The organism is Rummeliibacillus sp. POC4, assembly GCF_003576525.1.
In the GTDB taxonomy this organism is placed as follows: Bacteria; Bacillota; Bacilli; order Bacillales_A; family Planococcaceae; genus Rummeliibacillus.
This window is the reverse complement of sequence record NZ_QWUA01000019.1, coordinates 1-57,671: the sequence shown is the minus strand read 5'-3', so window position 1 is coordinate 57,671 and position 57,671 is coordinate 1. Positions and strand designations below refer to the sequence as shown.

The window sequence follows — 57,671 nt, the reverse complement described above, 5'->3', positions numbered from 1 at the left end:
GAAAGCATGATCCATTTTTTTCTCATATGTAATAACCTCCGGAAATTATTATGTATAAACGTATTTTATCATAATTTTAATAATTTTTATAAAAATATATAAAAAACGACCTAGAGATTAAGTCGTTTTTAAAAAATTATTCATTTGTTCTAGGCAATGTCCGTTCAGATTGTAATTGATTTGCTATTTTATTTAGTAGATTATCGATTATTTTTTCTATAGCTGAAAAACCCCACTCCTCAAAACATTTTCTAATTCTTCAAAAACTCTGACCACTACATTTTTTATAAAATTGATACTTTTATAATAGTCAATCCTCTGTTAATGTAATGTGTAATTAAGGAAACACATTATCAAATTAGATTTCTGGAAACTAGTAATCAGTTTGTATGTGACTATTTCCTGATATCCACAAAGGAGGGGATTATTATGCATAAAGCAGCAAATCATACCTACAACAAAACACGTACTTTTGAATTAATCCTTAGTGCAATGTGTATTGCACTTGTATTCGTTGCAACAATGATGTTAAATATTAAACTACCAATTGCAGCAAATGGTGGTTTGGTTCATCTTGGTACAGCTATGCTATTGATCGTATCTATTCTATTTGGTCCAAAAACCGGTGCTATTGCTGGAGCATTTGGGATGGGCATATTCGACTTAGTTTCTGGTTGGACATTGTGGGCTCCTATTACTTTTATCTCTCGGGGATTACAAGGATACATAGCAGGAAAAATCGCTTGGTCTAATGGACGTAAAGGAAACCATATTGCTATTAATATACTCGCTTCTATCGTTTCAATGCCACCTATGATTGCTGTCTATTATATTGGAGAAGGCATTCTATATGGTAATTGGATACAACCAATGGCCTCTATCCCTGGAGATCTTGTTCAAAATATATTAGGGCTCATCATATCTATTCCAGTTTGTGCCTTTTTGAAAAAAATAAAAGCTTTTCAATAAAAAATAGAAAAGTGCCAAAGAATTTACTCTTTAGCACTTTTTTCATCCTTTAAAATCAAAATCCTATATACTTTTACAACAACATTCTTAAGTATTTTTCGAAGTTAACGCCTGCTTCTTTTGGGGTTTGTTCCAAGGAAGTATCGCTGATGGCAGCATTTAGAAAACTTTCTGCAAGTTGAACTGATTTTCTTAAATCATCCCCTCGCATCATGCCCCCCATAATGACTGATGCAAATAAATCTCCTGTGCCAGAATAACTTTCACCATTATACGGGATGGCATCATAAAATGTCTTACTTCCATCTAAGTACATATTTCCTATTAACTTCTCATTAAGGTTTATCGGAGGATTAACTCCCGTGATAATGACTTTGGCACCTGTTTCTTGCTGTAACATCTTGCCGGCTTCCTCTATAGCTTTGATAAAATCCTTTTTATTCGAATAACTATGTAACTTATCATAAGATAATCCCGTTAATAGACAACATTCTGTCACGTTCGGAGTGATTACATCAGCATATTTCACAAGCTCCCGCATTTGCCCTAGCAATTCATCTGTAAAAAACTTATATGCTATGCCCATATCACCCATTACCGGATCCACCAGTAAACTTGTTTCTTTAGTTTGAAATGTATCTAAAAAGTGAAAAATATTATTAATCTGCTTTTTGCCTGTTACAAAGCCTGTGTAGATGCCCTCAAACGTTACATCCATCTTGTTCCATTCATCCTCAAAGTAATGCATTTTATCTGTAAAATCTTCGCAAAAAAAACTTGCATAACCAGTTTGTGCAGACAATATAGCAGTTGGCAAAGGACAGACTTGCGTACCCATTACCGAAAGAACGGGAATAGCAGCTGTTAATGAACATCTTCCAAAAGATGATAAATCCTGTATTACCGCGACCTTTTTCATAAAACCAGTACCCTCCAAAAGTTGTATCTAGCTTAAACTTTAACTATCGTACCATAAAAAAAGAGCAGGGAAAATCCCTGAATTACTAGCACTTAGTTTTATATTGATTTTTATCTTACTTCTTATAACAATCGAATTTCTATAAATAAAAATACGACTTAACGAAAACTATATTTTATCTAGTTTCATTAAGTCGTATGTTTCTGTATTATCTACGAAAATAGAATAATTTGTTATCTAATTAGTTTGTAGCTTTTTTTAATTCTTCTATTTCATCTTTACTTCCTACTTCATCCAATGATTCATCTCGCTCGATTTTATGCATGTGGAGAACGTGTTGTGAAGGAGGTATGATGAGACTCACTACAACGATTGTAATTCCTGATATGACAACACCTGAAAATCCAGGTACGAGCCATAACTCACTTAACAACCCGATAAATCCATCTGATTCAACTTTTGGTCCAGGAACATGTGTAAGTGATGTAATAATATAATAGGCAAGTCCAGCAGTAATACTTGCCCAAACAGCCGGTGTACTTACACGCTTCCAGAAAGGTCCAAGAACAATTGGCCAGAATATCGTAACAAAGATTATATCCCAAGCTAAATAAGCTAAATCGATTACTTTTTGTGCACTAACAGCTAATATAAAGCCTAATACAGCACTTAATAGAATCATAATTCTAGAGAATAATAATAATTTTTTTGAGTCTGGGTTCTTATTGATAAAATCGAGATAAATGTTTTTCGTCACAATCCCTGAAGTAGCAACGTAACAAGCGGCAACAGTTGACATACCCATAGCAGCCATCGCTGTTAAGAATATAGCTGACAATAATGGTGGGAAGTAACCTTGCGCGAATGCTAACATAAGTGTTTCAGGATTTTTGCTATTAGGATAAATTGTTTTAAAAGCTTCTCCTAACATTCCAGGCATCCAACTGATAGCTATAATGACAATCCCTGCGATAATCATACTTTTTTGTGCTACTCTTGGACTTTTTGCAGCAGCTACCCTTTGTCCTAAATCTACAGCTGGAATATCACCAAGCGCTAAAACTAAATAGAGCGTCCAAAATTCTACTCCACCCTTATTGAACAATTCACTTATATTCCACCAGTCTGGGTTAAATGTAATGTCATGATAATTGAACATAATGAAAATCGAAATACCTAAAATTCCAAGAATCGCAAGTGTTCCTTGTACTACTTCAGTATATGCAACTGCCCATAAACCACCTATAACGGAATATAAAGCTGTCAAAGATACGAATAATAAAGCAGCTGGTAAAAAATCAATTTGTAAAAGGGTTTGGATAATATAGGTTCCACCAACAGTTAATGCACCAGCATTGAAAACACCAAATGCGATAGCCATTACGATACCTGTATAGGCACCTAATTTTTTACTACCATATCGTAAACCATAATAATCTGCTAATGTCCAACCTCTTAATCTTCTAAGAGGTTTGGTCCATATTAATGCGCCTAAAATCATACATGTACCTAGACCACCCATAGTAGCAGATCCTTCAAATCCACCACTAGTGTAGCCTGAACCGACAGCAGCAAAGAAGAATGGAGCAGCTAATAATGCTGCAATCAGACTTCCAGTTACAACAGATAACGGCATACTCCAACCGGCCACGATTAAATCCTCAGCCGTTTTGACACGTCGATATCCTTTAAAACCAATAAAATATATAAAAATCAAATACAATGAAAAAACAATAATATTCAACAATTCCATTACTCCTTAACTACAACATTATCCATTCATAACGCCCCCACCATTAGGGCCTAAAATTTGTCCTGTATAAAAATCAGCACATGATGATGCTAAAAACAAGACACTTTTAGCAATTTCTTCTGGTTGGGCTAATCTTTTTAATGGATATTTTGCTGACTCTTCCTCAACATAGTTGTCACCGAATTCTGCTAAAATATCAGTAAATGTAGCGCCCGGTGCAACTGCATTAACATTAATATGTGGAGCCAGCTCTCTTGCTAATGATTTGGTAAATGCATTAATACCACCTTTAGCAGCGGAGTAATGTGCATATTCTTCACATCCTAAACTTCCTAGGTCAGAAGAAATGTTGACGATTTTACCTTTGTTTCTCTTTAACATTCTTTTTGCAGCTTCTCGACAATTATAAAAGTTTCCATAGAGATGAACCTTTATCATTTTGTCCCACTGTTCATCTGTCATTTCTGTTATAGGAGCATTTTGCGCAATTCCTGCATTGTTAACTAGGATATCAATGTCTCCTAAATGCTTGTCCATGTACTGAAACATTTCACTTACTTGCTTTGAATCAGATACATCCGCATTGTATTTAAATGCTTTTACTTCGAATTTTTCTGCCTCTAAACGCGTCGTTTCTGCAATTTGATCATTGCCTACATAATTGATCAAAACATTGGCACCTTGTTCAGCAAATGCTAATGCGATGGCTTTACCAATCCCCATACTAGAACCTGTGATGAGTACATTCTTTCCTGTTAGTTTTAAATCCATTATTTGTCATCCTCTAATTCAAATTTCGTAATAAGTGCTTGCAATTCTTCCGCTGTATGACCTAAAGTATTGGAAGCATCTTTTACTTCTTGCATTGCAACTAATTGCTCTTCTGTTGAATTTGAAACATTTTGTGAAAACTCTGCAGATTGTTGTGAATTTGTCTTCATATTATTAAGAGATGCTGCAACTTCTTCAGATGCCGCTGAAATTTGTTGTGATGCTGCTGAAATCCCTTGAATTTGTTCCGCTACATCTTCGGTAGAATTCAAAATTTCTTTAAAAATTGAGCCTGCTTGAGTTGTATAATCTAATCCAACTTTGACATTCTCTTTACCTTTTTCCATAACAGTTATGGAAGCATCTGATTCAGCTTGAATTTCGTTAATAATCTTGAATATTTCTGAAGCAAAATGAGATGATTGTTCAGCCAATTTCTTGACTTCACCTGCAACAACGGCAAATCCCTTCCCATGTTCACCAGCTCTAGCTGCTTCAATAGCAGCATTAAGTGCTAATAGATTGGTTTGATCTGCTATATCGGTGATGAAATTGACAATACCACTAATTTTACTTGAGTTGTCATTTAGTCCTCGAATTGTTTCATCCATCTGTTTTACAGATTCACTTATTAAATTCATTTGATTTATAATTTGCTGAATCACTTCATTTCCTTGTTTCGCTGCATCGGTAGTAAGTTGCGATGTTTCAGAAACTGTATAAGCTGATTCTGCAATTTTTTGTATACTTTCTGCTGATTCTCCCATAGCAAGAGCTGTTTCTTCTGTCATAACCAAAGCAGTTTCAGCATTTTGTGCGATTACTTCCATCTCTTTCGAAACATGTGTAACTTGGTCGTAAGTTTCATTTGCATTTGTTGTTAATTGACTTGCTGAAGAAGCTACGTTATTCGATGTATTTTTTATATTTGAGATGATATGTTGTAAATTTTTCACCATTGTTTGAATAGATTGTGAAAGTTTTCCTACCTCATCATTTGAGACTTTTAAATCTACATGAGTTAAATCTCCATTTGCCACTCGGTTTGCAACCACAACTGCATTGTTTAGTGGTTTAAGTAAACGGTCGATTGTAAAGTAAAGAATGACCAGTAATATTAATAGACCTACAATAGCTAAAACAATTTCCTTAATAATGCTTTTCATAATAATCTTATTAATATAATCCGCTGAATAATCGATTCCTAATACTGCTACAGTCTTTCCGCTTTCGTCTTTTAAAGGCGTGAAGACAGTTCGCCATGAACCATATGAATCTTTGAAAATATCTGTTACTTCTGGTCGATCATTCTTAATAGCAAGTTTTGCAGTTTTTACATGTATTGGCGCAAGGTCCGTAAATAATTCTCCTGCTTTATAAACTTCATTTAAATTTTTTGTAAAACCGAGAGTGGTAACTCCATTCGGTTCCATTTTCCAAATGTAACTCCAATACATAACACCTTGCTTATCTTTAATGTTATCTAGCTTTTGTTGTACATTAAGAAATCTCTGATCGTTTCCTCCACTTATGTTTAGTAAATCAGACACTTCTTTAGGACTTAAATTCATAGAAGTTAATAATCCTACACCTTTTAATTCTTGTTTAAGACTAGTCTTCATCTGACTTTGTAATTGTGTAATACTTTGCGTTGTAATGACTGCGAAAAGTGCAATGACAATTATAGAAACTGTTAATAAAATTTTGTTTTTTAGTGACAGCTTTTTGAAAAATTTCATAGTAAGTCCTTACATCTCCTTCAACTAATGTGAATCCAATTAGCAACCTCAAGTAATAAAATAATTATCTTAAATGGTTATTTATTCCTAAAAAAATCATTTTCCCATATTACAAAAAGACTAAAATTGAACCATTTGAAAATATACCATATATTCTAATTAACATCAATAAAATGTCCTATTATATTCAATATTTTTCATTAATACAAGTAAATAATAACTATTTATCGTTAGAGGGTTTGTATATATAAAGAATTATTTAATCTCCAATCATCCCCCACTATTTTTATCTCTCTTTTGCATCTAAGTCCCAGGTCTTAGAAAAAATACACGTCAGGGCCGATATGGATTTTTTTAATATTTCTTACAATTACTAAAGAGGACATGGAAAAAGGGGGCAATGTTATGGTGCATCATTAAAAAGTATGTATTTTTTCGAAAAAGTGTGATATTTCGCTCTACATTCATCGTATATTTTAATTTGTGTTTAATCTGTTTTTAAGAGGAGGTTTATTATGTCGAATATTACTAAATGGGCTTTTGGTAACAAGCCTGCCATTGCCTTTTTGACAGTTCTCATATTAGTACTCGGTGCTGTCAGTTATTTTAGGCTACCTATGGAATTTTTACCATCTGCGGATAATCCGCAAGTTACCATCATTTCGATGGGGCAAGGAACGGATTCTAAAACAATGGAATCTGAAGTTACCATTCCCATTGAACGGGCAGTAAAAGGGTTAAATGGAAAAACATCCGTCTATTCAACGACTGGAGATGGATTTTCAAAAATAGATTTAAACTTCGAATCAGATTATGATATGAAACAAGCGAAACAAGATGTAGAAGAGGCAATTAGTAATGTGACTTTACCTACTAATATCTCAAAACCAATCATCTCTCAACTGAATACTTCAATGATTCCAATTGTTAACATTGCTGTCACCTTTAAAGATGGTTTGACGGATCAAAACAAAGAGTTTGCACGAGAGGAACTTCAATCACGCTATCAAGAGATTAAAGGGGTTTCTAGTGTAGATGTATACGGGATTACGAATTCCAGTATTTCAGTCCATTTAGATGAGAAAAAAATGGGTCAAAACCAAATTACACTTCAATCAGTTATGGGGATTCTTCAAGGACAAAATACGGCAGTAGCTGTTGGTGAAAAGAATATTGATGGTAAAACAAGTAATATCAAAGTTATAGGTGACGTATCAAGTATTGCAAAACTTAAAGAGTTAACTGTAGCACCTAATGTTACACTTGGCGATATCGCAACTATTAAAGAATCTACAGATACAAATTTCATCAGTCGCTTTAATGGAAAAGACAGTTTAAATATTAACATTACAAAAGACAGTCAATCCAATGCAGTGGCAATAAGTAAAGAAGTTGAAGAAGTAACCAAAGAAATCAATAAAGAATTTGATCAGCAGGAATCTGTGATTTATGTTTCCTCAGCTGATTTGGTACAAAACTCCGTTCATACGATGATTAAAGAAGTACTCATAGGGGCACTGTTTGCAACCATTGTCATTATGCTCTTTTTACGCAATATCCGAACTACTTTTATCACGATTGTATCGATTCCATTGTCACTTTGCCTTACCCTCTTCCTACTATCAAGGTCTGGCGTTACATTGAATATTCTAACGCTAGGTGGTGTCGCTGTTGCAGTTGGGCGATTAGTGGATGATAGTATTGTTGTGATTGAGAATATTTTCCGTAAAATGCAAACAGAGAAATTCTCGATCCGTATGGTAATCGATGCAACAAAGCAAGTAGGCGTTGCCATTACTGCTTCTACCTTAACAACTGTAGCTGTTTTTCTACCTATGAGTCTATTGAGTGGAGGCTTACAAGCATTCCTTTTACCTTTCGCGTTAACAGTTACCTATTCCTTGCTCGCTTCTTTGCTCGTAGCATTGACAGTTGTCCCATTAATGAGCACCGGATTATTAAAAAATACAAAACTACCGAAACATAAACCAGCTGTTCGTTTTCCAAAAATCGTGAATTGGTCCCTAAACCACAAATGGATAATCTTCTCAATCTCATTGTTCTGTTTTATCGGTTCAATTGGCGCTTACTTTATCATTCCAAAAGGTGCAGTTGATAATTCTTCTGCAGATTACGTTACAGCAACACTAACTTATCCAGATGACACGCCATTTGAAACAGTAAAAGAAAAGTCTATTGAACTTGAATCTTCTATTCAAAAAATGGATAAGGTCAACCAAGTTTTTACACAGGTTGGCTCATCTGCAGAAGATGCACAATATGGTGTAGTAGGATCTTCGTCACAAGCATTCTATAGTATTCTGTTGGACAATAAAAAGGATACAGACCTAATAGTCAAAGAGTTAGAAAAGGAAAAAGAACAATATCCAGATGCCACTTTAGAAGTTACGGCATCCTCCTTTATGATGGGTGGAGCGAGTACAAATATTACTATTGATGTTGTTGGTGATAATTTAGAAGAGCTTGAAAATGTAGCTACCAATATTAAAGAAAAAGTACAAAATGTCAAGGGTGTCGATAAAGTAATCACAAATCAAGAACAAAAGAAAACCGTTTATTCCTTTACTGTGGATCCTGCAAAAGGAAACACTGAACAAATTGCTCAACAGTTAGGTGTCCTATTAAATAAAACACCAATTGGCACGATTAATGTAAACGACAAACAAAAAACAGTCTTTCTAGAACCTTTCCTAGACACTAAAACAGATAAAGATTTAAAAAATATAAAAGTTATCACAAGTGCAGGTCAAGTACCAGTGTCTTCCATCGCGACATTACAAAGCGAAGAACTTTCAACGACTCAATTCCATAAAGATGGAAAACCATACCTTCGCGTTACAGCAACAGTAGATCCTGCAAAACTATCTAATATAGCAAAAGATATTAATATAGTGATTTTCGGTGATAATAATGAGAAAAAAGGTATAGATATCCCCGAGAATATAAAAGTTCTAGTCGGTGGAGCGAGTAGTGATCAAGCAAGTGATTTTGCCGATTTATTTCTTATTATGCTAGCATCAATTGGCATTGTATTTTTGATCATGATTATTACATTTAAATCGATTAAAACTCCAATTGCCATTCTGTGCTCTCTCCCACTTGCTGCAATTGGTGCCATTTTAGGTATTTTAATCAGCAGAATACCAGTTGATATAACTGCTCTTTTAGGTGCATTAATGCTGATAGGCATCGTAGTGACCAATGCCATTGTACTATTAGACCGTGTCAGACAAAATGAACGCACGATGATTATTCGTGATGCACTAATCGAAGCAACAGCTACAAGGATGCGACCTATCTTTATGACCGCAGTGGCAACCATTTGTGCGATGCTTCCACTGTTATTGAAGAAAGCTGAAGCAGGAAGTTTAGTCTCACAAAGCCTCGCAATTGTAGTAATCGGCGGGTTAGCTATGGCTACCCTACTTACCCTTATTGTGATTCCATGTGTATATGAACTGCTTTACTTTAGAAAGTCGAAAAAACAGCGTATGGAAAAAAGACTATTGAAGAAAATTCAACTGAAGTAGATTCAACCGTTGTTTAGTCATGTTGTCTTCCGATATGAAGTTCAATCTGTATAGTGATTTCCAACTTCCATTTAAGCAAAGCACCTGTGTAAGTTGCCATTTCATAAATGATTAACTCTTAAAGAAGCTGTGCAAATGCACGGCTTTTTTTAAGAGTTTTTTTGCACGTGTATCCCAGAAGACTTCAATTAAACACTTCTTTTAGATGTCTGATAGAAAGATATTATTAATCTGCTTTGTGAGCTTACTTTTTTGAAAAGATATTTGCAGTCTTTAATGCCAGTTTGACAGATTTTCGATTTAATGTTCCTTCTTGATGTTTAATTTTTTTGTTAAGTTGTATTATCTTATTCTGTAATTCTTCTTGAATTACTTTAGATTTCGTCTTTTCAAGCTTGTTTTCTTCTTCTACTATTTGAAGCCATCTATCGATCATTTCCCCATGTGTACACTTGGTGAATGATTTAACCGATGGCAGAAAATCGATACTTTGAATTTTTTGATCGAATGAAGTGCCTGTAGGATTGGGATTTTCTTTGTAAATATGATCCAATCCGTTCTGCTCAAGAAATTGAATATAGCGGTCAAAATTGGCAGGTGCTGATTTTGCAACTTTTTGAAAATCACTTTGTTCTACTATATCTAAAATTTGAGTCTGTTCATTAATTTGTTGTGGCCATACACAATTCAAATTGTGATATTCTACTAGCTCTCGCATCCTACCATCTTTTGGAATAATTATACTTGGTGTACCCGCAAGTATCGCAGCAATATTCCCATGTAAACGAGCACCAAAACTTAGATCGGCCTTCCCAATAAAGTCGAGCCAAGTTGGTACGTTTGTAAAATAGCGCACACGATTCTCTTGATAGAATGAATGTTCTATATTGGCGGGGAAATTACGCTTTTTAGATAAGTTTGGTCCCCCAAGGTATATCATACGTAACTCACGAAGCCATTGTGGGATATAGTAATGATTGTTAAAAACCTTTACACTTCGTTCAATAAAATCCAAAACATTATCTGGTGATTTAGGCGAATTATTAATTGTTACAAGGGATTGTTCTGTAATGGTCGTTTCTCGAACTTTCAAATCTCTCCCAAACCCATACATTGATGGGCAACCAATTGCAATATGATCTACGCCTTCTTTAAATCCTAATTTCGTTAAATAGCGTGAGGTAATATCACCCCTCACCCCTATTATGCTTGATTTTTTTAAAACAGCCTTAACAAATGCTTTTACTTCCTCATCAAATGGATAGGCTTCATCTAAGTTTGGTTCAAAATCCGCACTTAAGCCAACTCCAATTACATACACAGGTATATTCAACCGATTGATCAATTCTGTATATTTGGCCAGCTTCGATGCAAATTTAGGACGAAATGCATCTGCTAGTGGAATTATATAACCATCATATGTATCATTTATATAGTCTGCTTTTTTGGGTTCAATTTTATAATAATCGGGAGTCAATTTTACATCATCCATAGTAAGTGTTCGGAATATGCTATACGCATAGACAAGGTTTCCAACATTACTACCAATTGAATTATTAACAATTTCATATGCAGGCGTAAAGTTGTCAAATGGTGACATACCTGCACGTATTAAATAGTGTTTCAAAAAAATGATTCTCCTTCCAAAAATGTTTCATCTCTACTATAAAAATATCATATCATCATAGATAAGCAGTTGACTAATATCCAAAAATTGTTATTTAACACCACAACTGAATATTTATATTTTCATTCAAAACGGCACTAATAATTATACAAATTTGCATTATTATAATGAATATATATACATTTTTATGAATTAATTATATTGTCATTACATTTATGTAACATATTCATTTCATATAATAAAATTATTAATTTTTGATGTCATACTCAAAATCACTTTATTGCTGAATCACATTAAAGTGAAGATAAGAAAAACCAGACTTTAGCTTGAAGGCCAGAGTCTGGTTTTTCGTATTTTTCTCAGATTCAAACTGAACAGTTCTTAAGTACCACAATACGTAATAAACGGTCCGTTTTCTTTTGGAGGGTTTTGTAAATGTTGATGTTCTTTTTTTACTGTAAAGGGTGAACGTAAAGCATCGACTAATGTTTCGACATATGAAAGATCACCCTGATCTGCAAATTTGAGTGCTTCTTCTACATAATGATTTCTTGCAATAATCGCTGGGTTTATGTTGCGCATCGAATACCTTGCCATTTCTAATGATGTATTTTCTTTTTGTAAGCGAAGATACCATTTCTTTTGCCACGTTTTAAAATCTTCTGTTTCGAAAATGTCTTGTGCTTCATCCGTACTTAGGCTACGGAATGTATTCGTAAAATCAGCTTGTTGTTGATACATCATTGTTAATAGTTCATCTATTAATGAGGCATCTTCTTCCATTGCTACTTGTAAACCTAATTTTTTACGCATACCCTCAAGCCAATAGTGTTGAAATACTTTTGGATATTCATCAAGTTTTTCTTGCATGATAGTTAAAGCTTGCTCCTCATCCTCATGCACAAGTGGTAATAAGGTTTCCGCTAAGCGTGCTAAATTCCAGCTACCGATTTTCGGTTGGTTTTCGTATGCATAGCGTCCCGTTGTATCAATGGAGCTAAACACAGTTGCTGGGTCAAAGGTATCCATAAATGCACAAGGTCCAAAATCAATTGCTTCGCCACTAATGGTCATATTATCGGTATTCATGACACCATGAATAAAGCCGATTTGCTGCCAGCTAGCTATCAACTTCGCTTGTCGATGAAGTACATTACTGAAAAAATCAGCATATGGATTATCGTGAGATGCAAGTATAGAATCATGGCGTTGAATCGCATAATCAGCAAGGGCTTGTAAGTCTTCATGATCACAGAAATGACGTGCAAATTGGAATGTACCTACGCGTAAATGACTAGATGCTACTCTTGTTAAAATGGCACCATCTAACACTCGCTCTCGATATACAGGTTCACCTGTTTTAACAACAGCTAAACTTCTCGTCGTTGGAATATGAAGTCCATGTAGAGCTTCACTAATGATATATTCTCTTAACATTGGCCCTACTGCAGCGCGTCCATCCCCACCACGTGAATAAGGCGTTCTCCCTGATCCTTTTAATTGAAAATCTCTTAAACCTAACTTTGTTCCTTCTTCACCAATTAATATAGCTCGTCCATCGCCAAGCATTGTAAATTGTCCAAATTGGTGACCTGCATAGCTTTGTGCTATTTGCGCTGCAGATTCCGGCATCTCATTCCCCGCAAAAATTTGCAATGCTCGCTCACTCTTTAAAATACTGACATCAATCCCCAGTTCTTCTGCCAATTGTTCATTTACAACTAAAAAAGAAGGATTCTTCACTGGATTTAATGGTACAACTTTATAAAAAGAAGATGGTAGCAACATATAACTTTGATGTTCTTGCATATTTTCTCCTCGCTTGTTACATATTCTTATTAAACAGTATAAAGGAAAAACTTTAGTAATGCTGGTTTAGGTATTATTTAGAAAATCTTGCATCAGTAGGTGCTTCATTATAAACAAAAACTTTATCAATAAGTATTTGCATTAATTCTTTACATATCCATATCATTTCACAGCTATTAAGGTGATACATTTTTTAGTCTTGCTTTATATTTGGTGCTCTCCCGCGGTTTTGGGCTGTTCTCCCGCGGTTTTGGGCTGTTCTCCCGCGGTTTTCTATTAAACTCCCGCGATTTTTTGCTACTCTCCCGCGATATTCTACTTCTGTCCCGCGAAAAAATAAATTTAAGTCCTAACACTATATTTATATGTACCTTTTAAATCGATCCATAATAAAAATACAGCTTGATTTCCATAAAATTCAATCAAACTGTTTATCTTTTATAGACACAAACGTTTTAAAATAGTTAAATTCTCTTCCAAAAACATTCTATGTTCTTTTATACCACGTCTTTTACACCAACCAACACTATTAAAGGCATCTGTAAACTGATAAAAGGGCAATGTTTCTTCTAAATTGATCAATGGTCGAATACTGTTATAGCCTTCTTTATATGCATTGTATAATGTTTGGTCAAAGCGTAAAAAGTCTCGATTTATCTTGGTGAAATCTATTTCTGTTGAACCAAATCGTACACTTTCAAAATCGATTACGCCTGAAACTTGATCTCCATCAACAATAATATTTGCTGGACGAAAATCCATATGTATAAAACTAGGTCCATCAGGTGGTGCTAACTGTTTCTTCATATTCTCAAATTTTTGGATAACCTGATTGTATAAACTTTCATCCAGTACTTTCTTTACATCCTCTGCGAAACTATAAAATTGGCGCTCTACGAAATTCGACCAACTGGAAAATTCATTTTGTATCCATTCTATATTTTGATCATTTGGGTTAATGTTATGTATTGAGCCATGAAGGACACCCACTTGGAAAGCTAATTTTGAAGAGACTTGAGGTGTTAACGGTATTCCCGGTAATCTTGATAATAAAAATGCTCCTATACAATCCTCATCACCATCCCAATAATCAAGCATTTTCGGAATAGCAACCTTCCCTTCTAAAATTTGATATGCTTCTAACTCACGTTGAAACTTCAATTTTGTATAAGGAATTTTGATATAGACCGTTTCACCATTTAACAAATTACATTTATAGACAGTTGAACTATGAGAATCTTCAACATTGTCAATTGACAGTACGTTTAATCTAAATTGATCTATCACACGATTTAACATTTATATTCACCCTCTCTTTTATATTCATCACATAATTATATAGTAATTTAAAAATTCTGTAATTTAAGAGGGCTATTAAAAAAAAAAAAAAAGGTGCTCCTTATTCTCAAATAAGGATAGCACCTTTATAGTCACTAAATCTTTGTCAAAACAATTCCACCAATTGCCGTTAAAACACCGATAATTTGATAGAGTTTCATTTTTTCTTTATACAGTAAAACACTTCCTAATACGACAACTAAACAACTTAGACTGACGATTGGGAATACAATGCTTGCGATACCAGTATCTAATGAGAAAAAGTAGCTGCTATAGCCTACTACACTGAAGCACCCAATCACTGCTCCAATTTTCACTTCAGAGCGACGCCATTTTTCCTTTGTCACCAAGCTTTGGATGATTAAATAGACAGTCCCACCACCATACATACAAAATAATGTATTAATGGAATCAATTTGTAAGTGTGATGAAGTTTTCATCAAAATACCTAGAACGCCAAAGCATAAAATAGATAGTAAAATCCGATACATCCAAGGCATATAGTTGATATTGTCTGTTGTGCTACCTGGACTATATTGAATAACTGCTGCTGAACCAAGCATCACTATAATACCAATCCATTGAATGAGTGAAATATGCTCATGAAAAATCAATGCTGCACTTAAAATTGGAATAACTGTATATGTACTAATAATAGGTGATGTTAAACTTCCTGGCCCATTTTCAAAAGCCTTTGTCATTTGAATATTCCCGTTCGCATTTAATATACCAATTACTGCTCCAAGTACTATTGTTAATAAATTAAAAGGAGCAAATCCTTTTATACTTCCATACCCTACCATTAACAAAAATGCGATCAGGTAGAAGAAAAACTGCATATGTACTTTCGACATCATTTTACCTGATGTTGCTTTAAAAATAAGATTATTGATGCCAAAACAGAACATCGTCAAAACTGCTGTAACAATCCACATAAAAATCCTTCTCTCTAGTTGCTATTGCTTATTTTAATATGAAGATTGCGTTCATGTAGCAATATTTAAGAAATTCATCATTTCTCGTATAAAATTGGTAGGTTATAAACATGAAATAGAAAATCTAATTCAAAAAAGGATCTTGAAAAAGCACATTCAAGATCCTTTTATTTGTATTTTACTTTTTCAATTTTTTGTTTTGTTCTGTTGCACTATCTGCTCGTTTGAATTCTTTTCGATAAGTGACTTCTTGCATCGATGTCAATCCATTATCTTTTGTTGTTAACTGTTGATGTGGTAACTTACCATCCTTCAAATAGTAACACTCCCTTCTTTATTATCTACTTCAGTTTTTCCTATGTAACGATTGATATACATGAGGGTTTTTCAGTAAAAAAATCAGAGAAGCACTAGTCTTATTATGTTTCATTAATCCAAAAAATTTTTCAATCAAAATAAAAAATAGAAGTGAGCTATTTTAAACCCACTCCTACTTCTATCACCAATCTCTTTGTATCCAATCATTACTAGTAAACTGTGGCAGGATTTCTTTGTTACCTGTTTTTACTTTTGGTTGTAAAACATACCATCCTCTGCCATTGACAGAGTCGTCTGTAGAATATTGAAAACGGATAAATTTCGTTCCTATTGGTAAAGATGTCGATTGTTTTTGCCATCGATTACTAATACCTGTAAATGTGTCGAGCTCTCGCCAAAGAATGCCGTCTTGAGAACTTTCGACTTTGCCGAAATCCTTATTTTTTTGAATTTGATACCAAGTTTGAAATGTAAGAATGGAAGGTTTTTGTATGTTTACTTTCGCTTGTAGGATTGATTTTTTGTTGTCTCCAAATCCGGCAAACCACGCTTTTTGATGTCCTGGAATAGCGACAGGAATAGCATCAGCTGCCTTTCTTGCTACAAGTCTCCTTGTTTGATTGATCGAAGTTGTTTGACGCGTTGGATGTACGCGATTGGTAAGTAAAATGACGATAGTGTTGTTTTTAGGGCTAATTACTAAAGACGTTCCAGTAAAGCCTGTATGCCCCATTGTATTTACATTACTTAGTGCATCCATATACCAGCCTTGGTTCAATTCAAATCCAAGTCCATGCTCAGTATCCGGGATTGCTTGAATCATATTTTGTTCCATTAAGGCAATTGTAGATGGCTTTAATATTTGTGTTTGACCATATTTACCTCTGTTTAAAAATATCTGTCCTAAGATTGTTAAATCATGCGCTGTAGAAAACAAACCTGCATGGCCCGCAACTCCATCCATAGACCATGCATTTTCATCATGAACTTGTCCCCATACTAGATTTCTGCCAGTCCAAGGTTGGGATTCTGTAGCTGCAATTCTATATTTTAAAGAAGCTGGTGGATTAAACATTGTGTCCTTCATACCTAATGGCTCTGTTATATTTTGCTTTATATATTCATCTAATCTTTGTCCTGTTAGTCTCTCAACAAGAACGCCTAATGTAATCATATTTAAATCACTATACTTATAATTTGTACCTGGAAGATTGACAAGACCATGCTTTAAAACGATTGCTATTCGTTCTTCTCTTGTTTTCCCCATTTTATATAGTGGGATTCCAGATTCAAATCCAGACGTATGTGTCAGTAGTTGACGAATTGTAATTTTCTCTTTATTATTTTCTGCAAACTCAGGGATATACGTTACAACAGCGTCTTCTATCGATAATGTACCTTCTTCAAATAATTGCATAACTGCAATAGATGTGAAGATTTTGGTGATTGATGCAATATCAAAAATGGTATCCTTCCTCATATATATTGGATTTTCTGCTTCTGTAAACTGATCATCCAAATATCTGTAGGCATATCCATAGGCTTGCTCTTTCAAAGTTATTCCTTTTGTAGCGATTGAAACAACAACACCTGGCATAACGTTCAGATGAATCGCATTTTGGATGATTTGATCAATCTCATTCAAAGGAGCCTTGACGATTCCATGAATATTGATCATGATTATTATTCACCTCTGACTTTTTAGACGAAGATGTAAGTACTGCTAATGCAAGGACTTAATAAGCACACTGATCGAGCATGGTTTGCATATCCTCTACTCAAACTACATCCTCCTGGTATTACTTATTATATTCAAAAACAATTATCCAAATTAGATACTAATCCAGAACTATTCACTTTAATCGTGAACACGCAGCAATAATGTCGTAAATTTCCCGCGCACGAAAAAAAGGCACCCTATAAAGGATGCCTTTTATATTTAATGTAATATTAATCTACTAAAGATTAAAGTTTAGTTACATTAGTAGCTTGTGGTCCACGGTTGCCTTCTTCGATACCGAATTCAACTTTTTGACCTTCTTCTAATGTTTTGAAGCCTTCGCCTTGGATTGCTGAGAAGTGTACGAATACATCGTCTCCGCCTTCAACAGCGATAAAGCCGAAACCTTTTTCTGAGTTAAACCATTTTACTGTACCTTGTGTCATTTAAATGACCTCCAATAATAAATTTAATTAATTCATTTTCTAATAGAGATAAAAAAATCACCTTTTAAAATGATCGTTACAAACACAATCATTTTTGAAGGTGAATGCTTTGTTTCCGATTAGTTCAATTAACTATTGTATTAATTATATATAATTTTCTTTCATTTGTCCACTAAAACAGGATTATTTTTTGAATATCTTTTTTCTTTGACTCTCAGCTTGTCATTCTATCTATAATATATCCGCCCAAATTTTAATAGCTGTAACTAAGATTAGAACAGCTAAAAAGAGTTGCAACAGTTTAGTATTCATTTTCTTACTCACTTTTGCACCAATCGGAGCTGCGATTAGTCCAGCAATAATGACAATAACTGCTGGGAGATAATCGATTTGTCCAGTTACAATTTTTCCGAAAGAACCTGCAATCGATGAGATAAATGTTACAGCTAAACTAGATGCAATTGTCATTCTTGTTGGAATACGTAAAATGAGAAGCATGATTGGTATTAACAAGAAGCCACCACCGGCTCCAACTATTCCTGACCCGATTCCAACAAAAAATGCTAAAATCGCTGCTAATGGCGCATTAAATTTTACTTGATCAAGTGGGATATCATCGATTTGTTTCTTCGGAATGAGCATCATAATCGCCGCAAGAAGCGCAAGTACACCATACACTATATTAACTGTTGCTTCAGATAAATGATCGGACCCAAAGCTACCGATTAATGTACCAAATAAAACCGCCGTCCCCATAATGGCAATAAGTTTCTTATTTAAGTAGCCACCATTTTTAAAAGCAAGAACACCAGCAATCGATACAAAAAATACATCTAAAGCGCTAATGCCAGACACTTCATGTGCTGTAAAAGCCGTAAAACCAAATAGTGGTGGAACATATAATAAGAGTGGATATTTTACGATGGCTCCACCAATTCCTAACATCCCCGAAACAAATGAACCAGTTAGACCAATTGCAAATAAAACTAGGATATACATAATATCCACTTCATTTCCTTCTTTCTGTAAAAAGTGGCGAGTTCTCAATTGAAAACTCGCCTCCTTTATTAACCTTTTTGAATAAAGAACGTGATGACACCATCATTTTCAGTATGTTCTAAAACAGTGTGACCACCTGCTTTTGCCCAAGCTGGAAAATCTGCTAGTGCACCTTTATCTGTTACATTTACTTCTAGGACTTCACCTGTATTTAGTGTATCCATAGCTTTTTTAGTACGTACGATCGGCATAGGACATGATAATCCTTTTGCATCTACTACTTTATTTGAATTCATTATTATTCTCCTCGTCAATCTTTTCACAAATTATTACTGCAGTTTTATCGAACTGCACAACGGTTTGGACCGATTTCCATTTCTGTTTGTTCATCTTGGTCAGGTGTTATTTTACCCATATTCACTTGACGAATTTGTTGATATGCATTTGGTTGTGGTGGTAGATTTTCTGTTACAACTGAACGGAATTCAGCTTCATCTTTAATATTTAGACCATGATTTTCTGCGAATAGGTCACCTAAGCGTTTAGCTACTGTACCATCTTCGTTTAATTCATCAATAATCATAAAGTGAGCTGGTAACACGATTAAATCTTCTGCTAATTCTCTGTAACGACGATACAAAGTTTCGCGAAGATCGCCTACCCAATCCTCTGCAAGTCCAGCTAAGTCAGGGCGACCAATTGAATCGATAAATAAGATATCACCTGTTAGTAAATATTTGTTATCGATCACAAATGATGTTGAGCCAATTGTATGACCTGGTGAATAAAGTGCGCCTACTTCTATTTTTGATGTTCCCACTTGTACAGTTAGGCCATCTTCAAGTGCTGTATAGTCAAATACTGCTTCTTCTGCATCTTTTGGTGAAAGATAATAGCTTGCACCTGTTGCAGCAGCAATTTGACGTCCACCAGAAATATGATCTGCATGTAAATGTGTATCAAAGACATGTTTGATTGTTACATTTTTTTCTTTTGCAAATTCAAGGAATACATCTTTGAAACGTACTGCATCAATAACTGCAGCTTCGTCTCCAGAAATCACCATATAAGATAAGCAGCCTTTTCCAAGACGAACGAATTGATAGATTTCACCACCATCAGTTAAATCTCCAACTTTAATTGGTTCTAAATGCATACTCCAAGATTTCATACCGCCTTCTAGATATGCAACATCACGGCCTGCATCAGAAAGCATTTCTGCTACCATTTTTGAAGAACCTTCTTTTGCACATACAACTAAAACGTCTTGATCAGTAGGAATCTTCGGTAAGATTTCTTCAATGCCGTCTAGTAATTCAAAATAAGGAATGTTCAAATATTCAAATTGATGACCTTCAATTTTCCAGTCTTCAAAAGCATCATGATTACGTACATCTAATATAAATAATTTTTGATTTTCAATTACTTTGCGAGCTATTTTGCTTGCTGGCCATTTTTCTATAGTCATTCAAATTACCCCCGTAGGTATATTTTCATCTTTTTAATTGGGAGAGCTTATTTGCTCTCCCATTAGTATTGTCAAAATTAAAAAGTTAATGTAGGTGAAGCATCTTTTGCATATTCAAGGAATGTTACTGCGCCACCAACATCAATTCCATCGATGAAGTCTTCTTTAGTAAGTCCCATGATATCCATAGTCATTTGACAAGCGATAAATTTAACACCTAGTTCTTGAGCCATTTCCACTAATTCTGGAATACTTGGTACATTTGCTTTTGCAAATCCTTCTGCCATAAATTCTTTTCCTTCAGGCATTGATAATGCTTGCATTGCTTGTTTGTGGATAAGATTAAGTCCTTCAAAAGTGAAGAAAATCTCTACTTCTTTATCTGAAGCTGCTGCTGCAGTTGCGATATTGAATACTTTGTATGCGTCGAAAAGACCACCGTTACTTGCGATAATTGCTACTTTGTTTGACATTTAAGTTCCCCCTAAATTATATTGTTTTTGTTAAATCGCCTTGCCAGTTTGTCATACCTGGTAAGACATTATATACTTTTGTAAATCCAGCTTTGGCTAGTTTTTGAGCTGCTAAATCACTACGTTTTCCTGTTCGGCAAACGACATAGATTTCTTGGTCTTTATCTAATTCATCCAAATGTTCATCTAAATCGCCCATTGGAATTGATTTTGCACCATTTATATGACCAAATGCATATTCAGCTTCTTCACGAACATCTAAAATAAGACCGCCATTTTTTGCGCGTTCTTCAATTTGTTCAATGGAGATCGTTGGCTCGTATGTTTTTTCAACTACTGTATCATTTGAACATTTTCGGATATAGTGAAATAACACGCCATCTTCTTCTGTTACACCAATATATTGGTGACCAACAGATTCTGACCATGCAGGTAAATCTGCTTTTGAGCCTTTATCTGTTGATTGAATTTCTAAAATTTGTCCATCTACCAAATTACTCATCGCTTTTTTTGTTTTGACGATTGGCATTGGGCATGACAATCCTTTAGCATCTAATTGTACATCTGCTTTAACCAAAGTTAATATTCCTCCTTATACCTTGTAGGGTATAAAATATTTCATAAAATTATTCAACATTACCTTCCCAAGATAACATTCCGCCAACCATATTGGTTACATCATATCCTAGAGAGTCTAGGAATGCTGTTGCTTGACCACTTCTACCACCTGAACGACATACCATGATATATGGTTTGTGTTTATCTAAATCTGGTAGTTTTGCTTCCAATAATCCTAATGGAATATTGACGATTCCTGGAATATGGCCAGCTTTTACTTCTGCTACTTCTCTAACATCAATTAAGTTTAATGCTTCGCCGTTTTCTAAGCGTTTTTGTACTTCTTGAACAGATATTTCTTTCATGTTATTTACCCTCTCCATGCACTCATGCCACCACGGACATTCGTTATTTTTTCATAGCCTAATTTTTTCAATTGTTTACATGCTTGACTACTGCGCATTCCACTTTGGCAAATTACTACAATTTCCTTATTATTCGGTAATTTCGAAAGGTCAGATCCAAGTGGTATATTCTTAAACTGGCGAATATTTCGTCCTTTATACTCGCCAGGTGTGCGAACATCGATAAAAACTTTATCTTTATCATTAAGTATCGATTTTAACTGCTCTGTAGAAATGGATTTAACACCTTTCGTTGGCATCATTCGCCATGCGATAAATGCTATTACCAAGATAATAATCACAGCTACTTCCATCATGTTCCCTCCCCTAACTTTATCTTAAGTTCTCGTTTTCATTATAATACATATACCCGCATAGGTATATAAAAATGAAAATAAAAACTTCGTTATCATCGACTCTTTACGAGAAGGTTCACTGCTTCTTGAATAGAGTTATTCACTACAGCCGGATCACCTTCCGAATTTTGTACGCATGTAACTAAATTTTCACTTACAATTACGCCAATCGTTCGATCTACGCCAGAACGTACAGCAGAAAGTTGTGTAACGACTTCTTTGCAATCTTTTTCTTCGTCAATCATACGTAGAATTCCTCTTAATTGGCCTTCCATTCGTTTAATACGATTTACAACCTTGCTATCATATGTCATTTCACACACTCCTTTCTTCATGTCGCTGGCTTCGTATTACATGACTAATAATATACCCCTATAGGTATAGTGTCAACAGAAAAAATTATTTTTTTATTTTAATTGGGTATTTTCTTTAGTATGAAGGGCAATCAGCACAGAGATGATTGTGTTTGCTGGGCTTTTGCAGGACTTAAGTTGTTGTAAGAGCGGATACTTTTTTATTTGGAGCGGATTATTTCTTTCCAAGAGCTAATTAAATGGCATCAGGAGCGGATAAATTGATCAGAAGAGCAATTAAGTATTGCAAATGACTACTAAAATATTGCAAATAAAAAGAGTACAACCCCAAAGGAATGTACTCTTTCGAAACGAACCATTACATTGCTGTTAATCCGCCATCAACGATGAATTCTGAACCAGTTGAGTAGCTAGATTCATCAGATGCTAAGTAAAGAACTAAGTTTGAAACTTCTTCTGATTGTGCTACACGTTTAAGTGGAATATGTTTTGAAAATTCTTCTACGGCAGCTTTTGTATCCTCTTGAACAACCATTGGCGTTGCTATGACACCTGGGTGTACAGAGTTTACGCGGATGCCATAGTGAGCGCATTCCATTGCAGCTGCTTTTGTCATACCACGTACAGCAAATTTTGTATCTGTATATCCGATTGCACCGGCAACAATACCATTCATAGATGAGATGTTGACGATTGAACCACCACCAGCTTTTTGCATTGAAGGAATAACTGTTTTCATACCTAAGAAAACAGATACTTGGTTAATATCTACAATGCGACGATACTCTGCTTCTGTTACTTCTAAAATCGATTTAGCCATTGTAATACCTGCATTATTGACTAAAACATTGACTGCTCCAAATGCTTTTTCTGCCTCAGCTAATACTGTTGCCCAATCTTCAGCACTTGTTACGTTTTGTTTAACAAATAAAGCGTTTTCACCAAGTTCAGTAGCTAACGTTTTCCCTTTTTCTTCGTTTAAGTCTGTTAATACAACTTTTGCGCCTTCTTCGATGAATTTACGAGCATGTGAAGCTCCCATTCCTTGAGCAGCACCTGTAATAATAGCAACTTTTCCTTCTAAACGAGCCATGATGTATTCCTCCAATGTTGGTTATCGAGATTCTGAATCGATAATTTTATACTACATTTGTAAATTAACAGATAAATGATATATTTGTCAATTAAAAAGAAAGGTGCCATAATAAGTTCAATATTTGTTCAAATTCAAGCAATGAAATAGGTGATATTCCATGACAAATAACGAAGATCGTCGTGCAGCTCGGACACAAAAAAACTTAAAAAAAGCACTACTGCAATTATTAAAAGAAAAAGATTTGAAAGATATTTCTATTACAGAAGTAACTCAATACGCTCATTGCAATCGGGTAACATTTTACTCGCATTATAAAGATCTACAAGAATTGTTAACTTCTATTTTTGATGATTATTTAAAAGACTTAACTGATTACTTTCGCAAAACCTTTAAAAACCTTGAACGTTTTTCTTCAAATGATGAACAACGTCATCTCCCAATATTTGAATTTATCTATCAAAATCAGTTTGTTTTTTCTCTAATCTTAAAGGGTGAAGTCTTACCAGGTTCTCAAAATCAGTTTTGTGAAAGCTTAGTCCAAATTTCAACCAACGAATTAACACTTGAAGAGAAAACAGATATTGAGATTCCAGCACTTAACTACTTCACCACTTATGGAAGTCTTGGATTTTTTATCTATTGGATTCAGCAAGATTTCAAGGATTCTCCTGAAGTAATGGCAAAAAAACTAACATATTTACAAGGAAAGATGTTCAACGAGGCAGTTGTTCGAAACAAGCATTAACAGATTTAAAGATAAGACGTATATTATTATCTAAAAATAGCACCGCACTTATAATCTTTGTGCGATGCTATTTTTATGATTTATTCGAAGTCCTGGTAGGTGTATCCCGGAAATCTTACTACTGGCCATTTTTCTTTTCGTAATGTATTCATCAGTTCTGGCCCAACATTTAAATTACTGCTAACAATTTGTTTTGGAGTAAGTGCCATCCATTGAGTAAGAGAAATATCGGCATATTTCGGTGCTTTAAATACTTCTAGATACCAAAGAGTTTCTTTTCCTGTATTTTGGATATAGTGACCATAACAAAATGGAACATATCCCACATCACCAGCACGGATATTAAAAGTTCTAGCTGTCCCATCAGCCGCATACGCTGTCATTCTTCCTTGACCAGAAAGGATATATTGAAACTCATCATTATTGGGATGCCAATGTAATTCTCGCATACTTCCTGGCAAGATTTCTACTAATGCTGCTGAAATTTCGTGCGATACTTTAAAATTCGTAGAATCCACAATTCGTACAGTACCACCTGGAGATTTAATGGGATCTTGACCTAGTAAATCATGTGTGAAATTCCTAGTGCCGAATGGATCAGGAATCGCAACACTATCAATAGGTCCAGGAACTTTTCCTTGGTAAATATACTTTTCTTTCTTAGGAATACAATCGAAAGCACTTAAAGGTGCACCAAAATTAGCAGATAAAACGTCTTTTGGTGTATGTGCAAACCAATCTGAAATCGTAAATGTATCTAAATCCGAGAAGTCTCCAGCATCAAATACTAATAAAAATTCAGTTCCCTCTTCCAACCCTTGAATAGAGTGTGGAATCCCAGGAGGGAAATACCATATTCCTCCAACACCTACATCTGCTATAAAATTTTTACCATTCTGATCAACAGATGTAATTCTTGCTTTACCTACTGTAACAAATCCCCATTCCACTTCTTTATGCCAATGTAGTTCTCTAACACCGCCAGGAGTTAATCTCATATTTACGCCAGCAAGTGTAGTAGCTACAGGAAGTTCTCTATTCGAAATCTGTCTAGACCATCCTCCGTGCTTAAGTGTCATGTGTATCTGAAAATGAAAACACTAAATTAGGAACTGTCCCGGCATCCGTTTTAGGTGGCACTAGTAAATCAGGATTTTCCAATGCACGCAGTATATCTCTTGGTCCGGGATCCGTTGCACCAGCCCCATCTGCACGAATCGGTTCCGGTATTTCCTCTGAGAAAACTTTAAACTCAATTGGTTTTGGCATCATCATCCTCCTATAATATAGTGAAGCACACAGAAAGAACATCTTCCACTCCTTATGTAACAACATCTTAAGAGGAATCGGCGTGGTGTTAACTTTCCATTCTTATGTGTTTAGCTTCTCATCCCTATATAGTTATGATGTCATTTAGATTAGTGTTACGCCTAATTAGTTGTTGGAGTTGGATTCAACTATTGAAGCGCGCCTATGGAAAATAAATGTCCACAGCTTTATATGAAAAAAGCGAATACGGGAACGAATTTACTCGTTCTCATACTCGCATAAAAATGGTATATGTTATAGATTATTTTCCTCTAAAATACAGCACCTTAAACCACTGATTTATCAAAAATGGCATAAAGGAAAGGACATAGATAAATCCTAATTGATAGGTAGTTAACTTTGCTACTTCAAATACACTAGAAAGTCCTGGTAGGAATAATACTGCATGTAAACTCAATGTCCCTATTATAAAAGCATACCAAGTATATTTGTTTGAGAATACGCCAATCGAAAAGATAGATTCTTTGGACCTTGAGTTAAATCCGTGTATTAATCTGGACAAGCATAATGTTGCAAATGCCATCGTAGTGGCTACTACATTATCACCGGTTGAAAGCCCCATTTGGAAAGCTATAATAGTAGAAATTGCGATTAATATACCTTCTAGAATCATTTGAGTCGTAAATTTTTTATTGAGCAATGGTTGATGAATATTTCTAGGCTTGTCCTTCATGATTTTTTTGTTATGTGGTTCTAATCCAATGGCAATAGCAGGCAAGCTATCTGTCAATAGATTGATAAATAAAAGATGTACCGGTGCAAAAGGAACTGGCAATGCAAAAATAGTAGCATATAAAACGACGAAAATAGCTCCAGCATTTCCAGATAATAAGAACATGATGGCATTTTTTATATTCGCATAGAGACTTCTTCCATTTGCAATCGATTTTACAATGGTAGAAAAATTATCATCTGTTAACACCATTGATGAGGCATCTTTTGCTACTTCTGTTCCGGTTATTCCCATGGCAACCCCAATATCAGATTGTTTTAATGCAGGTGCGTCGTTAACACCGTCACCTGTCATAGCTACGACTTTTCCATTATCTTGCCATGCTCTAACAATTCTGAGTTTATGTTCTGGCGACACTCTGGCGTATACAGACACATCTTGCACCTTTTCTTTAAGTTGTTCGTCTGTAAGATCTTCTATTTCATACCCTTCTATCGCTTCTGATGAATCTTTTAAAATACCTATTTGTTTTGCAATAGCCGTAGCTGTTATTTTATGGTCACCTGTAATCATTACCGGCTTGATACCCGCTTGAATACAGCTTTCTACAGCTTCTTTCGACTCTTCTCTTGGTGGATCCATCATGGCAATGAGGCCAACAAAGATTAGGTCATTTTCATCGTTTAAATCGATTGATTGTTTGTTTGTATTTTTGTATGTGATAGCTAATACGCGTAAGCCATTTTTTGAAAATTGTTCGTTTACTTCCTCTATCTTTTTGCGAGATTCTTCTGTTAGAAAACTGATTCCTGTTGAAGTTTCGACTTTAGCTATTCTAGATAAAATGACGTCTAGCGCACCTTTTGTAATCATGACATTTTGTTGATCGACACGATTTAATGTACTCATGAGTTTCCGATCACTATCAAACGGAATCTCTGCTAATCTTGGATATTTTTCTCTAACAGCTACTTCATCGAGCTGATAATTCCTTCCTAATTTTACAAGAGCGATTTCTGTGGGGTCACCTATATCTTTCTTTTCACCTGTTATGGCATCACTACATAATTGTGCCATCAGTAGAAGATCTCTTTCCATTTCATGTTCTGTATTGAGTTGATCTTGCGGAATGATTTTTTGATTGACAAATACTTGTTGGACAACCATTTTGTTTTGGGTAAGTGTTCCTGTCTTATCCGAACAGATAACCGATACACTTCCTAAACTTTCAACCGCAAAAAGCTTTCGAATAATCGCATTCTCTTTCGCCATTTTCTGGGTTCCAAAAGCTAACACGATGGTCACTATTGAGCTTAATGCTTCCGGTATTGCAGCAACAGCAAGGGAAACAGCAAACATAAAGGATTCTACTATTTCACGGCCTCTTATCATATCAATCGTGAAAATAAATAAGCAAATTATCGAGATTCCTAAAGCTAGATTTTCACCAAAATGATCTAAGCTAACTTGTAAAGGCGTTTTCTTCTCTTTTGCCGTATCTAGTAGATTGGCTATTTTCCCAATTTCTGTTTCCATACCAATAGCAGTTACAATGACTTTGCCTCTCCCGTTGGTCACAAAGCTTCCTGTAAATACCATATTACTTTTATCTGCAGTAGCTACTTGATCATCCTTGATTAAATCAGTATTTTTTTCAACTGCTAGTGATTCCCCAGTTAACGAGCTTTCGTTTATTTGAAGATTGTGACATTCTAATAGTCGTCCATCTGCACTAACATAATCCCCCGCTTCTAATAAGAGAATATCGCCAACAACTATTTCTTCTGAAGGAATCTCCATAATTTTGTTATTTCGTTTAACCTTCGCAACTGGTGATGTCAAAGCTTTTAGATTATCTAACGACTGTTCTGCCTTTACATGCTGAACTGTACCGAGAACAGCATTTAAAATGACAACAATCATAATAACAATCGTACTTTCGACTTCTCCTAAAAGAAGAGAAATAATAGCCGCAATCATTAATATAATGACTAAAAGATCTTTGAACTGTGCAAAGAAAACTGCTATGGTACTTGTCTTTTTTCCTTCCTCAAGCGCATTTGGACCGTATTCTTCTTGTCTTATTTGTACTTCTTGATTATTTAATCCTTTTTCTGTTACATCCAGCTTCTCCATGACTTCAACGGATGATTGTTGATGATATTCCGACATGTACTTCCCCTTTCATTATGGATTCTGATATTTCTACTAGTACAAAATCTCAAAATATAAGTTTTTCATTTTGGACGGCAACTAATGTTTTTTATATTTGCCACTATTACTTAGCTTTTATACTATATTCTTTTAATTCTCTTAGTATGATTAGAAATTAGAATCGGTATTTTTCTTGATTAGTGAAAGCTATTTAAAAGTGATAAAATATTATTGACAATCAAAAAACATTAACAATTAGGAGCTGAAAAGTTTGGCAAATAAATTTTATAAAGCAACTTGTATTACACTGATGACGGGATTAATCGCAGCGGGTTCTGCTACGGCTATGGCGACATTGGATACCACAACTGCAGTTGCAAAAAGCATATATAAAGTAAAAAATAGCAAGCTAATTTCTATTAAGACTGGAAAAGTAGTGAAAGGGTTCAAAGTCTTTAAGTCTACCTTATATAAAAACGGAAAGAAATATACTGGCGTTTACAAAGGTTACCTATATAAAAGTGGCAAGAAATTTACAGGCTCTTATAATGGTTATCAATATAAAAAAGGTGCAAAATTCACAGGTAGAAAAGATAATATTACATATAAATACGGAAAAGTGGTATCTGCCAAAAATGTAAGTAAAGTTGCAAAAACAGCAATTGTCTATTTTGAAGATAAAAATTTGCTTCATACATTAAATGACCTTATGGGCCGCAAAAATCTATCCCAAAATATTAAAGTTGCTGATTTAAGAAATTTAAAAGGTACATTGGATTTGAAGGGTGATACGGATGAAAGAGAGTATTTTGGCATGATGGATTACGTGAACATCCAACCACTCGCTTTCTGTACAAACATCAGTGAATTGTCTATTGCCAATAATGCCATCAATAGTCTATTCCCTATCTCAAACCTAACAAATTTAAAGAAATTGGATATTAGTTTTAATAAAATATCTTCTATCGACTCTTTAGAAAAACTAGTAAACTTAACTGAGTTAAAAGTTGCTGGAAATAATTTAAAAGATATATTGGTTATCGGCAATTTCAAAAATCTAAAAGAATTGAATGCTTGGGACAATAAAATCGATTACATCGATGAAGAAATCAAATATGCTACCAATCTTGAAAATATCGATTTGAGTAACAATAGAATCAGAAGTATTTCTGAACTTGCTAGCTTAAAAAATTTAAAAGAATTAAATCTGACTAACAATAAGATCAAAGATATTCAAACATTAAGTGAAAATAAAAACTTAGAAACTTTATATTTATCCTATAATAGTATTTTCTCAGTTGATGGTTTAGAAGCATTACCGAATTTAAAAACGCTTTATTTAAATGCTAACTATCTAACATCTATGAACCCTCTTGCAAAAATCAAGACATTAACAACGTTGCACATAGAATATAATGATATTCCAAAAGAATCCATCCTACCTATCAGTACATGGGAATCAATGGAGCAAGAAAATTATGTGAACGATACTAATGTTGATGACTAATAAATAAACAAATACCCCGTCAGAGTGTAGTTTATCAAACATTCTGATGGGGTATTTTTGTGAAGTCTTATAACTATGATTTGAATCGAGAATCTATTTTATGTTTCCACTCAGCTGATCCTATTTATCCGCTATTTTGCTTCGTTTATCCGTTCTCTCTGTTGTTTTATTCGCTCTTCGTGACCGTTTATTCGCTCTCTCTGCCCGTTTATTCGCTCCAAATCAAATTGTATTCGCCCTTTCAGCAATTTACGTCTTTTTGAGTAGCTCTATGCAGCGGTAAATACTCTTATATGTTCGCGGCAAGATTACTAGATTGGACCAAGCATCTGGGCCGCGTATCAGGTCCAGCAACTATAATTATTCGCTCTTCGTGACCGTTTATTCGCTCTCTCCACAGATTTATTCGCTCCCTCTACCCGTTTATTCGCTCCAAATCAAATTGTATTCGCCCTTTTAGCAATTTACGTCTTTTATATTGAGGGATTTTCTCATCAATGGCCTAACAACAATTTACGTCCTTGAAACCGCTGATATTTCCAGCTATATAATCTCCTTCAGAAGCACAAAAAGACCAATTGATTTGGTTGATCGATTGGTCTGGAAAATGGGTGATTCTTTACTGTTATATAGCTGCGAAGACTTTTAATTTGTCATTTAATTTTTGGTAAATAATTTTCATATAAGGTTCGCTCGATTTTTCTACTGCTTCATCCAACGACATCCATTGAATGGCACTGTTTTCATCGGGTTTGATTTTTGTTATTTCATTTTCGTCTGCTTCGATAAGATATGTTACATTTAGGTGAACATGTGTTGCGACGTGCTTTCCCTTTTTCACATGGCCATCTACACCTAGAATTTCAAGAGAATAGATTTGTTCAGAGAGTGGTTTGATATTCTTCAATCCTGTTTCTTCTCCTGTTTCTTTAAGAGCAACGTGCAAAAGATCAGGATCTCCATCTGCATGCCCTCCTAGCCAAGCCCAAGATTTATAAATATTATGGTATGCCATTAAAACTTTACTATGATCGTGGTTAACTATCCAAGCAGATGCAGTAAAATGAGCAAATTCGTTATTTCTTGTTAATGTATCCGGAAAAGTATCTATATATCGAATCATGACTGCACGATCTTTTTCCTCTTGTTCGTTGTATGCTTTATAAGCAATTAATTGATTTCGTATATTCAAGTGACTCTGCCTCCATTGAGAAATTCATCCTTGCTTACATTGTAGCTTTTCGCTTTCCTTTGGTCAAAGTAGCTTTTTTCTTACTGAAAATAAATCTTCTCTGGGTAGCTATAATCACCAAAGGTTTTATTGTTAATCCTTATAAAATCTTCATTAACATTCATATATACATTATTTTTTAATACTTTTTTATTTGTATCACTTAATTTATTATAAATTGGTTTGTATGCACTACCTGGTCCATTGTTCATCCATACCATAAACTGCATAGCTCGGGGGACTCCAATAAATGTATTCAATTGAATAGTTGGATTACTAGCACCACTCAATAATATACCGCGAGTATTGTCATCGGAAATGCTTTTATCTCCTATATCCGTAAAAGTATTTTTTTCAATAATAAGATTAGACCAATTCATCACTCGAATAGCATCTGAGCTCATATTTTGAATCTGGTTATTACGAATTACAACTTTTTTATGTAGGCTACCTTCAGAATATTTATGTGTTCCAACAGCTCGATCCAAACTATCGAATATGTTATTCGTGATTAAGACATCATTATTTGCCTGTTTATCATATTTACTCCAATCATGAGTAAATCCTTGTGTTGTAAGATCTGGTGTATCTAAATTAATCCCTTCTTTATCATGTCCTTCCCAATGTTGAGATGAAACAAAAGTAGAATTCTTTATAACAACATGATTTGAAGCATCAAGTTCGATAAAGTGACCACCATACATATTTTTAAATTGAATATGGTCAATCGTAATATTCGAGTTATGTCCCATAACAATTCCTAATGATTGAAAATCATAGTTTAAATCAATGGTTGCATCGCCTTTGCCAATCAGTTTAATATTTTTTTCTCCATTAAACTTGCCATATACATGCTTCTTATTAGCTTTAGATGGTCGAACAAATTGAAAAATGGAGTGGGATGGATCCATATTCTCTACTCCTGTTTCATTTCCTTTTACAATTTCCACACCATCTTCTAGCTGAATCGTAACATTGGATGGTACATATAAAGAATTCGTGACTATATATGTTCCCTTTTTTAATACTAATTTCCCGCCACCGGTTTTTTCAAGCTTCTCAAGATACGAGCGAAGCATATAATATGTTTTCGTATTGCTATTATATGTAGAAAACTTCGTCATCTTTTTATCTAGCACTTTAGTTTTAGTTGATAAAGTATACGTTGGCTTTTTGGGTGTTTTTGTCTTTGCATTAGACATAGATTTTGTTCCCATAAAATTAAACAAAACTACCGCAAAAATTAAGATTGAAAGAGTAGCTTTCTTAAAATATTCAAATGAAGTATTTCTTTTTGCCTTTATTTTCGGCATTTCCATATTGAACCAATTCCTTTTTAAAATATTACAAACCGACATTAATAAGTCTAATTACCTATTATAATTCAGTCTGATTTATATAGTATAGACTACATTTTTTATGTTAAAATATTAAATACAAATACGAGCATAATTGTTCATTTTTCAAACAATTCCTTCACAATTATAGAATAATAAAATGGTCGTTTTTTAAAAACCCCCTTCCTATTTTCTATTTTTTAAACCTTAATGGTTATAAAAGAAAGGTTTTTTATTATAAACTTTTGTATTATCAATTCAAGTGAATGAGGTATAATTTATCTATACAATAGATAGTAATTGGTACTTTATATATCATGAAAATATAGGAATTAAGTTTCAAAAGGAGATTCAATTAGTAATGAAAGCAGCTAGATTTTTACTCGAATATTTAAGAGAAAATGGAGTTAATTATATCTTTGGTATCCCTGCAGGATCAATAAATGCAATTTTTGATGAACTTAATGATGTACCCGAAATAACTCCCATTGTAACAAAACATGAAGGCGCAGCTGCTTATATGGCTGCAGCCTATGCAAAATTCACAAATAACTTAAGTGTAAGTATTGGTAGCAGCGGCCCTGGTGGAACTAATCTATTATCAGGTGCTGCCAATGCGATGCGTGAGCACTTACCAATCTTATTTATAACTGGTTCTGTTCCATTAAATTCAATAGGTTTAAATGCGGCTCAAGAATTAGATGCTAGTCCAATTTTCAAACCCGTTACAAAATATAGTGTATTGGTAAAGGATTCAAAGGATTTAATAAAAGAAGTGAAGAAAGCATGCGAAATTGCTATTTCCGATGTACCAGGTCCTGTACATATTGCGATACCACTTGATATTCAAAATGCGACAATAGAAGATTGGAAATTCCCAGAACCAATCAAAAAAACAATAATCCCCCCTGACCCTACCGCCATTAAGAAAGTTGCACAAAAATTACTTTTAGAAGAAAACGGTATTATTTTTGTTGGTCAAGGTGTGAGATATTCTGCTCCTCAAGTTATAGAATTGGCTGAATTACTAAATTGGCCAATCATAACTACTCCAATTGCTAAAGGGATTATCCCCGAAACTCATCCACTCGTAACCGGTGTTTTCGGCTTTGCTGGTCATGAAAAAACTTCATCAATTATCAATAACGGAAATGGGAATGTACTTCTGGTCATTGGATCAAGCTTAGGCGAAACAGCTACCAATAACTATAATCCCAACCTTACAAAAAATCGTTATACAATCCAAATAGATTTTGACAAAACCGTCTTTAACCGTAAATATTCTATCGACTTACCTGTTCTTGGAGATATTCAGTTAAGCTTAGATTTATTATTAGACGAATTAAAAAAATCTGGGCGAACTAGAACCATTTATAAGTTAGAACATAGCAAGTTGGAAAATTTTGATGAAACTACTGTTGAATATAATACGATGAATACTCTACAAGTTCTTCAAAAATACTTACCTATTTCTACTCGCTATGCGATTGATGTTGGTGAATTTATGTCATATGTCATTCATTATATGAAAGCTTTAGATTTTACTTCTTTCGATATCAATGTACACTTTGGTGCAATGGGCAATGGTATTGCAACAGCAATTGGTTCTAAACTAGCTGAACCTGAGCGCTCTACCGTTTGTATTACAGGTGATGGATGCTTTTTCATGCATGGCATGGAAATTTTAACAGCAAAAGAATATAATCTTCCAATTCTTTTTGTTGTCATAAATAATGCACGATTAGGTTTGGTATATCATGGTCATGAAATGCAATTCCACCGCACACACCCATCTTTTGAACAACAACCAGTTAAAATAAGTGCAATTGCCTCTGCTATGGATATTCCAAGTTATCGGGTATCAAGTATGCAAGACTTAAATAATGAGCTGATGAAGCAATTTAAAAACTTAAAGGGTCCTGTAGTTTTAGAAATTGCTTTAGTTGATCATAACCTTCCTCCAGTTGGTGATCGCGTGAAATTCTTATCTTCTTTTGGTAAGTAATATAAAAGCCATATAGAAGGAACTGTAAACCCTTCTGTATGGCTTTTATCAAAATTTTATATATTAAAATATGATTCTTGAATAACCTTTTTAACAACTTCCATTGTTTGCCCTTTAAATTTGTCTGCTACTGGGATCCCTGACGGATTAGAGTATTTACAACTCCCCTCATTCCTATCATATTGATAGCCAAGCTCTCTTAATAATCTTTGCAAATTATTTGGAATTCCTTCTAGTTTCGTTTGTTCTTTGAAATAATTTGTCGGTAAAATTTCAACGTCCACATCCTTATTGCTTGTATGTACGATAAACAGGTCTTGTTCATTTTGAACAATCCATTGATTTTTAGAGTAAATTGAAATTCTGGCTTCATCTAAAGCAGATATGGCATTTAAATTCACACCAAAAATGTCGTTTATGAACTGACGAATCCCTTCACCAGTAATAGCTTCTTTGGCATGATTAATATATGCATCAAGAACAACTTTGACTGTTAACTCATTATTAGGATGCAAATCTATTGTTTCAGGTATATGTAAAATAGGTGCTTGTTCTAAATCAATTTCAAAAACTTTTTTAACAGCATCACAAACGTCTGAACTATCAATCGCTTTCCCTTGTGAAACCAAATAACAATCCATGGTCGTAACTTTTGACATTACTTTATCTCCTAATCATTGTTAAATTTGTGTGTGATTATAAAAATGAATAATTTTCTAATCTATTTAATTGTACAACAACAATATAATATTTTAGAATATTATTTTCAATTCTTCTTTTACATAAAAAAGGGCATAACAAATTTGTAAAATGTTATGTCCTCTTTTCATTTTAAGATATTTAAGATTAAACATATTGATAAATATCCATTTGTAGTTTTTCAAAATTAGTAGATAAAATTTCTGGGCGTAACGATTTTCCGCATAAGTATCCTTGGATATAGTCACATTCTAATTCAGCTAAAAAGGCGAATTGCTTGATATCTTCTACACCTTCAGCGATTATCTTCAATTTTAATAGTTTTGCCAAAGAAATAATCATTGAAATCATAACAGTATCCTGATCGTTAGCGGGAATATTCTTTACAAAAGCACGGTCTATTTTTAAACAATCGATTGGGAAATCTTTTAAATAAGAAAGCGATGAATATCCTGTTCCAAAGTCATCAATGGCGATTTTTAAGCCCAATTGTTTTAATGCATGTAAAGTTTTAATCGTATAACTCGTTTCCATTGTCATACTTTCTGTGATTTCTAATTCTAATAATTCTGGCGATAGCTTCGTTTTCTGAAGCTTTTGTTCTACCATTTGCACTAAATTATGTTGGTAAAATTGACGAATCGATAAATTGACAGCTACCCCTATGTTCCCTAAACCTTCTTCTTGCCATTTTTTAGCTTGTGTACAAGCTGTTTCTAATACCCATTCGCCGATTGGCACTATAAGCCCAGTTTCTTCAGCAATCGGAATAAATGTAACTGGAGAAATAATTCCTTTTTCAGGATGTCCCCAACGAAGTAAAGCTTCTACAGAATCGATATGACCCGTTTTCACATTAACTTGCGGTTGATATTCTAGGAACAGCTCCTTATTCTCAAGCGCTCTATGCAAATCATGTTCCAATATTAGTCTTTCTTCAAGGTACTGTTCCATATCTGGTTGATAAATGAGATAACGCTCTATTTCATTTTGAGCCCTTCCTTTTGCAATCTGGGCATGTTTAATGAGTATCTCCATATTATCCCCATGTTCTGGTGATATGGAAATACCTATGTTTAATTTTACTTTTAAATTAAAATGCTGAACTTGAAATTCTTCTTGCATACATTCGTGAATTTGCTTACTAACTGCAACCACTTCGTCGATATTCCCTAGTTCATGAAGAATAATGATAAATTCTCCACCACTTAATCTACTGATAAAAATTTTACTTGGTAATAATCCTCTTAAACGAACCGAAACTTCTTGTAATATCGTATCCGTTATAGAAGAACCGAGTGATTCATTTATAAACTTTAATCGATCAATTTGAAGCATCATAACTGCTGTTTTTGAATTCCTTTTAGCCAACTCTTTAGAAAGATGCTCTTCTAAAAAACGTGAATTTGGTAGTCCTGTCAATTCATCATGATAGGCTGTATGATGAAGCGATTTTTGCGAATGTTCCAATTGTTGTTGGGCTTCAACTAACATTTCATAAGGTTCTTTAACAGAAGAATAATACAATGCCTTTAAGAAATACTGATAACTAACCAATGAAAAGAGATGACCTATTAAATTCCGAATATCATATACATTCTTATAAGTGGTAAACATTAAATTAGCTAATATTAAATAAATCGACCCTATTATTATCATCGATTTTTCTATTGTACTTATTTTTTTACTAAACCATAAATACCCTATTAGCAATAGTTGCAAAAAGATAGAAAAATATTGTAATCCATTTTTTAATGGAGTTGTTCCTATCCCTTCAATTACAAGATCAGGAAACAGATGCCTTGGATAATAGATTACTGCAACCCAAATAACCACATATATAATTGCACTTCCATAAATAATCTTTCGTTGCGCTGGAAAAATACTTTTAAATTTTAATATGTATATCAATAATAGTCCGCATGACAAAGTCAAACTGCTTATTATATAAAACCAAGTGGCCGAATAAGCAGAACTATTTTCGATAAAAAAAGGCATCCCTTTATAAGAAATTGTGTGAAAAGTTTCTAATAATCCTAGAGCTAAAAAAAGAGCTCCAATATACATTCGTTTCTCCCTTTGAGTATATGGGACTATAAGCCAAGCTTGAATCGCAATAGAAAATGATACTACAATAATTAGTATTTCTATAACCAAATGAATTGTCACATAATTATCTTCACCAAATACTCCATAAAAATTGCGGTTGAATATCAATGTCAATAAAAATAACAGAAGTGGTATGATGAACTTCCATTTATACTTTTTTAAAAGATCCCATTTTTCCATTTATCAATATCTCCTTTCCTTAAATTCTTAGTGACTTCTTAATGCTAACGTTAAGTTGGTAAAGGAAAATAGTTACAGGTATTTTGGATTATTAATTCGATATATTTTTACATAAAAATCATATTATTGATTACATTATACCCATATAAATAACATGTTACTAGAATAAATTTAGTTGATTTTTAATATATTAAAATATTCATTCTTATTTTCGCCATTATTTATCCTTTTTAAGGAATTCACCTTTATTCCTATAAAAATAGGGGCTAAAAATATTTAGCCCCCATAAATCTCAATGTGTTGTCCAGCTATGAGCAAATTTTAAAAGCCTTTAGAATTATAATACAATTCGTCGCATTTTCGGTTTGAATGTTTTACAACATGTATCTGCTGAATGGTTTGCTTTATCAGCAAGTGCTTTTAAGTCAAACTCTTCAGCAAACTCTACATTTCTGTTTCTGGATTGATCCATCTGAACTTCTATTTTCTCAGCTCCACATACGTTTCCTTCGGCGTGAAAAAAACAATCCGATACAGTACATTTAACTTTTATATTTGGCATAGCGTCCTCCTCATTGATTTGTTGTGAAAAATATGTTGAGGATAACAAAATCCTTAATATTCTTCAATTTTATTTTAACCAATTCGACTATTTTTATTTTTGGTTTAATTTTTGGATTTTGTTCATTATAAAAAGGACATCAATTTTCAAAAGAAAAATTTCGATGTCCTTTAAGACTTCACTTATTGTGAAATATGGTGTTTACTTTTGGTTTAATTTTTCTAACTCTTTAATAGCCATGATTACTCTAGATGCAGTTATTTCCCCTACTGGCATTAAGTGTATTTCTTGTTCTGGCACGGTTGCCTTTTCAGCTACTCTTGCGATTATTTCATCAGTAATTTCATGAATACCCAAATCAGTCAAAGAGAACGGTAAACCTAATTGATGATAGAACGGTTTTAGACGTTCGATTTCATCCAAGCGATTTTCAAGTACTAATTGTACTAAAATTCCATAAGCTACTTTTGATCCGTGCAATGCTTGATGTGTTTCTTCTAAAACTGTTAATCCATCATGAATGGAATGTGCACCTGTCGTTCTACCATACTCATCCCCAAATCCTCCAACCATTCCTGCATAAACAATAATCGTTTCCACCGCTTTAATAAAATCATCATTTACTTGGCCAGTTTGAACTGCTTTTACTCCTTCTTGGAAGGACTCTAACAGAATATCTTTACACTGTTTTGCAGAATAATACGAAATCATCATTGGAACGGTTTTGTTTTCAATGGTTTTCAATTGTACATCAGCTTCATACCATTTCGCGATTGTGTCGCCAATCCCTGCGATAAACATATCGAGTGGTCCTTTCACTAAAATTTCGGGTTCAATTAATAACAAACTAGTTGAAACTGGATAAATATCAAAACGTACGTAGGCACCAAAGTCATCGTATAGTACACTTAGCGGTGTCCAAGGAGCGCAATTCGAAGCTAAAGTAGGGATTAGTATGACAGGCTTATGCGTATTGTTACCGCTTGCCTTTACTAAATCTAAAACTTTTCCTCCTCCTACACCAATAATGGCATCATATTGCTGAGAAACGACTAAATTAGTAACTTGCTCAATTTCAGATAACGAGCACTCACCACCATATGTATATTCTGTTGTTTGAATCTCAGTCATTTGTGGCCAATAATCTTTTGCCGCTTCCCACGATTTAACACCATGGACAACTAAGGCTTTTTTTACATTTCTTTCTACTAATTTTGACTCTAAAAGATTTAACGCACCCTTTTCCAAAATATATTCACTTGGTGCAGCATGTACATGTATTGTTTTCAATTTTCCCACTCTTTCTAAAATATTGATACTTTTCTATCCATTATAAAGCTCTTAAAGTAACTTTCAATCATTATTTTCAAAAAATAAATTAAAATCAGAACTCTAATAATTATTGATAATGGTTTGTGATAAAAAATCAATACAAAGCCATATTAAGTATGATTCATATCGAAAGGAGAATGCATCCATATGGGAAGAGACAACAAACAAGGAAAAAGCAAAAACAAAGGCTCACTACCACAAACACCCGCGAACCAAAAAATAGCCCCTTCACAAGCAAAAGAAGAAGTAGCTGCTGAGTTACTAGAATTAGAAAAATTAGCAAATCAAAATAAAAATCACCCTCAAAAATAGGAGGTAATTAAATGGAATATCAACGTGCCCAAGAAATCGTTGCCTCACCTAAAGAATTTGAAGTAAGTTATAACGGTGTATCTGTTTGGATCGATAAACTGTTAAATGAAAGAACCGCAACTGTCCATTTGAGACATTCATTGGAAGAAAGATCCGAAGTGGATATTTCCGAATTAAAGGAAGAGAAATTATTGCAATAACATAAATTTCAAGTGGGGATTCTTTTCTCCCCACTTTTGTTAAAGTGTAAATTAAAGTATAATCCACAATGCCATTGATTAAGATACTTTGCAAATCATATTATATTCTGGTATTATATATTTGATGTGTTTATAAAAGTAAAATGTAAGACGGATCTACTATTCTTAGAGAAATCCAAACAATTACATATTTAGCCCTTATAGCTCAGCTGGATAGAGCAAAAGTTTCCTAAACTTTAGGTCGCAGGTTCAAGTCCTGTTAAGGGCATATTTTAACGGTTCAAACCCTTGATATATCAAGGGTTTTTATTTTTTTGTGTAGTAAATATTTATTTTTGTTATTAGTTTTGCAGCTTTGTGTTTTTTAGATAATTATCACTTATCCCTCCTACTTCACTCCACAATTATTTATTCTTTGCATAGAAATTAAATTTAATGGGCAAAATAAAACCAATAGAATATGGAGGTGAAAATCTAATGATTAAAATCACTGCAGAAATTAATTTAAATGATTTCCTTTTGATTTTAATTATCCTTTTTAGTTAGTGCTTGAGTTCTCACAGGACAATGCATTAATTAATGTTGAATACATATTAAACCAAATACATCATTCATTTTTAACCAATGAAGTACATATTCCACTCCTGCTGCACCTTATCAAATTCTATGCTTTGTCCTGTTGTTATTCAGATTTGCAATTAACTCAATTACACATTCAGAAGTAGGCCATGATTAGTTTATTCGCTCTTTGGTCGAGTTTATTCGCTCCCGTAGTCGTTTTATTCGCTCTTCGATCAAGTTTATTCGCTCCATTTGGAATTGTATTCGCCCTTTCAGCAATTTAAGTCCTTTTTTCTGGCTATCTACCATTTCGAAATTATTTATTATCTATCACTTTTAAAATCTTTATTACCTCCATTGTCTATTCGCTCTTTGACCGGGTTTATTCGCTCCCGTAGTCGTTTTATTCGCTCTTCGGTCAAGTTTATCCGCTCCATTCCAAATTGTATTCGCTCTTTCAGCAATTTAAGTCCTGGTTTCTGGTAATCTACCATTAGCAACAATTTCTCATTTCATCTCACATTCAAATCGCTAAATATACAAAATTATCATAATATTTAGTAGTTAAGTATTGTTTTACGGTATAATTAAAGAAAGGAGGCGGAATGGATGATTAAACAATCGGTCATTGAAAATGTGTTAGAAATGGCGCTTTCAACTGGTGGCGACTTTTCTGAAATCTTTATTGAGGACAAATATGTGAACTCACTAACCTTACTGAGCAATAAGATTGAAAAGAGTATATCTGGTCGTGATTTTGGTATCGGAATTCGTATCTTTTCAGGGCTTCAAAGTATTTATACTTATACGAATGATTTTTCAGAAGAAGGTCTTTTATTAGCCGCTAAAAAAGCGGCACTTGCGATTAAGGGTGGAGAAAATGGTACTATTCATCCACTAAGTAAGAGAATATTTCCAACAGTTAACCCAATTGCACAGCTCCCGCTATCGGTTGAGCACGCCAGAAAAGTTGCCGTTATGAGGCAAGCGAATGACATCGCTAGAAACTATGACTCTCGCATTAATCAAGTAGCTGTTCGCTGTTTAGATGAAGTGCAAAATGTTATCGTTGCAAATTCAGAAGGGACATTTGCGGAAGATAAGCGCGTGCACAGTCGACTAGCTATTCAATCTACTGCTTCTGAAGGAAATGAAGTGCAAACAGGGTTTTATGGTCCGGGTGCACATGCTGGTTTTGAGTTCATCGAAAATTTAGACTTAAATCACTATGCCGGAGAATCTGCGCGGATTGCTATAAATATGCTTCATGCAGATGAGTGCCCAAGTGGTAAATTCCCCGTTATAATCGATAATGAATTTGGAGGAGTTATATTCCACGAGGCATGTGGCCATGGTCTTGAAGCCACTGCAGTAGCAAAAAATAATTCCGTTTTTGCTGGGAAAATTGGAGAAAAAGTAGCTTCTGAAATTGTTACTTATATTGATGATGGTACTCTTCCGAACGAGTGGGGCTCCTTAAACATGGACGATGAAGGAGAAAAGACACAAAAAAATATATTAATCGAAAATGGTATTTTGAAAGGTTACTTGATCGATAAATTTAATGCTCGACGGATGCATGCACAGCCAACAGGCTCTTCTCGCCGTGAATCATACCGTTTCAGTCCTACTTCTCGAATGACAAATACCTTTATCGCTCCAGGCACTTCAACACCTGAAGAAATTATTGCAGATACTGAATATGGTCTGTATGCCAAATATATGGGTGGTGGTCAAGTAAATCCTTCAACAGGTGACTATAACTTTGCAGTAGCAGAGGCCTATATTGTGAAAAATGGTAAAATTGAACGCCCTGTTCGAGGTGCAACACTAATTGGAAACGGTGCAAAGACGTTACAACTAGTAGATCGCGTTGGTAATAACCTTGCCCACGGCGCTGGTATGTGTGGTTCACAGAGTGGTAGCATCCCAGTTAATGTAGGTCAGCCTATGATTCGTGTTAGTGAAATTACAGTCGGTGGGACGAAGGGAGAATAAGCGATGATACAAAAAGAATTCAATGAACAACTTCTTCAAGCTGCTTTGAATGCTGGGTTTCAAGAAGCTGAAATATACTATCAAAGCGCTGAATCTTTTGAATGTACCGTTTTTGAAGGAGAGATTGATAGTTATGAAACGTCTGAAGATGGAGGTCTAGGTTTTCGTGGACTATATAATGGAAAGATGGGCTATTCTTATACCGAAAAAATTGATGTAGACTCTATTCCATTTTTAATTGACAGCGCCATCGCCAATGCTTCAATTCTCGATGAGACTGACGGTACAGATATCTTTGGAGGCAGTCCAAAATATGAAAACCATGATTTTTATTTTGAGAAACTTGATAAAGTCGAAATCCCAGAAAAAATTGCGCTTCTTTGTTCGATTGAAGAAAAAATCAGAGCTTATGATCCTCGTATAATTACCCTTGATTATTGTGGATTAAGTGAAACGAAATCCGAACGTTCAATAAGGAATAGCAAGGGGCTTTCATTGTCAGAAAAGAAAAATGGTCTTATACTCTACTTTTCGACAGTTGTTCGAGATGGAGAAGAAACAAAATCCGGCTTTTATATCAAAAGAACAAATGACTTTTATGCCTTGGATGCTGATAATATTGCTAAAGAAGCGGCGGAAGAAGCACTTGCTTACTTATATGAACAATCCATTCCAACAGGGAAATATCCAATACTTTTAAGGCATAATACCGCCGCGTCATTACTCAGCACATTCTCGCCCATCTTCTCTGCAGAAAACACACAAAAGGATCAATCTCTTTTAAAAGGGAAAGTAGGAGAAAAAATAGCAGCTGATCAATTAAATATAATTGACGACCCATTCCACTCATTTTCACTAAACGGAGCCAATTTCGATGGTGAAGGTGTGGCAACTAAAAGACACGCTATTATAACAAATGGTACGTTAAACACATTACTTCATAACCGAAAAACAGCTAAAATCGACGGTTGTGAGACTACTGGTAATGCTGCAAAATCATCCTATAAGGGCACAATTTCCGTTGCGCCACAGAATATGTACATCGCACCGGGTCAAAGAACAAAAGAGGAAGTAATCTCGTCTATTAACGAAGGTCTTCTTGTGACAAAGCTATCTGGTCTCCACTCTGGAACAAATACTATATCTGGTGACTTCTCAGTTGCTGCAAGTGGCTTCTATATTAAAGATGGTCAAATTTCATCACCTGTCAAACAAATCACTATTGCTGGAAATTTTTATAATCTAATGAAAAACATCAAAGAAACTTGCTCAGATTTAGAATTCTCCTCCAGTTTTGGTTCACCTTCTATTTTAGTAAATGAGCTTTATGTAACGGTAGATTAAATATTTTGATTTTTTAACTTTGTGAACTACCAACACGAAATTGTGTAATTGCTTAGCATAAACAAAAATACACAGCACTAATTTATAGTGCTGTGCATTTTTTATTACTCTACTATTTTTGTATACCAAGCCGGATTTCCTTTTGTTGTTTGGTTACCTTTGCTTAAATAATGGAAGGATATATTGTGGGCTTTTAGTTTTTCCATAAAAGGCTTAACTTCTTCGTTTGCTACAACCCATAAGCTTCCATCTTGAAGTCGGTAATCAACAACTTCGAACCCTAAGTCTTGTAAAAATTGGGCGATCGAAGTTTTTCCTTCAATCACTACATTTTGAATAAGTTCTGGTGGAATTTCATTTAAATTTGATAGCGAAAAAGATTTGGATTCGATTTTTTCTTTTTGAGTGAGTATCACTTTTGACTTTTTAGGAATTTCTTCTTTTGTTCGTGGTTGTTTATCTTGAATATAAAGCTGTTTTTTTACTTCTGGTTGTTCAGCGGTTTCTAGCTTGACTTTGGATTTTACTTCTTTTCCTGTTTTAGCTTCTACTTCTGATTCTTTTTCTATTGCCTTTTCTTCTATTTCCACTTCTTCCTCTGTTTTCGCTTCCACTTCTACTTCTACCTCTACCTCTACCTCTACCTCTTTTTCAACTTTCGCTTCTATCTCCGTTTCAACTCTTACTTCATCTGCTTCAATTTCTTTTTCTATTTTTGCTTTTGTTTCTTCTTTTATTTCTTCTTTTGCTTCAATTTCTATTTCATTATTTACTTCTACTACCTCTTCTTTCTCTTTCTCGACTTTTAACTCTATATCAGCCTCTGCCTTTGCTTCTTTTTCGGCCTCTATTTCTGTATGTGCTTCTGCTTCGTCTTTTACTACGTTGGTGGATAATTTTATAATTGTGTCTTGCTCTGGGTCTTCTTGATTTTTGTTACGTTCATCCGTTTCTTGTGGCTTCTTTATGATTTCTAGTTCAGGGCCATTTTGGCCTTTTTTGCTCTTCTCTAATGGTTTAAGTAATTCTAATTTTTCTGCTACTTCTTGATAACCTTCATTTATTTTATCTTGTGAAATAGGTTTTTGAGTTTGAAATTGAAATTGAATACTTGGTATTTCTTTTTTAACATCTATGCTTAATGTCTTTTCATGATTGGAAGGTTCTTCTTTTAGCGGGTAAATCCCAAGACTTAATAATGTTGCCCAAAGCCCTTCCATTGTTTTGGCTTGATCCGCATAGAAGGATCTGCCATTCACTGTCCAGAATTTTAAGTTTGCCTTTTCTAAAGCTTCGCGCTTTAAAAGATTTTCTTCGTATTTTTCAGTTCCACTCCATTTTTCCCCATCACATTCAACTGCTAGTCGTTCTTTCCGTCCTTCAATGACAAAGTCAATGCAATAGTCTCCAATTTTAAATTTCGGTATTACATAATAGCCCTTTGAGATAATCCATCTCAACACATCGACTTCGAAAGAAGATTCACATTGCTGCTCTACTGCTTTTAACTTTAACGGTTTAATCGGTAATTGCTCGTGAGTGAAAGGAATATTTCCCGGGACAGAATAGTGAGTATCTTGAATTTTAATTTTATTTTCTTTTGCCACAGTCTGTTCTGCAATATTGAAAATCGAGTGGGAACCATCATACAAAGAATAATTTGGAATGTCTTGGATGTATTGCTGAATCAATTCTGTTACTTCTTCACCACTATATTGAGTCGTTGAATAAGTTCCTTTTTCGTCTCCAATAAGGATTACTTTTTCACCTCTAATTAAAACATTCAAAGCAAAAATGTCTAATTGATCACTAGAGTCTAAAATAACTACATCAAATTTTTCATTTGTTACTGGTAAGGTTCTAAAGACTTCTTGAATCGGCATGATCCAAACAGGTATAGCATTTTGAGCTTTTCTGATTGACTTTCTTGCTCCCTCGATAAATTTAACTGCATGTTTTCCTTTTCCTGCACCTATTTTCTTTGTATAGAACTTCCAATCTTTGAGTGCTGATTTTTCATCATCTGACATACGTTCAATTTGGAATAACCAACTCGCATCTTTGATGATTTCTTGTATCAATTTTCTTTGCATTTTCTTTGTATATTGAAGCTGTTTTTTAACAGTTTTACTATTTATATCACTATCTTCTTTTAACCAAATTTCCATTTTCTTCAGCGTAAATGCATCTTTATAGTTTGTTGGTTCTAGATTTTCTTTACCCAAATTGTTTCTTAAATATTCTGCTGTAAGTGGCATTTTCGCCGCTAATTTATCGAGGTGTGTTTTCCATTTATCAATTACAAGTTGTCTTTTCTTCTGTTCATTCAGTTGTCTTATTAATAATTGCCAAGTATCAAAATCTTTTTCTTGATAAGCGATTAAAAATCCATGAGCAATCGGATGGATGTCTTCTGTTTTTGTTAAATTCACTAATCGATCCAATACTTCTTCGTATGATTGTTGCCATTTTGTTAATTTCATATAATTTAGTGTGTGTTCAATTTCATTTTTTAACTTTGTATAGAATTCCGTATCGAAAATATTGCCTACTGGCAGATTCTCAACTTGAAGTTTTGATGAAAGTGTATTGTTAAGTTCTACGATATTAATAATTCCCTTTAGAATATTAACTTTTTCCTCTAATACTTCAGGAAACTCTTTCACCGTGATATCCATCTCAGGAATGCCCACTTCACTGAAGTTCTGGTTAAATAATCTAGCTAATTTTGTAATAAGCCCTCTATATTCCAAATATTTTTGAAGTGTTATAATATCCTCTAAATTTTTAACGGGTCTACCATTTAACACAGCTGTTTGGAAGAGATATTTGGTTGTTTTCCCTTTAAGCATGAAGAATAGAGAATTTGGCAATTTTCCAGATAGGATCCGCTCTCTTGCCATATCCAAATCGAATTGAATTTCACTAGTCAATTTTTTAGGTAATGCAATTCTATGGCTGATTACCTCTGGATACAGTGAAAGTGCTTTTTCATTAAATTGCGTGATTTGATCAAGAAGTTTAACCCAGTATTCTTTTCTGTTCTCACTAGAAAGTAATTCTTGAATAAACGTGAAGTAAGTTTCTTCTTTTACTAAATATTGAGTTGCACTTATTTCTTCCACAATATCTTTCATTATAAGTAATGGGGACTTTTTAGACGCTGTTAGATCAATTGGTAGAATATATTGCATATCAATATCATCCGTTATTTTCTTCTCTTCTTCCAATAGCGTTTTAAGTGAAGATTCACTGATTAGTTCGTTTTGAATAGACGGCAGATTAGTATGAAGTAGTACTGTGTCTTTTTGATTTAAAGAGTTGTACAGTAAACAGAATTCTTCCCATTCTTCCGCATTCAATGGAAATTTCATGATAAGCGGTAAATCGTCTTTAATCCATTGATAATTGACAGCTGGCTCTGCTAGTTGTTTTGCAACATCATATTTGTATAAAGACTGCTTTTTATACTTAATAGGTGTGCCTTCAGACTTTGCATATTTCTTTAAAATCTCATTATATAATTTTTCATTTTCATTGCTTTGAATTAGTAATAGTTGGTTACTTCTTATTTTTTCTTTTAATGCTTGAACATTTAAATTCTCTAATCGATCAGCAATAACACTTATTGCCTTTTCAATTTCCACATTTCCATCTAAATCTTCATCTACTATCGAAACGCACAAATCTTTAATATCGTCTGGGATTTGATCTTTTAGTGTGGCAAGAGGGCTATCTTTTTGTGTAGTTATGAGGATTTTTTTTCCCTCAGTTAAATAATGACTTACTATATTTGCAACTGTTTCTGCTTCTACAGTTTTATCTTCAAATTGAACGATAACATTGTCACTTTTTTCTACATTTTGGATGATTTCTTTTTGTTGTTTGGTTGAACTTCGTGAAAAATATAATTGTTCAGGTATAGTGGTTTGAAGGAAATTAGGTTTTGCTTGTTTAACTGTTGGAGCAAATCCTAGAATTCTTTGAATAGTATTTGGGAGTTCCATTCTGTTTTGATCTATGGCTTTCATCATTTGTCTTAAATCATTTGCTAAGATATTGTTCTTTTTGTTGCGAATGATTAAATACGATTCGTCTAAAATAACAGGTATGTTTTTGCTATAAAGTGCTGTGTTTTTTTCGATAAAACGTCCATTTGGATCTAGCGCTTTTGCGAGTTTTTTCCATTCTTCTGTAAGATCTGCTATGAAGTTCATATTCTCAATTTTTTTAATAAGTGATTTAAATTCTTCGCTTTTCGGTTGCGGCAAATCATCCAATAAGTCATATTCGAAATGTAATTTTTTTGTGATATCCTTTAGCGCAATCATGTTATCTTCTGAATTATAGGTTAATGTAACTTTTGCTGTAAATAGAGGAAGTTCTATATCTTCTCCTTTAGCTACTCCTCCCCACTTTAATATTCCCTTAGTTAGCACTATTTCAATTTCATCACTTTTGTCCTCTAACGTTTTATAAACCTCTTTTAATTCCGCATAAAGATGGTTAGCCCGGTCAAATTGCCTTTTCCTAGCTGCCCATGCTTTCCATTCGGCTAGTTGTTGATCGTTTTTGTTGTTTTTACTTTCTTTTAGAATATCTTCAATCTTTTTATGATTTTGGATGGAAGTAATTCCTGAGTCTTTATTGAGCTTTACATTTGTCCATTTAACTAATTCTGGATAAGGTCGAGGGCAAACAAGAGCTGTATGTTCGAGAGTGGGTTTATGTATTTCGAATAAGTTGGATGGTTGCCCGCATTGATTGCCAATTGTACAGCCCTCAATTTCACCTAGTTCTTCAAATACCCAAGTTTTCTCGTAATCTTGAATCGTCCGAACGGTTTTACTATTTAAAGATGATAGTGCAAATAAATATTCAAAAAATCTTTTTCCTTTATCATTAATTTGGTTCTGCAAAATCAACACTCCTATCTTTTTCTGTCATATATCTAGAAGGCCATTCAGTACCCATTTAACTATTTAAATATATGCACTAAAAGATAGACTATTCCTTACAAGAGGAATAATTAAACATTTCTAATTAGATATTGTAGTTTTCCGAAATCTTGTTACGAACTTCAAATTACGGAGCTGAGATTAAAAAAATGCTCTTCTTCATATAATGAGGAAAAGCATTTTCTATACTTAATCAGAATTTAACTTATTGCATTAACTGCTATATCAATTATTCACTTAGTTCTTTCTTCATTTCTTTCAATTCTTCTATTTGTTCTTTCGTCAGTTGGATTAACTCCGCTGTAGCTGTATCAATGATTTTAGAAGCTTGCAATTGTTTTAATGTTTCCTGTGCATCTTCAAGCATCATTTCAATATTTTCAAGTTTTAACATTCCCATTTAATCTACTCCTTAAAAAACATCCTTTAAAGCTTTTCTATTATAGCTTATTTTAAGTGTTACCGCATGAATTCTAAGTCTAATTGTTATGTGAAAATCAAACAGTTCAAAAAAATTCCGTTTATTTTATAGACAATAGTATAAGCAAAATGTTGTCAATAACATATTCTAATACATATATTTTTTCAATATCCAATTACTTATAGTCTCATTAAAATTTTTATTTAAAAAGAAGGAGTTTTTCTTTTCCTGTAGAATATAACAAATAACAATTTTCTAAATTTTCTTTCTATTTTAAAGTTAGGTAATAATTTTCACTATTTGAGCACATATTATACATAAACAAATTTCTGTTTATGAATATAAAAAAGGAGTTGATAGAGATGAAAGTAGTTTTGATTAATGGGCAATACTTAGCCATTATAAACGAATCTCAAGTTGTTGAGACGAGAGAGCTGCCAGAAGGTGTTAATCTTGGTGCAATGGGAGAAGTCGAATATGACCACCAAACAGGCCAAATTATCATTGATGGACAGATTTATTAATCTTAGTCCATCTTTTTTTATTTCCGTTTAAAAAGGCTATCTTGAAAGCCTAAATAACCTTCAAGAATAGCCTTTTTATCATTTTAATTTGATACCTGAACCTTCAAAAATGAGCTTGCTGATGCATTTTCATAATTATTGGACTTTCACTTTTTTAACCTTTGACTTATTTCCTGCTTTATCTTTTACATAGATCAATATTTCTGTACCTTTTTTATACGTTTGAATAGTTCCTCGTGCTGTTCCTTTGCTTGAAGCCTTAAGTGTTTTAAGCTTTTTCGTATTTTTATATACATAAATCGTTGCATTTGGCTCTGTAAATAAAAAAGAACTCAGCTTATTCAAACTGAGTTCCTTTTCAATACGTATTAAAATATTACCAAACAAATAAACCGACAAGCATTGCACTTAATAGTGAGACTGCAATACCACTTACAAGAAGTTTCCAAACGTTTTTACCGATAATTGCAGATTTTTTTTCATCTAATAATGAGTTAAATGCACCGTAAATCATTCCAACTGTACTAAAGTTTGCGAATGATGTTAAGAATGTTGCTGCTACTGCAACAGTATGTGGCGCCATTGAATGAACATGTTTTGTTAAATCCATCATGGCAACAAATTCATTAGTAGCTAATTTCATACCCATTAACTCTGCAACATACATGGCATCCTTTGTTGGTAAGCCAAGTAAATATGCAAAAGGACTGAAAATGTAAGAAAAGATTTTTTGGATTGTTAAGCCGTCAGAGACTAAACCTAAAATTCCATTAACCGCAGCTGTTAAAGCTACATAACCAACAAGCATCGCTGCAATAACGATTACCATGTTCATACCAACTAACATACTGTTAGAAATAGTTGAGAAGAAGTCTTTTTTCTCTTCTTTTGAAGGTTTGTATACAACGTCTTCTTCTTTTGGAACGTCAACTGGGTGAAGCATATTGACAACAAGTAATGCGTTTAAACAGTTTAGCGGAATAGCACAGAAAACGTATGCAGCTGGAACCATTGATAAATATGCACCAACAATTGAACCACTAATACAGCTCATACTCATAATACCAAAAGTAAGTAAACGATACTCTTTTAAATTATCCAATTGGTTTCGGATAACAGCTAATGCTTCGGTATTACCTAAGAACATCATTTGAATAGAGTAGAAACTTTCTAATTTTGGTAGACCTGATACTTTAGAGATTAACCAACCAACTTTATCAATAATCCAAGTTAATATACCAAAATAAGATAAAATATCAAAGAAAGTAACGATGAAAATGAGTGGAACTAATGCATTGAAGAAAAAGTCAACATTTTCATTTGCTAAAGCACTTGGCCATACAAATGAAATCCCTTCATTTGCACATTTGATTAACCAAGTAAAGAAGGCTGAAATTTCATTGATAATCCAACCACCAATTGTTGTTTTTAACATAAACCAAGTGATCAAAACTTCAACAACAAGAAGTGTAACAATGGCACGCCATTTAATTTCCTTCTTACGAGGTGAGCAAAGGAATACGACTCCCATAACTACAATAACACCTATAAAGTTTAGTAAAAAATACATTTGAGCAACTCCTGTATTAAGAATGGGCAATAAAAAAGCCCTTACATTTTCCACAGTTAAAAGAATGGAAAGTAAGCGTGTCAGAGTAAAAAAAGTCCTATTCACTTCATAACTAATTCTATTCAAACTTTCCTATTATTTAATGTGATAGTTGTTAAAAGCAACCACCATTTAAATAAAATTTAATACTGAGGAAATATTTTTGTTCAATTGATAAGAATATTACACTCGATGGGCTAATTAATCAATATTTTATCATTTAGTCGCAATAATAAAATTAGCTTGAAAATTTACAAAGGTCAGACGACTAACTTTATTTAAAACTTTTTATTTTTTCCGTTAGTTATCTTCATTTATTTTGATAGTGCAATTTTCTGAAAAGACTTTCAAATATTATTTCATTAAATTTCCACTATAATAAAAATAAAAATGGAAAGAAGTATTGAAATTCATGTTATGACCAATAACTGAATACATAGCAAAAATTAGTTGGGAGATTTAAAATGCGTAATATTATTACAATCATATTTGGTTCTGTTTTAATCGGATTTGCTTATAACTTTTTGCTGATACCGCATAAAATATTGAGCGGTGGTTTGAGTGGGATTGCAATGATGCTTGGAATCATCACACCATTAAATACTGGTTTGTTAAACTTCGTGTTAAATTTACCATTACTTATTATTGGATATTTCAAATTAGGTAAACGGTTTATTGGGTACACGATTTTATCCGTCATTGTACTTTCAACCAGTTTGTATATAATCCCTGTTTATGAATTATCAAATGATCCAATTTTAGCTTCTTTATTTGGTGGCGTTATAGCAGGAGTCGGGGTTGGAATCATTTTCCGTGCTTCTGGTTCGTCAGGTGGCTTTGATATTATAGGAATGTTGTTAACGAAAAAGAGAGATTTTCCACTTGGATCAGTTATTTCTGGCATGAATGCTATTGTCATTATCATCTCAGGATTTGTATTTAGTTGGGATGCTGCATTACTAACATTAGTATCTATTTATGCAACGGGTAAGGCGATTGATCTTATTCATACAAATAACTTAAAACTTACTGTCATGATTGTTACTTCTAAAGGCGATGATATGAAGGACAAGCTCTTTTCAAAACTTTATCGAGGAATTACCATTATGAACGGTCAAGGTGCTTATACAGGAGAAGAAAGAAAAATACTAATTACAGTTATTACCCGTTATCAGTTGTCCGAGGTAAAAAACACTATTCGAGAAGTAGATCCTCATGCATTTGTTAATATTACGGAAACTAAACAAGTAATAGGTTCGTTTAATAGAGGATAATCGAGAGTTTATCCTTGCTCTGATTTTTAAAAATTGATTTTTTAACTACAATCTACTTTAATAATTAAAAAATGAAAAAGGCTGTCCCATAAGCTAGGCTTTCTACTTATGAGACAGCCTTTTTCTTGTATAACTCATTCATGTTGAACTCTTTTATAAGTCCTACGAAAGTCTTCCCTTAAAATCTTCATAATTAAATTGACGAAGGATCCGGTAATCTCCACTTTTATCTTTTACAACAATATTTGGTAGTGCCATTCCGTTAAACGTATTAGTTTTTACCATCGTATAAATAGCCATATCGCCAAATATTAATCTATCGCCATTTTCTAAAGGCTTATCAAAAGAATAATCACCTATTATATCACCTGTTAAACAAGTTGGACCACCAAGTCGATACGTATATTCTTTCTCACCTTTTTCACCTGAACCAAATAGTGGTGGACGATATGGCATTTCTAGAACATCTGGCATATGGCAACATGCTGAGGTATCTAGAATAGCAATTTCAATCCCATTATTAAGTGTATCAAGGACGCTTGTTACAAGAATGCCTGCATTTAATGCAATTGCTTCCCCAGGTTCAAGATAAACTTCAACATTGTATTTTTTCTGAATCCTAGTAATACAGTCTTCCAACAAAGGAATATCATAATCTTCCCTAGTGATATGGTGCCCACCACCAAAGTTAATCCATTCCATCTGACCAAGCCATGGTCCAAACTTTTCTTCAACAGCATTAAGTGTTGTTACTAAATCATCTGAATTTTGCTCACAAAGTGTATGAAAATGTAGGCCAGAGATTCCTTCAAGTAACTCAGGACGGAATTGATTTAATGTGACACCAAATCGTGAACCTAGTGCACATGGATCATAAATTTCATGGCCAACTTGTGTAGAACATTCAGGATTTATACGTAAACCAATACTTTTTCCGGCTGTTAGCACCTGATCACGGTACTTATCTACCTGTGAAAAGGAATTGAAAACAATATGATCACATATTTCGATAATCTCTTCTATTTCATCCTCACGATAAGCAGGTGAAAAAACATGATTTTCTTTTCCCATCTCTTCATAACCAAGCTTTGCTTCATATAGACCACTTCCTGCAGTACCACACAAATACTGACCAATCAGCGGATACATTTCATACATTGAAAATGCTTTTTGTGCAAGTAAAATCTTACAACCAGTTCGATCCATGACAGTTTTTAAAATTTGTAAATTCTTTTCTAGTAAACTCTCATCTACTACAAAACTTGGTGTTGGGATATCTTCGAACTTCATATTAGTCTACTAACTCCGGCTCAAAACTTTCTTTCCAAGGAAGGCCCCATTTGTTTAGTGCATCCATGAATGGATCTGGATCGAATTCTTCAATATTGTAAACGCCATTTTTATCCCATGTACCTGTCATTAACATCATGGCACCAATCATAGCCGGGACGCCAGTTGTGTAAGACACCGCTTGTGAGCCAACTTCTTGGTAGCATTCTTCATGATCACAAACATTGTATAAATAATAAGTCTTATCTTCCCCATCTTTTTTACCGCGGAAAATACAGCCAATATTTGTTTTCCCTTTTGTACGTGGTCCAAGTGAAGCAGGATCTGGTAGTACAGCTTTTAAAAATTGAAGTGGGATAATTTGTTTTCCTTCGTATTCAATTGGTTCAATTGAAGTCATCCCCACATTTTCAAGGCATTTTAAATGTGTTAAATAACTTTCACCAAATGTCATGAAAAATCGAATACGTTTAATACCAGGGATATTCAATGCAAGAGATTCAATTTCTTCATGGTGTAACAGATACATATCCTTTTCGCCAACTTCTGGGAAATTATAAACACGTTTAATTTCCATTGGTTCAGTTTCTACCCACTCACCATTTTCCCAGTAGCTTCCTTTTGCAGATACTTCACGGATATTAATCTCAGGGTTGAAGTTTGTCGCAAATGGATAGCCATGATCGCCCGCATTGCAGTCAAGAATATCAATATATTCAATTTCATCAAATTCATGTTTTAAGGCATAGGCGGAGAATACGCTAGTAACACCTGGATCGAATCCGCTACCTAAAAGCGCAGTAATACCGGCCTCTTCAAAGCGCTCGCGGTATGCCCATTGCCAGCTATATTCGAATTTTGCTGTATCTTCAGGTTCATAGTTTGCTGTATCTAAATAGTTTGTTTTCGTTGCAAGACATGCATCCATTATTGTTAAGTCTTGATATGGTAATGCAAGATTCATCACAATATCAGGTTTCACTTCGTTGATCAATGCGATTAGTTCATCTACATTGTCTGCGTCAACTTTTGCCGTAGTAATTTTTGTTTTAGTTTTTCCTTCTAATTTTGCTTTTAAATCATCACATTTTGATTTTGTACGGCTTGCAATACAAACTTCTTCAAAGACCTCTGAATTTTGACAACATTTTTGGATAGCGACTGAAGCTACTCCTCCGCAACCAATTACAAGTGCTTTTCCCATTTTCTTCTCTCCCAGTAAACAATATTTTTAGATTGTTTATAGAATCAAGCTGTATTCAAAATCGAATTAACAGCCAATTCTATAAAAAGTTTCACTGTGAAATCGCCTAAAATGTAAAAGAAAAAAGCAAGTGAAAAACGCCATTAGCGCATCACTTGCTTAGATATATCGATAACAATAAGAAAAGCATACCTAAAAGACACACTTATACTAAATTACATCTTTCTAGTAAATTACTTTCCTATATCAATTTATATCATTTTAGGATCAGAGTCTATATAGCAAACAATTACTTTTACCACTCTTATTGACCGTTTCACAAGTTGATGTGCATTCGCACTGGTTGTAAAGTAACCAACTTATAAAATTTGAGCTTCTAACTCAATCAATAAGGCAACGAAAAAGTTGCCAATCGGCATTTGACCCGGCACACCGTTGCCTTAACTTTCAAAAGAGAAAGTGGTCAAAATCATCTGCTTGGAAAACCCTAATACTTTAATATCTGCTTTCCAAAATCTAACTTCATCATAATATCAACTAATTTCAAATTAATCAATAGAAAATAAAAAACTTTTTGAATATTAATAATACGATTACATTTAGAGTGTTATTGGAAGATACTAAATATATTTCATAAAATCTATCTCTTTTTGAAATTAATTTTAATTAAAAGAAAAAAAGCCGCTCCTCAAGTAATTGGGAGTGGCAAAAAAGTATATCTTTATTTATCAATCTGACTCTACTTGATTGAATAAACGGATATTGAAAATTTTGTGATAAATGACAAAGAATAATACTGGTAAAGCAATTAGCATTAGCATTGAATATTGAATTGGTAAAGATGTATTAATCAGATTGCCTATAATGATGAACAGTAAAGTTGCTAATATAAATTTGAGCATTCCAATAACTTCCTTTTCAGATTATTATTTAAGGATGACTTTTAAAATAGATACAAAACTTTTCTTGCGTACATATATGTGAAATTCTTTGTTAGTAAAGTATTATTCTTTCTGTATTTTACATCATTATGTCTTATTTGTGAACAAATTGTGTAAAATTTATATCTAAATTCTGAACTTTTTTATTTGTTTTTTAATTTGTCATTATTATGTTAGCCTTTTAGTTTACTAATCTGAAAAGTGTTTTACTATATGTTCAAAATTAAATTTCAACAAGCTCATGATATCTTGATGGCTTATCATGTAAATCCCTATTTTTCTTCTTAAATATAGTTTGCTTGTTCTTCTTTCGGTACCATACTCCCTCCAGTTGCCCAAACAATATGAGTAGCATCAGGGTCATGAATATTCTTCTTCAAATTCTGTGGCCCTATGAAACCTGCCGCTGCTGACGGTTCTAAAATAATTTGCTCAGCTTTATAAAGCTTCCGAACATATTTAGATAATTGTTCATCTGAAATTGTCATGATTCCTTCTAGAAGAGGTTCCATCTGTTTACCAACGAAAGATGATGGTCTTCCTACAGCAAGACCGTCTGCAATAGTTCGATTCGTTAATCCTATATCATTAACAGCAATTTGATCATGTAAACCAGTTGCCATTCCTAACAGCATACATGGTGATTCAGTAGGCTCTACAAAGTAGCAATGTACATTTTCTCCAAAGCTTTCCTTTAAACCGTACGTTACACCACCAGGTCCTCCGCCAACTCCACATGGAATATAAACATAAAGTGGATGACTTTGACTAATTTCTACCCCCTGTTCTCGTAGTTGTTGTTTTAGTCTACGCCCCGCTACCGCATAACCGGCAAATAGCTGCTTAGAATTCTCATCATCTATAAAATAATAAGTTGGATCTAAAGATGCCTCTGCTCTCCCCTTGTCAACAGCTAATGAAAAATCCCCACTATGTTCTACTACAGTCACACCCATTTTCCTTAATAACTCTTTTTTCCAATCTTTCGCATCATGTGACATATGAACTCTTACATTAAATCCAAGTATCGCGCTCATAATTCCTATACTTAACCCTAGATTACCTGTTGATCCTACGACAATGGTGTAGTTTCGCAAAAGTGGTCGGATAGCATCTGTTGCAAAAATAGCGTAATTATCCTTTTTACTTACTACCTCATGTTCTAAAGCAATTTTCTCAGCAACAAAGAGAACTTCATGAATGCCACCCCGTGCTTTTATGGAGCCACTTATCGGCAATGCATCGTCTCTCTTTAAGTAAAGTTTTCCTAATATACTTAGTTCCATTTGCATTTCTGGAATCAATTGCAATTCAGACTCTACTCTTCCATTATGTATTTTGGTTTCAGGAAACACTTCTTCAAAATATGGCGCAAATCGATTGAATCTATCTTCCGCATCATCAATTAGAGAAGAGTCTATTTTAATCTCATTTGTCTTTTTAGGGTTGAGCCAAACTATTTGTTTCCTACTTTGTAAACTTTCAATTATATCTTGATAAAGTGTTAAATCCATCTCCATCCCCCACTCTCTATTATTTGAAAATATTTTTACGTAATAAATACACTCTGCTTCAAAAACTACAAAATAATAATAAAAACTGTCGTATA

General features: G+C 33.9%; 47 protein-coding genes, 1 tRNA gene and 1 pseudogene (1 of these 49 running past the window's edge). 12 read left to right on the top strand and 37 right to left on the bottom strand.

The annotated features are described in order from the left end of the window. Positions 1-26 carry the beginning of a hypothetical protein gene (locus D1606_RS07800; protein ID WP_119415444.1) on the bottom strand. 1,168 nt of this gene lie to the left of the window's left edge, so 26 of the gene's 1,194 nt are visible here — the first part of the coding sequence; it begins with the start codon at positions 24-26; its stop codon lies off the left edge, out of view. A gap of 403 nt (positions 27-429) precedes the next feature. On the opposite strand from D1606_RS07800, the gene D1606_RS07795 reads away from it, so the two are divergent. Further along, complete coding sequence (locus D1606_RS07795; RefSeq protein ID WP_119415443.1) at positions 430-969, top strand: ECF transporter S component; 540 nt, start codon at positions 430-432, stop codon at positions 967-969. 73 nt (positions 970-1,042) lie between these two features. Here the strand turns inward: D1606_RS07795 and D1606_RS07790 are convergent, their stop codons facing one another. From D1606_RS07790 to D1606_RS07775, 4 genes are all read right to left on the bottom strand, one after another. Further along, a complete protein-coding gene (locus D1606_RS07790; protein ID WP_119415442.1) occupies positions 1,043-1,888 on the bottom strand; it encodes a pyridoxamine kinase in 846 nt (281 codons plus the stop codon). Positions 1,889-2,129: 241 nt separating this feature from the next. Next, positions 2,130-3,635, bottom strand: coding sequence for a sodium:solute symporter family protein (locus D1606_RS07785; RefSeq protein WP_119415441.1), 1,506 nt, complete (start codon positions 3,633-3,635; stop codon positions 2,130-2,132). Positions 3,636-3,659: 24 nt separating this feature from the next. Continuing rightward, a complete protein-coding gene (locus tag D1606_RS07780; RefSeq protein ID WP_119415440.1) occupies positions 3,660-4,412 on the bottom strand; it encodes an SDR family NAD(P)-dependent oxidoreductase in 753 nt (250 codons plus the stop codon). Continuing rightward, entirely contained in the window at positions 4,412-6,151 is a 1,740-nt protein-coding gene (locus D1606_RS07775; protein WP_119415439.1) for a methyl-accepting chemotaxis protein, read from the bottom strand. The genes D1606_RS07780 and D1606_RS07775 overlap by 1 nt, the downstream gene beginning before the upstream one ends. 515 nt (positions 6,152-6,666) lie before the next feature. On the opposite strand from D1606_RS07775, the gene D1606_RS07770 reads away from it, so the two are divergent. Further along, on the top strand, positions 6,667-9,702 hold the full coding sequence (locus tag D1606_RS07770; protein ID WP_119415438.1) for an efflux RND transporter permease subunit: 3,036 nt from the start codon (positions 6,667-6,669) through the stop codon (positions 9,700-9,702). Between the two features lie 244 nt (positions 9,703-9,946). On the opposite strand, the gene D1606_RS07765 is transcribed toward D1606_RS07770, so the two are convergent. The 16 genes from D1606_RS07765 to D1606_RS07690 all read right to left on the bottom strand — a co-directional run bounded on the left by D1606_RS07765 (position 9,947) and on the right by D1606_RS07690 (position 23,560). After that, positions 9,947-11,329: a polysaccharide pyruvyl transferase family protein gene (locus tag D1606_RS07765; RefSeq protein WP_119415437.1), complete on the bottom strand. Its 1,383-nt coding sequence runs from the start codon at positions 11,327-11,329 to the stop codon at positions 9,947-9,949. A 381-nt stretch (positions 11,330-11,710) separates the two neighbouring features. After that, a complete protein-coding gene (locus D1606_RS07760; protein ID WP_119415436.1) occupies positions 11,711-13,138 on the bottom strand; it encodes a protein adenylyltransferase SelO in 1,428 nt (475 codons plus the stop codon). 438 nt (positions 13,139-13,576) lie between these two features. Next, a complete protein-coding gene (locus tag D1606_RS07755; protein ID WP_119415435.1) occupies positions 13,577-14,437 on the bottom strand; it encodes an aminoglycoside phosphotransferase family protein in 861 nt (286 codons plus the stop codon). A 134-nt stretch (positions 14,438-14,571) separates the two neighbouring features. Next, on the bottom strand, positions 14,572-15,411 hold the full coding sequence (locus tag D1606_RS07750) for a DMT family transporter (RefSeq protein ID WP_119415434.1): 840 nt from the start codon (positions 15,409-15,411) through the stop codon (positions 14,572-14,574). A 178-nt stretch (positions 15,412-15,589) separates the two neighbouring features. Next, positions 15,590-15,727: a YfhE family protein gene (locus tag D1606_RS07745; RefSeq protein ID WP_119415433.1), complete on the bottom strand. Its 138-nt coding sequence runs from the start codon at positions 15,725-15,727 to the stop codon at positions 15,590-15,592. 183 nt (positions 15,728-15,910) lie between these two features. Further along, positions 15,911-17,407: a serine hydrolase domain-containing protein gene (locus D1606_RS07740; RefSeq protein ID WP_119415432.1), complete on the bottom strand. Its 1,497-nt coding sequence runs from the start codon at positions 17,405-17,407 to the stop codon at positions 15,911-15,913. A 287-nt stretch (positions 17,408-17,694) separates the two neighbouring features. Beyond that, positions 17,695-17,895, bottom strand: coding sequence for a cold-shock protein (locus D1606_RS07735; protein WP_119415431.1), 201 nt, complete (start codon positions 17,893-17,895; stop codon positions 17,695-17,697). Between the two features lie 231 nt (positions 17,896-18,126). Next, on the bottom strand, positions 18,127-18,894 hold the full coding sequence (locus D1606_RS07730; RefSeq protein WP_119415451.1) for a sulfite exporter TauE/SafE family protein: 768 nt from the start codon (positions 18,892-18,894) through the stop codon (positions 18,127-18,129). Positions 18,895-18,962: 68 nt separating this feature from the next. Beyond that, positions 18,963-19,190, bottom strand: coding sequence for a sulfurtransferase TusA family protein (locus D1606_RS07725; RefSeq protein ID WP_119415430.1), 228 nt, complete (start codon positions 19,188-19,190; stop codon positions 18,963-18,965). A gap of 44 nt (positions 19,191-19,234) precedes the next feature. Further along, on the bottom strand, positions 19,235-20,362 hold the full coding sequence (locus D1606_RS07720) for an MBL fold metallo-hydrolase (protein ID WP_119415429.1): 1,128 nt from the start codon (positions 20,360-20,362) through the stop codon (positions 19,235-19,237). 77 nt (positions 20,363-20,439) lie between these two features. Further along, positions 20,440-20,835: a DsrE/DsrF/DrsH-like family protein gene (locus D1606_RS07715; protein ID WP_119415428.1), complete on the bottom strand. Its 396-nt coding sequence runs from the start codon at positions 20,833-20,835 to the stop codon at positions 20,440-20,442. 16 nt (positions 20,836-20,851) lie between these two features. Then, positions 20,852-21,364, bottom strand: coding sequence for a sulfurtransferase TusA family protein (locus tag D1606_RS07710; RefSeq protein WP_369973771.1), 513 nt, complete (start codon positions 21,362-21,364; stop codon positions 20,852-20,854). Between the two features lie 97 nt (positions 21,365-21,461). Next, positions 21,462-21,758, bottom strand: coding sequence for a rhodanese-like domain-containing protein (locus D1606_RS07705; protein ID WP_119415426.1), 297 nt, complete (start codon positions 21,756-21,758; stop codon positions 21,462-21,464). 5 nt (positions 21,759-21,763) lie between these two features. Continuing rightward, a complete protein-coding gene (locus D1606_RS07700; RefSeq protein WP_119415425.1) occupies positions 21,764-22,111 on the bottom strand; it encodes a rhodanese-like domain-containing protein in 348 nt (115 codons plus the stop codon). 95 nt (positions 22,112-22,206) lie between these two features. Continuing rightward, positions 22,207-22,467, bottom strand: a complete 261-nt coding sequence (locus D1606_RS07695) for a metal-sensitive transcriptional regulator (protein WP_119415424.1) — start codon at positions 22,465-22,467, stop codon at positions 22,207-22,209. A gap of 358 nt (positions 22,468-22,825) precedes the next feature. Next, the gene (locus D1606_RS07690; protein ID WP_119415423.1) at positions 22,826-23,560 is read right to left on the bottom strand and encodes a glucose 1-dehydrogenase; all 735 of its coding nucleotides are present in this window, start codon (positions 23,558-23,560) and stop codon (positions 22,826-22,828) included. A gap of 160 nt (positions 23,561-23,720) precedes the next feature. Between D1606_RS07690 and D1606_RS07685 the strand changes: the two genes are divergently transcribed. Further along, the gene (locus tag D1606_RS07685; protein WP_119415422.1) at positions 23,721-24,308 is read left to right on the top strand and encodes a TetR/AcrR family transcriptional regulator; all 588 of its coding nucleotides are present in this window, start codon (positions 23,721-23,723) and stop codon (positions 24,306-24,308) included. Positions 24,309-24,388: 80 nt separating this feature from the next. On the opposite strand, the pseudogene D1606_RS07680 reads toward D1606_RS07685, so the two are convergent. Next, positions 24,389-25,577: pseudogene (locus D1606_RS07680) on the bottom strand (cupin domain-containing protein). Between the two features lie 301 nt (positions 25,578-25,878). Further along, the gene (locus tag D1606_RS07675) at positions 25,879-28,482 is read right to left on the bottom strand and encodes a cation-translocating P-type ATPase (RefSeq protein ID WP_119415421.1); all 2,604 of its coding nucleotides are present in this window, start codon (positions 28,480-28,482) and stop codon (positions 25,879-25,881) included. A gap of 253 nt (positions 28,483-28,735) precedes the next feature. Here D1606_RS07675 and D1606_RS07670 point away from each other — a divergent pair, with 253 nt between their 5' ends. Further along, positions 28,736-29,971, top strand: coding sequence for a leucine-rich repeat domain-containing protein (locus D1606_RS07670; protein WP_119415420.1), 1,236 nt, complete (start codon positions 28,736-28,738; stop codon positions 29,969-29,971). Positions 29,972-30,596: 625 nt separating this feature from the next. Here D1606_RS07670 and D1606_RS07665 read toward each other — a convergent pair. Both D1606_RS07665 and D1606_RS07660 read right to left on the bottom strand, forming a co-directional pair. After that, on the bottom strand, positions 30,597-31,163 hold the full coding sequence (locus tag D1606_RS07665; protein ID WP_119415419.1) for an NUDIX hydrolase: 567 nt from the start codon (positions 31,161-31,163) through the stop codon (positions 30,597-30,599). An 80-nt stretch (positions 31,164-31,243) separates the two neighbouring features. Continuing rightward, positions 31,244-32,404: a right-handed parallel beta-helix repeat-containing protein gene (locus D1606_RS07660; RefSeq protein WP_233548048.1), complete on the bottom strand. Its 1,161-nt coding sequence runs from the start codon at positions 32,402-32,404 to the stop codon at positions 31,244-31,246. A 496-nt stretch (positions 32,405-32,900) separates the two neighbouring features. Between D1606_RS07660 and D1606_RS07655 the strand changes: the two genes are divergently transcribed. Continuing rightward, positions 32,901-34,544 carry a thiamine pyrophosphate-binding protein gene (locus tag D1606_RS07655; protein WP_119415418.1) on the top strand — a complete coding sequence of 548 codons (1,644 nt, stop codon included), beginning with the start codon at positions 32,901-32,903 and terminating at the stop codon, positions 34,542-34,544. A 56-nt stretch (positions 34,545-34,600) separates the two neighbouring features. Here the strand turns inward: D1606_RS07655 and D1606_RS07650 are convergent, their stop codons facing one another. From D1606_RS07650 to D1606_RS07635, 4 genes are all read right to left on the bottom strand, one after another. Continuing rightward, positions 34,601-35,203 carry a hypothetical protein gene (locus tag D1606_RS07650; protein WP_119415417.1) on the bottom strand — a complete coding sequence of 201 codons (603 nt, stop codon included), beginning with the start codon at positions 35,201-35,203 and terminating at the stop codon, positions 34,601-34,603. A gap of 187 nt (positions 35,204-35,390) precedes the next feature. After that, entirely contained in the window at positions 35,391-37,532 is a 2,142-nt protein-coding gene (locus D1606_RS07645) for a bifunctional diguanylate cyclase/phosphodiesterase (protein WP_119415416.1), read from the bottom strand. A gap of 337 nt (positions 37,533-37,869) precedes the next feature. After that, a complete protein-coding gene (locus D1606_RS07640) occupies positions 37,870-38,094 on the bottom strand; it encodes a DUF1540 domain-containing protein (RefSeq protein WP_119415415.1) in 225 nt (74 codons plus the stop codon). A 201-nt stretch (positions 38,095-38,295) separates the two neighbouring features. Further along, positions 38,296-39,384, bottom strand: a complete 1,089-nt coding sequence (locus D1606_RS07635) for an iron-containing alcohol dehydrogenase family protein (protein ID WP_119415414.1) — start codon at positions 39,382-39,384, stop codon at positions 38,296-38,298. 189 nt (positions 39,385-39,573) lie between these two features. Here D1606_RS07635 and D1606_RS18950 point away from each other — a divergent pair, with 189 nt between their 5' ends. The 5 genes from D1606_RS18950 to D1606_RS07615 all read left to right on the top strand — a co-directional run bounded on the left by D1606_RS18950 (position 39,574) and on the right by D1606_RS07615 (position 43,841). Further along, positions 39,574-39,738, top strand: a complete 165-nt coding sequence (locus tag D1606_RS18950) for a YfhD family protein (protein WP_164489616.1) — start codon at positions 39,574-39,576, stop codon at positions 39,736-39,738. A gap of 11 nt (positions 39,739-39,749) precedes the next feature. Continuing rightward, a complete protein-coding gene (locus D1606_RS07630) occupies positions 39,750-39,938 on the top strand; it encodes an H-type small acid-soluble spore protein (RefSeq protein WP_119415413.1) in 189 nt (62 codons plus the stop codon). Between the two features lie 194 nt (positions 39,939-40,132). Next, positions 40,133-40,206, top strand: a tRNA-Arg gene (locus D1606_RS07625). A 902-nt stretch (positions 40,207-41,108) separates the two neighbouring features. After that, positions 41,109-42,497, top strand: coding sequence for a TldD/PmbA family protein (locus tag D1606_RS07620; RefSeq protein WP_119415412.1), 1,389 nt, complete (start codon positions 41,109-41,111; stop codon positions 42,495-42,497). 3 nt (positions 42,498-42,500) lie between these two features. Then, positions 42,501-43,841, top strand: a complete 1,341-nt coding sequence (locus D1606_RS07615; protein ID WP_119415411.1) for a TldD/PmbA family protein — start codon at positions 42,501-42,503, stop codon at positions 43,839-43,841. Between the two features lie 104 nt (positions 43,842-43,945). Here the strand turns inward: D1606_RS07615 and D1606_RS07610 are convergent, their stop codons facing one another. Beyond that, positions 43,946-48,760, bottom strand: coding sequence for a hypothetical protein (locus D1606_RS07610; protein ID WP_119415410.1), 4,815 nt, complete (start codon positions 48,758-48,760; stop codon positions 43,946-43,948). Positions 48,761-49,028: 268 nt separating this feature from the next. Further along, on the bottom strand, positions 49,029-49,199 hold the full coding sequence (locus D1606_RS18720) for a restriction endonuclease subunit S domain-containing protein (RefSeq protein WP_158582336.1): 171 nt from the start codon (positions 49,197-49,199) through the stop codon (positions 49,029-49,031). A gap of 383 nt (positions 49,200-49,582) precedes the next feature. On the opposite strand from D1606_RS18720, the gene D1606_RS18715 reads away from it, so the two are divergent. After that, entirely contained in the window at positions 49,583-49,744 is a 162-nt protein-coding gene (locus D1606_RS18715; protein ID WP_158582335.1) for a hypothetical protein, read from the top strand. A 135-nt stretch (positions 49,745-49,879) separates the two neighbouring features. Here D1606_RS18715 and D1606_RS07605 read toward each other — a convergent pair whose 3' ends face one another. Beyond that, positions 49,880-50,089 carry an Ig-like domain-containing protein gene (locus D1606_RS07605; protein ID WP_119415409.1) on the bottom strand — a complete coding sequence of 70 codons (210 nt, stop codon included), beginning with the start codon at positions 50,087-50,089 and terminating at the stop codon, positions 49,880-49,882. A 31-nt stretch (positions 50,090-50,120) separates the two neighbouring features. Further along, a complete protein-coding gene (locus D1606_RS07600; protein ID WP_119415408.1) occupies positions 50,121-51,314 on the bottom strand; it encodes a NupC/NupG family nucleoside CNT transporter in 1,194 nt (397 codons plus the stop codon). 503 nt (positions 51,315-51,817) lie between these two features. Here D1606_RS07600 and D1606_RS07595 point away from each other — a divergent pair. Next, positions 51,818-52,627, top strand: coding sequence for a YitT family protein (locus D1606_RS07595; protein WP_119415407.1), 810 nt, complete (start codon positions 51,818-51,820; stop codon positions 52,625-52,627). A 162-nt stretch (positions 52,628-52,789) separates the two neighbouring features. Here the strand turns inward: D1606_RS07595 and nspC are convergent, their stop codons facing one another. The 4 genes from nspC to D1606_RS07580 all read right to left on the bottom strand — a co-directional run bounded on the left by nspC (position 52,790) and on the right by D1606_RS07580 (position 57,576). After that, positions 52,790-53,917, bottom strand: a complete 1,128-nt coding sequence (gene nspC / locus D1606_RS07590) for a carboxynorspermidine decarboxylase (protein WP_119415406.1) — start codon at positions 53,915-53,917, stop codon at positions 52,790-52,792. 1 nt (position 53,918) lies between these two features. Next, complete coding sequence (locus D1606_RS07585; protein ID WP_119415405.1) at positions 53,919-55,121, bottom strand: saccharopine dehydrogenase family protein; 1,203 nt, start codon at positions 55,119-55,121, stop codon at positions 53,919-53,921. A gap of 728 nt (positions 55,122-55,849) precedes the next feature. After that, a complete protein-coding gene (locus D1606_RS18710; protein ID WP_158582334.1) occupies positions 55,850-56,023 on the bottom strand; it encodes a hypothetical protein in 174 nt (57 codons plus the stop codon). 323 nt (positions 56,024-56,346) lie between these two features. Then, entirely contained in the window at positions 56,347-57,576 is a 1,230-nt protein-coding gene (locus tag D1606_RS07580; RefSeq protein WP_369973769.1) for a D-serine ammonia-lyase, read from the bottom strand. Between the last annotated feature and the right edge of the window lie 95 nt (positions 57,577-57,671).

Coding starts and splice junctions, on each gene's coding strand:
- D1606_RS07795 (WP_119415443.1), top strand. CDS start 430: ATGCATAAAGCAGCAAATCATACCTACAACAAAACACGTACTTTTGAA.
- D1606_RS07790 (WP_119415442.1), bottom strand. CDS start 1,888: ATGAAAAAGGTCGCGGTAATACAGGATTTATCATCTTTTGGAAGATGT.
- D1606_RS07780 (WP_119415440.1), bottom strand. CDS start 4,412: ATGGATTTAAAACTAACAGGAAAGAATGTACTCATCACAGGTTCTAGT.
- D1606_RS07775 (WP_119415439.1), bottom strand. CDS start 6,151: ATGAAATTTTTCAAAAAGCTGTCACTAAAAAACAAAATTTTATTAACA.
- D1606_RS07770 (WP_119415438.1), top strand. CDS start 6,667: ATGTCGAATATTACTAAATGGGCTTTTGGTAACAAGCCTGCCATTGCC.
- D1606_RS07760 (WP_119415436.1), bottom strand. CDS start 13,138: ATGCAAGAACATCAAAGTTATATGTTGCTACCATCTTCTTTTTATAAA.
- D1606_RS07755 (WP_119415435.1), bottom strand. CDS start 14,437: ATGTTAAATCGTGTGATAGATCAATTTAGATTAAACGTACTGTCAATT.
- D1606_RS07750 (WP_119415434.1), bottom strand. CDS start 15,411: ATGTGGATTGTTACAGCAGTTTTGACGATGTTCTGTTTTGGCATCAAT.
- D1606_RS07740 (WP_119415432.1), bottom strand. CDS start 17,407: ATGATCAATATTCATGGAATCGTCAAGGCTCCTTTGAATGAGATTGAT.
- D1606_RS07735 (WP_119415431.1), bottom strand. CDS start 17,895: ATGACACAAGGTACAGTAAAATGGTTTAACTCAGAAAAAGGTTTCGGC.
- D1606_RS07730 (WP_119415451.1), bottom strand. CDS start 18,894: ATGTATATCCTAGTTTTATTTGCAATTGGTCTAACTGGTTCATTTGTT.
- D1606_RS07725 (WP_119415430.1), bottom strand. CDS start 19,190: ATGAATTCAAATAAAGTAGTAGATGCAAAAGGATTATCATGTCCTATG.
- D1606_RS07720 (WP_119415429.1), bottom strand. CDS start 20,362: ATGACTATAGAAAAATGGCCAGCAAGCAAAATAGCTCGCAAAGTAATT.
- D1606_RS07715 (WP_119415428.1), bottom strand. CDS start 20,835: ATGTCAAACAAAGTAGCAATTATCGCAAGTAACGGTGGTCTTTTCGAC.
- D1606_RS07710 (WP_369973771.1), bottom strand. CDS start 21,364: ATGCCAATCGTCAAAACAAAAAAAGCGATGAGTAATTTGGTAGATGGA.
- D1606_RS07705 (WP_119415426.1), bottom strand. CDS start 21,758: ATGAAAGAAATATCTGTTCAAGAAGTACAAAAACGCTTAGAAAACGGC.
- D1606_RS07700 (WP_119415425.1), bottom strand. CDS start 22,111: ATGGAAGTAGCTGTGATTATTATCTTGGTAATAGCATTTATCGCATGG.
- D1606_RS07695 (WP_119415424.1), bottom strand. CDS start 22,467: ATGACATATGATAGCAAGGTTGTAAATCGTATTAAACGAATGGAAGGC.
- D1606_RS07690 (WP_119415423.1), bottom strand. CDS start 23,560: ATGGCTCGTTTAGAAGGAAAAGTTGCTATTATTACAGGTGCTGCTCAA.
- D1606_RS07685 (WP_119415422.1), top strand. CDS start 23,721: ATGACAAATAACGAAGATCGTCGTGCAGCTCGGACACAAAAAAACTTA.
- D1606_RS07675 (WP_119415421.1), bottom strand. CDS start 28,482: ATGTCGGAATATCATCAACAATCATCCGTTGAAGTCATGGAGAAGCTG.
- D1606_RS07660 (WP_233548048.1), bottom strand. CDS start 32,404: ATGTCTAATGCAAAGACAAAAACACCCAAAAAGCCAACGTATACTTTA.
- D1606_RS07655 (WP_119415418.1), top strand. CDS start 32,901: ATGAAAGCAGCTAGATTTTTACTCGAATATTTAAGAGAAAATGGAGTT.
- D1606_RS07650 (WP_119415417.1), bottom strand. CDS start 35,203: ATGTCAAAAGTTACGACCATGGATTGTTATTTGGTTTCACAAGGGAAA.
- D1606_RS07645 (WP_119415416.1), bottom strand. CDS start 37,532: ATGGAAAAATGGGATCTTTTAAAAAAGTATAAATGGAAGTTCATCATA.
- D1606_RS07640 (WP_119415415.1), bottom strand. CDS start 38,094: ATGCCAAATATAAAAGTTAAATGTACTGTATCGGATTGTTTTTTTCAC.
- D1606_RS18950 (WP_164489616.1), top strand. CDS start 39,574: ATGGGAAGAGACAACAAACAAGGAAAAAGCAAAAACAAAGGCTCACTA.
- D1606_RS07630 (WP_119415413.1), top strand. CDS start 39,750: ATGGAATATCAACGTGCCCAAGAAATCGTTGCCTCACCTAAAGAATTT.
- D1606_RS07620 (WP_119415412.1), top strand. CDS start 41,109: ATGATTAAACAATCGGTCATTGAAAATGTGTTAGAAATGGCGCTTTCA.
- D1606_RS07615 (WP_119415411.1), top strand. CDS start 42,501: ATGATACAAAAAGAATTCAATGAACAACTTCTTCAAGCTGCTTTGAAT.
- D1606_RS18720 (WP_158582336.1), bottom strand. CDS start 49,199: ATGGGAATGTTAAAACTTGAAAATATTGAAATGATGCTTGAAGATGCA.
- D1606_RS18715 (WP_158582335.1), top strand. CDS start 49,583: ATGAAAGTAGTTTTGATTAATGGGCAATACTTAGCCATTATAAACGAA.
- D1606_RS07600 (WP_119415408.1), bottom strand. CDS start 51,314: ATGTATTTTTTACTAAACTTTATAGGTGTTATTGTAGTTATGGGAGTC.
- D1606_RS07595 (WP_119415407.1), top strand. CDS start 51,818: ATGCGTAATATTATTACAATCATATTTGGTTCTGTTTTAATCGGATTT.
- nspC (WP_119415406.1), bottom strand. CDS start 53,917: ATGAAGTTCGAAGATATCCCAACACCAAGTTTTGTAGTAGATGAGAGT.
- D1606_RS07585 (WP_119415405.1), bottom strand. CDS start 55,121: ATGGGAAAAGCACTTGTAATTGGTTGCGGAGGAGTAGCTTCAGTCGCT.
- D1606_RS18710 (WP_158582334.1), bottom strand. CDS start 56,023: ATGCTCAAATTTATATTAGCAACTTTACTGTTCATCATTATAGGCAAT.
- D1606_RS07580 (WP_369973769.1), bottom strand. CDS start 57,576: ATGGATTTAACACTTTATCAAGATATAATTGAAAGTTTACAAAGTAGG.